Source organism: Lacticaseibacillus nasuensis JCM 17158 (assembly GCF_001434705.1).
Taxonomy (GTDB): Bacteria; Bacillota; Bacilli; order Lactobacillales; family Lactobacillaceae; genus Lacticaseibacillus; species Lacticaseibacillus nasuensis.
The window spans coordinates 1-57,671 of record NZ_AZDJ01000016.1; the positions used below are offsets into that span (position 1 = coordinate 1).

Here is a 57,671-nt window from a genome sequence, read left to right on the forward strand (position 1 = left end):
GTTTTCCCACTCAATTTTTGAGTGTTACCAACCTGCGCACCGTCTGCGTCATCATCAACGTACTTCAAGATGGCAGTTTGGTTTTCGGCATCTAATTCGTATTGGGCAAAGTCGCCATCAAAATCATCCGTGACGGTTTGACCAACCGTAGCCACACCATCATCACTACTGTCAACAAAGTGTAAGGAGTTAGCGTGGAGGACGTAACCGGCAGGAATCAACGCGATATCTGCGTCGGATGGGGTGGCGGGGAAATCAGTAGCCGTTAAGGTATCTTGATTATCGGTATAGGTCTTGTCCAAATCGGTGAAGGCCACGTACTGATCGTTGCCATCAACGTCCACGTAATGGGCGCGGGCGTGGATAGTGGATTGACCGGTGATGGCGATGCTGGCCGCTTTGTCCACGACGGCTGGCGCGCCGTCACCCATATAAAATGAGGTCGCCAGGTAGCCGATTTTGCCTGCATCCATATTCATGTCAGTGGTCGTGCCAGTTAGGGCGATGCGTCCGGTGGTGACGCCGGCGGGTAAGGTGTCGAAGGTGAAGGCGACAGACTTAATCGTGGACCAGTCCGTCACTTGATCGGCTGTCACATAAGTGGATAGATCAGGTGTGGCTGCGGAAAGATTGGCGCGGGTGGTGGAATACAGGGCCTGCGCGCCGGTGAGTTGGACAGTCGTGCCGGCTTGGTTCGTGACTTGTGTCGGCAAGGTCACGGGCCCGGTCAAGTTGAAGGTGTAGGTGGAGCCTTGGTCATCGCCGGTTTGCGGCAGGTTAAGGATTGACGTGACGTTAGAGACGTCGGTGCCGCTGACATTCATAATCGTGTCATAGAACTTCAGGGGGTTCGTACTATTTTTATCGATGGTTGCGTTCGTCGTCGCAGAAAGATCGTCGCCTTGGGCCATCGCGTTCGCATACGTCCCCGCAATCGTTTCAATCTTCCATTGCGGTTTGCCAACTAGGAGTGCGTTGGCATCGCCCATTGTCTCTGATAGGTCTGTGATCTTATCTTTTTGGGCGGGAATAATACTGGTCGTCGGTGAGGTCATATAAGCCTTAAGCGTATACGTACCCACCATCGCGTCATCCGCGTTATGCAGCTGTAATTGTAACCGCTGTTCATAGCCAAACGGATGAACGTCGACAGACTCCCCTGTGCCAGTAAAGTCTACCTTCACGACGGTGTCACCGTTATCGCTGACCCCTCGGGTGATCACGGCATCTTGAGCATTGGCAACGCCATCGATGACAAAGGCACTCGGGACGACATAATAGACAATCGGTTCATAAACGGAATACGTGTTTTGCCCCATGTCAGACTGCGCACCCCAGATTACCAGCTTACTGCCCTGACCTTTGCCAGGAGCCATTTCACTGTGTGAGCCAGTGTCATCGATGTCGACCCAGGCCACCGGCCCAGCAACCGTTTGGGTGACGGATGTGGTTGCGCCATAATTAGTGCCGTCTGCGGCTAGCGCGATGGTACCGGTTAGCTGGTCGCCATTCTTGACGTTAGTCCCGTCGCTATATTGTTCGACCAACTTACCCTTGAATTCAAAATTCCCTGAGGTTGCCCCTGGTGCTAGGTAATCGGGTGTGAAGACGGCAGTCCGAATATAGGCAGTACTGGTGACTGTGCCACTAGGGTCGACTGTGCCGGTTGTTGTGCTGCCATCCGCAAGTGTCAGGACGTAACTATACTTCGTGGTGCCTGGCATATAGTTGTCATACGAAGCACCAGCCTTCGGTACTGTAATGGTATTGACCGACATGCCATCTGGCACCGTCATCCGAATGGCAACATTCTTAGAAGCTGCCGCGGCGTGATACTGGAAGGAATAACTCAACAGGGAGGCAGGATCGTCTGAAGGGTCTTTATTCAACAGGAGCTGCTTCGGGTTGGTTCCGTCGTTCCCGTTGGCAGAAGCGATTAGATTGGCCCCTTGCTGGGTACTGGTACCCAGGATGACGCTCTTCCAAGTGCCGCCGGTAGACGTTCTGGTCGTACCCGCATCATCGATTTTTTGTACCATCGTGACAGGGCCAGCGGCGGTTAACGTGGTATCCGTTGCCGCTTGCGTTGTTTCAAAGTGGCCAGCGAGTCGATAGGCTGGTTCTTTGTCGTAATACTGCGAACCCGAACCTTTAGGGACTGTAATGATGATGTCGCCGCCAGCACCGCCGACTTGTTTAATCGTGGTAGTGTCAATGGTGCCAATGTTGTATGAACTCCCTGGGTCAAAGCTATTCACTTGATTCGTTAGGTCTTGATTCAACACGAAGCCAGCCGGCGTTGGGATGGTGATTGTCGTGCCGTAGTTAACAGCTGAGTTAACGCGTGCCGACTGATACCACTGGTCGAGTACGCCGTCGCCTTCATTGACTGGCACCTCCCAGACGTAATCGGTGTTCGGTAACAAGCCGGCTACTGTCGTATTCGGGTGTGTCTGAGTCGGGGTACCTAAGAAGACCTGTGGATCAACTGTCATGGTGAAGGTGGTCGACCCCGTCTGTTTCCCATTGACGGCGACATTCACGGTGTAAGGCGTGTCGCCAACGGTTAATAAGTCCTGACCGGCATAGTTGTCATATAAGCTGAGCGTTACAGTTTGGGAATAATTCGTACCACTTTTGATGGTGTCGGTCACTGTGATTGACCCATCTGGGTTGGTGACTTTCTCTACGGTACCTTGATCAGGTGAGCCAAAATCTTGAATTGACTTGAGCGAAAAGACGCCGTTGACGAATTGTTTGGTCGGCGGAGTTGGCAGCGTGAAGGTGACAACATCGCCTGCCTTAACTGTCATGTTGATGGTCAGCGTAAACGAACCAGTCACACCTGACCCGTACCCAATTTTATCCGTGGAGCTGGTGATGCTGGCTGTCGAGGTGCTCGGCGCGGTATCCTGTGGTTCGCCGCTCATGGCGGTAATCACTTGCGCCTGACCGGTCTTCTTCATGGCCGACTCGGCGGCAGTCTTAGCCTTGTCGATATCGGTCTGCGTTGCCGCGCCGCCTAATGCCGTCACGGCCGGGGCAGAGGTGGTCGACTGAGTGGCATCGCTTTGCTGATCAGAATCGGTAGCAGTTATGCTTTGATCACTGGTTGAGCTATCGACCGTAGCGGCAGAGCCGCTAGCGGTCGTGGAAGTTTGCGCCGCGGCGGGCTTGGCACTCGCCTGTGAATCGGCTGGCTGTTGATCAGTCGTGGTCGTCGTGCTCTTGGCCGCGGTCTTCTGCGCAGTTGTGCCATGCACCGTCAGCGTGCCGGCTTGCACGTTTTGCGCCGTGATTTTGGCGTTCGGGTTGGCTGCCTGCAGGGCGGCGATGCCTTGCGCGCTCAAAGTCGCGGTGTACGTGTTGGCTTTGTCCGCTACGGCGGTAATGTCGAAGTCGGCCGCTTGCCAGGTTGGCGCGGTCCAGCCGCTGGCCAAGGTGACCTGCGGAAGCTGGGCGGTCGGGCTGGCGACGGTTTGACTGGCAATCGTCGCAATTTGGCTGGTTGCCGTGGTCGTCTCAGCCGTGGCCGCGAACGCGGTGGTGCTTGGCTGGGTGAGGGCGAAGCCGGCCCCAAACAACAGGGAAATGCCTACTGTGGCCCAAAGCTTACCTGTCTTAAACATCTTAAAATGGCGTTTTTCTTGATACAGGGCGCGTTGAAGCCGTGAATCCACTTGCTTTTTTTGCATGTAGCCCACTCCAATCTGTTGCGTGTACAAGGGTCTTGAGATAACTATCCTTATAGCATTAACTGTAAGACATTTTAATATAAATTCAATACGAATTGTGGAGAATATTCATATATGGCGAAACTAATTTTTGCTGATAAACGCCGACCCAGAGGGGAAACGAAAGTTGTGAATAGCGCAACCAAAATATCGGCATGGATAAGCCGGAGGTTCTGGATTTCATTTTCTATAAAGAATCTCCGCCACCGCTGCGGCGAAAAAAAAGCAACCGCCGCTGCGGTTGCTTGAGTTTATTCTTCTTCCAGGCTGTTCAGCTTGGCCATGTCCTTGTCGCTGATGGTGAAGTCCAGCTGCGCGTTAATTTCCGCGTGGTCGCGGTGCGTGGCTTTCGGCAGCGGCAGCGTGCCATTTTGCAGGCAGAACTTGATGGCCAACTGGGCAATTGACACGTTGTAGGACTCGGCGATGGCCGTCAGGTCGGGATCCTGCAGCAGCCGCCCGGTGGCTAGTGGCGAGTAGGCTTCCACCAGCAAGCCGTTGTCCTTGGCGAACTTGGTGATGACGTTCTCGGTGTAGCCGACGTGGTACTGAATCTGGTTGACCATCGGCTTGACGGTGGCGCCGGCGAAAATGTTCTTCATCTCCGGCACACCGAAGTTGGAGATCCCGATGGCCTTGGCCCGGCCGCTTTGGTAGATTTCCTCCATGGCGCGCCAGACGTCCTTGTTCTCCTGATCGTAGTTGCCGCGCTTGGCCCATGGCCACGGCGCGTGGATCAGGTAGAGGTCGACGTAATCGAGGCCCAAGTTCTTCAGCGAGGTCTCGAAGTCTTGCTTCGCGCCTGCGTAGGTCTTCGTTTCGGCCGGGAGCTTGGTGGTGACAAAAATCTGTTCCCGCGGAATGCCAGCGTCCTTGATGCCGGCGCCGACGCCTTGCTCATTCTGGTAGGCGAGGGCCGTGTCGATGTGGCGATAGCCCAGGGTCAAGGCGTTATAGACGGCTTCTTCTGCCTGACTTTGGGGAATCTGCCAGGTACCAAAGCCGACCTTCGGGATGGTGACGCCATTCGCTAGTGTGTATGTGTCAGTTAATATTGATGATGTCATGATGATGCCTCCTGTCGTGATTAGTGTAGTTCATTCAGATAGCGACAGGGCGATTATTCTGAGGCGCGCATGCGGTTTTTCCAGAATACCGGCGCAGCTCGCTCGCAGGGATCAGCCAGCTGGAGCACGACCGGTGAGCAACCAAAAGATCGTCTGAATCGACCCCGTTGGCGGTAACGATCCAGACGACCTTGGTTGCGATTGATCCGGTTATTCGCTGAAGTACCGCTTGGTTGCCTGCTTAAATGCGGCTTGCCAGGCAGCGGTGGCTTTTTGGGCAATTCCGGTTTTCGGGGCCACGATATCGACCCCATGGAACCAGCCCTCGTAGACGTCGCAGTGCGCCGGCACCCCGGCCGCCTGCAGCTGCTGAATATAGGTCAGCGTCTCCTGATAAAACGGCTCGATCGTGCCGACGAATGTGTAGGTTGGCGGTAGCTGGCGATAGTCCGTCGCTCTGGCCGGGGCCGCGTACGGCGAAACGTCATCGGTGCGATAGGCGTCACCCAGATATAGGCGCCAAGCGTTGGCGTTGCTGGTCGAATTCCAGATTGGCGCGTCGTTATTCGCGTTCGACGCGGTGGGGCGATCATCTAGCATCGGGTACAGCGGCATCTGGAAGGCGATGGAAATCTTCCCCTGGTCGCGGGCATACAGCGTGAGGGCGGCGGTCAAGCCACCGCCAGCACTTTCGCCGGCAACAAAGAGCTGGTGAGCATTGACGCCAAGCTCGTCGTGGTGTGCGGACAACCACTTTAATGCCAGATAGGCATCGTCGAGCGCGGCCGGGTAAGGGGTTTCCACCGAGCGGCGATAGTCGGGCATGACGACGACGGCATTGCTGACGGCTTGGATATGCCGCGCGTAGGTGAGGTCGATTTCCGGGATCTCCATGGCGTAACCACCGCCGTGCAGCCACAACACGCCGGTGGCTTGCGGCTTTGGGTGCAGCGGACTGGCAACGACGAGGCGCAGACGGGTATCATCCGAACGGTTAACCCAGTGCTCGGTGACGTGCATGTCCTTGGGAAAATGGCCCTTGGCGAAGTGATTCATGAACCAGTTGCCGCGCCGGAAGAATTTTTCGTTCATCGCCGGAACCAGCCTGCGGGCGATGCGCCCAAGCCGGCGGACATCCGGATGAATCTGATTGTTCTCAATACTGGCCAAAACGCTCACCTCTTTGCCTTAAACTGGTTTAGCCCCGGTAGTCGGCCATCAGCTCATCAACGACAGCCTGGACGGACTGAATGCTGTGCACCATCGAGATCCCGGTGCCCACGGACACGTAGCCGTGCTCGAGGTCGCCATCCAGCATGCCAATGCGCATGCCGCTGGTGCCACCCATGAGCTTGGCGTTAGCCTTTTTTGCTTCGACTGCCGGCAGTGTGCGATCGTTTTCGGCCAGCTGGTCAACCAACTTGGTCGGCAAAGACCGATAGTAATCTGGCAGGGTCCGGAACAGAGTCAGGTCCTCGGCAGTCGAATCCACAATCAGCTGCTTGACGTTTTCCGCGGCGGGATTTTCCGTCGTTGGGATCAGGCGCGAGCCGACGTAGACGCCTTCTGCGCCGAGCGCGAAGGCCGCGTTCACCGTGCGGGCGTCGGCGATGCCCCCGGCCAAGGCAACGGGGATGGCGATGGCGTCGGCAATCATCGGCATGATGGCAAAGGAGCCGATTTCGCCGCCGGGCATGGTGCCGCCTTCGTCAAAGCCGGTGGCCACGTAGATGTCGGCGCCTTGAGCTTCGACGGCCTGGGCGTCTTCAATCGACGGCTGCAGGGAGCGCACGATGGTTTTAATGCCATGGGCCTTGAGGGTCTTCATAGTCGCCGGGTCCACGCCGTAAGTGGCGCTGGACACGCCGCCAAGCGAGTTCAACAAGACGGCGGGCACGTGTTCTTCGATGACCACGTCTAGAATCTTCTTCGTGAAAATCGACGTCTCGCCGCCGGCCACAATCAACGTGACGGCAAACGGCTTGTCAGTCAGTGCCTGGGTCTGCTTGATTTGATCGCGCATGCGCTCGGCAGTTTCGTCGGCGCTAGTGGTGACGGTGTGTGCGCCGGCGTTAGGGCCGAGAATGCCGAGGCTCCCGGCGTTGCTGACGGCAGCGACGAACTTGGCGTCGGTCAGCCAGGACATGGCGCCTTGAATGAACGGGTACTTGATGCCGAGAATAGAAGCGATACGATTCATGCGATTTTCCTCACTTTTCATTAGTTAACTTCACGATACCGTGTGGCCCAATCACCTTCAACTGGCAAAAACGAGTCAATTGTCCGTTAAGTGGCAATTGCCTGCTATACTGTCCGGTAAGAGGGAAAAATCGCATGAATAAAAATGATTTGCGTTACGTCAAAACCGAGGCTAATTTGAAGCAGGCGTTCCTGGCCTTACTGGCAACAGAAGACTGTGGCAGCATCACCGTCAGCCAGCTGTGCCAGCAGGCGCAGTGCGCGCGGAACACCTTTTATCAGCATTACGACAGCCTCGAGGCCTTGCGCACCGGCGTCATCGCCCAGATTCTTGCGGGGATCGGTGCGGCGTTTCGCCCGACCGGAGAAACGCTGGCCGAGATCAAGGGCGACCAGGTGCGGCTGTACGTGCAACACATCATCACTGCGGTGGACACGCAGCGCGCAGCCTTAACCATTTTGCTGGCCAAAGACGATGGCGCCTTCCAAAAGCAACTCGTCGACGTCATCGTCCAGCAGGTGCTAGCAGGCGACCGCGGCTTGTCCCAGGTCGCCGACACGGCGGTCAACCGCCTGAACGTGGCGTACATGGCCTGGGCGGTAGCGGGGTTCGTGGCGCGGTGGCTGAATGAGCCCAGCATCACACCGGAGCAAGCCTGTGACTTGTTCTTCCAGCTACACCAGCCGACAATCAGCACGAATGTGGCGTACCTGGCCACGGCACCGCGGTAGGCCGCGTGCCCAAGCCAGACCAACCGGCACTTGCTCGTCGACTTGCTTGCATTATTCCGTAAGGTGCCTGCGGTAGGCCAGCGGGGTAAGGTGGGTTTGGCGTTTGAACGTCGCAATGAAGTAGCTGGTGGTCCCGAAGCCAAGCTGACTGGCGACATCCGCGACACTGTCGGTGCTGTATTGCAGGAGGTACTGGGCGGCGTGGAGGCGCTCGGCCGTGATGAACTGAGTGAGGGTCTGGCCGGTCGCTTGATGAAAAATCTCTGACAGGTAGCTGGGATTGAGGTGAGCCTGCGTTGCGAGCTTGGCCAGCGTCAGTTTCTCGTTGAGGTGGTGATAGATATACGCCTTGACCACCTTGATGTAGTGGTTCTGTAGCGGAGCCTGTTGGGCTTGTCGAATAAGCCGGCAATAGGCTTCAATCGCGGCACTGATTACTTGGGCGTAGTTGGTCTGCGTCGCGGTTTCGGAAATCTGTTGGAGGTAAAGGTCGCTTAAGTCATAGGCGACGCTATCTGCCACCCCGGCTTGAATCGCTGCGCGTGAAATGATGACGACCCCGATGACGGCACTGTACTCAGATTGTTTTAGGGGGCTCTTGGCGAATGTGCCCACGTGGCTCGTTTGGGTAGGGGCTAACTTTGCAAACAGTTTGCTCACGAGTTGCGGGTCACCGCTTTGGATGGTGCGGTAAAACTGGTCCTCCAAGGCGTAGGGCAGGTGCACTTGTTGGTCCGCTAGGTTTAGCAGTTGATAATCGGTCACTTGCCATGGCGTCGAGTCGCTTGATCGCATGATGACTTCCTCCAGTCGGCCAAAGTTTACCAAAAATAACGACATTTTTCCAATGATTACACGATTAATCCACCTGAGTGACTGTACCATCAGTCTGTAAGTAAGCGTTTTATTGGCTCGAGATGAAGCGCTGAGAAAGGGTGGGACTCAACGATGAAAGCACAAAGTTGGAACAATGATTGGCAGTTTCGCGATGATGCCAGTGGGGAAAGCCAGCAGGTGACCTTACCCCATGATGCGAAGTTAATGCTTGCGCGCACGACCGTCAGTGGGCACAGCGCAGCCCAACAGGCCTATTACCCTGGTGGTCAGTTTACCTATCAGCACGAATTTATGGCCCCGGCGAGTTGGCAGGACCAACACGTGGTGGTGAAGTTTGAAGGCGTCTATAAAAACGCCAGCGTCTACCTCAATGACCAATTGATTGGCTCTCACCGATACGGCTACACGCAGTTTGTCGTGAGCCTCGATCGCGCGCTGAACTATGGCGAGACCAATACGCTGCGGGTGGCTGTTGATGATAGCGAGCAACCTGATAGTCGCTGGTACACTGGTGCTGGCATTTACCGGCCAGTATGGTTGATGGTGGGGCCAGCCAGTGGCTATATCCGGCCGGATGGCGTGCGGGTCCAAACGGTGGCCGCGGCCACCAAAGAGATTCGCTTCACCACTAGCATTCATGGCGAAGCTGATGAGGTGCGGGTGACGGTGCTCGATGGGGAGACAGTGCTCGCGACGGCGACCGGTACCGATGCGACCTTGACGCTACCAACTGCACAACTCTGGGCGCCGGCGCACCCCCAATGCTATCGTTGCGTGGTTCAAACGTATCAGGCAGGCGCGGTGGTCGATACGGCGACGACCACCTTTGGCATCCGCCAAATTAGCTGGGGGGCCGAAGGATTTAAGCTTAACGGCGAGTCGGTATTGTTACGTGGCGGGTGCTTGCACCACTCGCAGGGCTTGCTTGGGGCAGCCACCTTCGCCGAAAGCGAGTATCGCCGGATCAAGTTGCTAAAGGAAGCGGGCTTCAACGCCGTGCGCTCGGCGCACAACCCGCTGTCCCGGGCGGCGCTGGAGGCGTGTGACCGCTTGGGGATGCTGGTGCTCGACGAGTTGTGGGACATGTGGTTTATCCCAAAGAATCCTCACGATTACGCCAAGGATTGGCGGGACCACTACCAAGACGATATTCGGCAAATGGTTAACAAGGATTATAACCACCCGGCGGTCATCATGTATTCAATCGGTAACGAGGTCGGGGAACCGGCCACGCCAGAGGGCTTCCCGCTAGTCAAGCAGTTAGTCGCCGCAGTCCATCGGCAAGACGCGACTCGGCCGGTAACCGCAGGGCTCAACCTGATGATCTTGCAAATGCAGCACAAGGGCAAGAGCGTGTTTAACCAGAGCACTGACCAACAAAGTGATTCCGCGATGGGCAGTGCGGCGTTCAACGCCATGGCCAACGTGATTGGGCCGGTCATGAATCAGAGTGCCAACAGTAAAAAAGCCGACCGGTTGATTACGCCGATTGCCGATGAGCTGGACATTGCCGGTTACAATTACGGGCGGGGTCGTTATTCGCGCGATGCCAAGTTACATCCACAGCGCGTCATCTTTGGTAGTGAAACTTTTCCATCTGACCTCTGGAAGAACTGGCAGCTCGTCGAACAGTACCCACAACTCATTGGGGACTTCATGTGGACCGCCTGGGATTATCTCGGCGAGGTCGGCCTCGGGGCGTGGGGCTATAGCGACCAGCCGCACTTCAGCGTATCGGCTTATCCCGGCTTGACGTCCGGCAGTGGGGTCTTCGATATCACCGGCCATGCTGGCGCCGAGCTGGGCTTTGCCCGGGCGGTGTGGCACCTGGCCACCAAGCCGTACATCGGCGTGCGGCCGCTTAACCACTCTGGGGAGAAGCTGTACAAGACGGCTTGGCGTGGCACCAATGCTGAGCCAAGCTGGTCCTGGGCCGGCTGTGCGGGGGCCAAGGCGACCGTTGAGGTATACAGTGAGGCGGCTAAAATCGAGTTGCGCCTGAACGGTCAACTGGTGGGCACCAAGCGGCCGCACCACGACTTAGCTCGCTTTACCGTGGCCTACCAACCCGGCACGTTGACCGCTACTGCTTATGCCGCCACTGGTCAAGCCACTGGCGAGACCACGCTGACCTCTGCGGCGCCGCAGCTAGGCGTCACGCTATTGCCTGAACATACCCAGTTGCGCGTCGGCGACATTGCTTACGTCCCGATTACCGTGGCTGATGATGCCGGCACCGTGGAAATGAATCACGATGTTGAAGTGACAGGCAAGGTAACCAACGGTGAGTTGTTAGCATTAGGCAGCGCCAAGCCGGATGTTGAGCAGCCGTTTATCACCGGTTCCTGCACCACGTATTATGGCCGGGCCTTGGCCATCGTACGGGCCAGCGCACCGGGCTCGCTGACGCTGACGGTGGCGTCTGCACTCGGAGAAACCAGCACCACGATTACTGTTCAGTAATCACAAAACGCCAAGCCCGTGGGCTTGGCGTTTTATGGTACCCGCGTTACTCGAGGTACGCGGTCCAAAAGAAGTATGCCGCTAGCCCAAAGGCGGCGATGCCGACGCCGATGCGCAGCGCGCGCTGCGGGACGTGGCGGACGACCAGCGGACCGAGGTAGCCGCCGATAAACATGCCGACGCCCAGCGGCAAGACCATGAGCCAGTAGACCTTGGTGGTGAAGGCGTAAATCACCAGGGCCACGATGTTGGTCAGCAAGGTGGCGAAGTTTTTCAACGCGTTGGCCACGGCAAAGCTCACGGGCAGCGTCAGCGACAGAATCGCCAGCATCACGATGCCCGCCGCCGCACCGAAGTAGCCGATGTATAGGCCCACCAACAGCACCACGGCGTTGCGCCCGACCAGCCGCCAGCCGGTGACGACGTGGCCCTTGGCGCCTCGAACGGGACTGGTGCGCGCCGACCACAACATGAGCCCACCGGCGATGGCAATCAAAAACGGCACCACGCGCTCAAAGGTGCTGCCCGGCGCCACGGCTAGGAGAATCGCGCCGAGAATGCCGCCGGCCACCGCATAACCGGTGACGGCCACCATCAAGCGGCGGTTGGCCCTGAGCTCCCGGGTCGAGGCCAAGCCGGAGCCGACGCCGGTGAAAATCATCGCGGCGGTGTTGGTGACGTTGGCCGATACCGGCGACACGCCGAGCGCCAACAAGACGGGATAGACGATGAGCGACGCCATGCCCGCCATCGACGACAACAAGCCGCCACCAATTCCCGTTAACACCAAGATCCCGATTTCACCGATTGTCATGGCCGCACCTCCATGACCAGTATACCCCCAAGCCACCGGCGGCTTCAGGGGTGGCGGCGCGTGGTATGATAGGCATAATGAAATCGCTGACAGGAGGCCCCTGATGTCACTTATCGACTATTTGGATCAGCTTAAGGGAATCGGCCACCACCAAACTTTCGCCGCGGGTACGGACCTGTTGTGCGAAGGGGACGTGGCGACGCACCTGTTCGTGCTCGAACAAGGTGCGGTGCGGCTGTGGCACAACGACGATGGCCGCGACATCACCGTGCAGTTCTTCTTTGAAGGCCAGGTGGTGTCATCGTTTGAAAGCTTCTACCTGGTGCGGCCGAGCCAGTTCTCGCTGACCGCGATCGAACCCACCACGGTCATCGCGGTGGCGGAACCGGCGTTGCGGCAGATGTTGGCCGAGCAACCGGCGTTGATGGCGGTGTTCACGGACTATATCTGCCACCGGTTCATCGACTACACCCAGTATTTTCTCAATCGCATCGAGGAATCCCCGGAACGCCGCTATTGTACGCTGCTGGCGACGCAGCCGGCGTTGGTGGCGCGGGTGCCGAACTACGAGTTGGCGTCGTACCTGGGCATCACGCCGGTGTCCTTGTCGCGGATTCGCGCCCGGTTAAAAAAATCCCCACCGCTTAACAAAGGTTAATGCGGCGGGGGCAGGCGGGCCATATACTAACTTCATCAAACCTAGGAGGTTAGGATATGGCACATACAGTTATCGTGACGAGTCACCCTTATGAAGGCAGTTTTTGCCACGCGCTCATGGTCGCAGCGAAGACCGGCGCGGAACAGGCAGGCAACACCGTTGATGTAATCGATTTGGAAGCAGACGGGTTCGATCCCGTGATGCACAGCGCCGACTTGATCGGCTTCTTGAAGCACAAGGCGCAAGACCCACAGGCGCTGGATTATATCGGCCGCGTGAAGGCCGCCGACCACTTGATTCTCGTGTTCCCGATTTGGTGGGAGCTGATGCCGGCGATGATGAAGGGCTTCATCGACAAGGTCGTTTTTCCTGGCGAAACTTTCAACTACACCAAGGGCGGCACGGGTATGGCGTCGAACCTGCCGAAGTTGCAGTCCACCACCATCATGACCACGATGAACACGCCGAAGCCGCTGTACCGCTGGGTCTTCGGCAACGCGGTTCAGCGCGCCCTGGTGCGCGGCACCTTCGTCAAGATGGGCCTCAAGCACGTGAAGTGGCTGAGCTGCACCATGGTGAAAAAGAGCTCTGACGCCAAGCGCCAAGGCTGGTTGACCCAGGCCAGCAAGATCGGGGCATTACAGTAAACGGATTGGGCGGTCGGCGTAAGCCGGCCGCTTTTTTAGTTGCTAGGCTACCGGTCGGGTCCAAACCGCCTGTTTTCGCAGCCTGTTAGTGCGCGAGCTTGCGACTTTCAGCCACGGCGGCCATCAAGTCGGTCAGCTTAAGCCCGTTATCCAGCCGGTAGGACAGCCAGTGCTGCTTGTTCATGTGGTAGGCGGGCAAGGCGGTGCCGGCGGCGAGTTGCGCCTGAATCGTGGCCGGCTCGGCGCGCAGCACCAGCAAGTCGACGAGGTCGCTGCCGGCAAGGCCGACCTTATCGGCGCTGACCTTGACCAGCAGCGCGTACCACTTGCGGTTGTCCTGGCGGCGCAAGATGGCGTTGTTGGGGAACTTGGCCCACAGGTACTCGGGTTGGTCGCCATACTGGTCGGCCACCGCCGCCAGCACCTGCTGCATCTGGCCGCCGGCAAACATGGTAGGCGTGAAGCATTTGGCGGCGATGCCCTTAAGCGCGGCGACATACGCGCCGCGGACCTGGCCGACGAACATGCCGGAGTTGGCCAAGTCGAGGTGGAGGACATACGGCAGCCCCGACTCGCGGTCGATTACCGGCGTGGTGATGGTGTCGCCCTTAATGGTGACCTGCAGCTCAAAGCCCGGCACCAATTCCTGGGTGTAGTGCCACGCGCCGGCTTGCTTGGTGAAGCCATACGCCTTGAGCTGGTCGGCGTCTGGTTGGCGGTTGTGAAAAATACTGGCTTGAAGACTTGTCATGATTAACCTGCTTTCTTTGTCATTAGTGTACCACCCCGGCTGCTCACCAGATTTCTTGCCTCAAGGGCAAACGGCGTGTATATCTTAAGTAAGTTGATTATCTCCCGAATTTTTCCAAAGGAGGCAACTCATGAAATTAACGCTGACCGTGACTGCCCTGCCACCGCATCGCCGCACCGCCTTGTCGTCGCTGGATCTGTTGGCCGCTTGGCCCAAGCTGCCGCGGCGCTCGTTACCTAGCGTGTTCGCCTCGGGTGGGCAAGGCCTGCTGGCGGTGGTGCCCGTGCCAGAGGAGAAAAGCACCATCATCGTGGATTACCACATCGGGCCGTATCGCGTCGAGGTGAAGGAGCCGACCCTGTGGCAAGCGCTGCACGACGCTGAGTTTCACTTGAAAGGCAACGCCGCGTTAACAGCCGCTGCCACCGCGCAGTACCAGGCCCAAACCGGCAGCAACAAGCCCCCGGAGACCATCGCGCTGGGCGGCGCCTTGCTGATCGGCTGTGCCGGCGACAACCACCGCCCCAACATCCTGGTGAACGCCCGGTTCTTCCAGCAGGTGACGTTCAGTGACGACCACCCACAAACCATGGCGGTGACCCTAAAGTTCACCGGCGGCACGTGCATCTTAGCCTGCGACTACACCGGCCAGGTGCGCTTGTCCCAGCCCCTGGTGCGCGCCCGGTTCAACTACGCGCGCGCCTTGAGCGCCACGACTTGGCCGGCTCAACGAGAAATCTTGAAGCCCGGCGCCGGCCAAGCCGTGACCGCCACCGTGCCCGTGAGCAAAATGGGCGCGCAAAGCCTGGCCGGGCAGTCGACCCCAGCGGAAATCGCGCGCAAGGTCGACGCGTTTCGTGACGATATGCGCCTGTTCGAAGTGCCAGTGCCGTATCGCCAGAAGCTGGCCCAGTCGGTGCGGCGGCTTTTGCAAGAGTAGTTAGTCTTCCGGGCGGTAGCTGGTGGAAAAGGCGTGGCCGTGGCTGGCGTCGAAGGTGATGTCGGTGCCGGGGTGGACGAGGTGGTGGGTGTCGCGGTATTCGATGCTGAGGTTGGTGTGCGCCTTGAGGTCGGCGAGCACGCGGCGGTACAGCACCGGGTCGTGCGGAATCTCCAACAAGTCGTCGGAGTAGTGCAGCTTTTGCCCGTGCTTATAGTAGTCGATGAAGAAGCTGTAGCAGTGATAAAAATGGTTATCGACGATCAGAATCTTGTACCGCCAGCCGTATTGGCGTTTGAATAAGCGGTCAAAATTCTCGATTAAGGTGCGTGATTCCTGAATCATGTAAAAACCTCCTCACTACGCTTGGTGGCCGCCAATCATGCCGGCCCGGTCGATGGCCGTGCCGCCGGCGGTTTTGCTGCTGCCGCGCACGATGGCCTTGTACCCGTAGCGGCTGCGAATCTGGTCAATGGCGTGCTCCAGGCGCCCATTGGCCTGTTCGCGCTGGCTCGGCTCGAACAAGGACAGCTGGAAGCTGCTGGGGTGGCTGATCTTGTTGACCCGCACGCCGACGTTGCGCAGGGCATCGCCTTGCCATTTTGACTCGAAAAGGTACTTCACCGCGCGGATCAAGTCGTCGGTGCGGTTGGTCGGGTCGATGTGCACCTGCGCGCCCCAGTGCGTCTGGCCGCTGGCGTCGGGCTCGGCAAAGCCGACGGAGATGCCGACGACCTCGCCTTGCACCTCATGCTTGCGCAACCGCGTGGCCACCTGGTCGGCGATTTCGCTGAGCACCGTCTCGCAGTCCTCAAGCGTCGTGTAGTCGCGCATCAGCACCTGACTGTTGCCATAGCCCTTGTTGTCCTCGCGCGGCACATAGCGGCGCTCCAGCAGCGAGTAGTCGATGCCCCAGGCGTGATAGTACATGGCCTCGCCCAGCACGCCGAACTTTTTCTTCAGGCGCGCCAGCGGGGTGTGGGCGACGTCGTACAACGTGTAAATCCCCATGTTGTGGAGCTTAATGGCGGTGCGGCTGCCAATCGACCAAAAATCGGTCAGTTCATTAATTTTCCAAATCGTCTCCGGCACCCGGTCGTACGTCCAGGTCGCCTGCCACGGTGCCTGCTTCTTCGCCTCGTTGTCCAGCGCCAGCTTGGCCAGCAGCGGGTTCTGGCCGATGCCGACGGTGGTGATGATGCCGGTGGCCTGGAACACCTTGTCTTGGATGCGCGAGGCGATCTCCGCGTTGGAGCCAAACAGGCTGTGCGAGTGGGTGACGTCGATGAAGCTCTCGTCGATGGAGTACACGTACCAGTGCAAGTCGTCAGTGAACTGGCGGTAGATCTCATTGATCTGGTAATTAATCTTGATGTAGTCGGCCATGTGCGGCGGCACCACCTGCACATCCATGTCCGGGCGCAGCTCGAACTTGCGCGTACCCAGCCGCACGCCATAGTTAGCCTTGGCCAGCGGCGATCCCGCCAGCACCAGCCCACCGGCAGACTCCGCGCGGCTCAGCACCGCATTCTTCGCGGCCAGCGGATACTCGCTGCGCCGAATCGCCTCGACGCTGGCGTAAAACGATTTGCAGTCGATGCACATGATGTCGTGGCTCGGCAGGCGGCGCGGATCATCCAGCGGCGTGCTCATTGGTCCCACCACTTCGTCGTGTCTAGCGGCTCGACGTGGCGGATGTCCGCCACCGCCAGCATCCGCGGCCGGCCGGACTTGGGCTGCAGGTACACCTGTCCGTCCACCAGCCCCACCACGGCGCCTTCAATCAGCGGCAGGTACTGGTCGTTGTACAGCGCTGATAGCTGCACGGCCACGGACTGCGACTGCTCCCAAGCCGTCTGCAGCGTCTCGTTGATATCGGCGAAGGTCATTTCGCTTAGCGGCTGTTGCGGCTTCTCCGACTTGGCGGCCTCTTCAAGGTAGGCGGAGTGGTCGGACAGCAGCCACCCCATCCATTTCATCATGCCGCGGTCCGGATACAGCCACAGCTCCCGCGGCACATTGTTTTCGACTAACGAATCAGCCATCTTGGATTCCCCCTTGGTCATAACTTGTACGTCTATTATACGAACGTGTGTTTGGTAAAATCAAGGGGGAGGGGATGCAAAAACGGGTCCGCACTTTCTGGGTTAAAGGAAATTAACCCGGAGAGTATGGACCCGCTTTAGCTAAGAGCTACCGCATTAAGCAGCGTGATACCGCTATTCTTGCTCGTAGTAATCGCTAAGGACATAGGTAGTGACTGGTTGCACATGTAACTCGTATTTGGCGACGAGGTCAGCAATGCCCTCGCCGTCGATTAGTGTGATGGGACGGCCGGCGGTACCATGCGCACGCTTCTTGGCATCACTGGTGAACGACGAGGTCGTGATGAAGATGCCGTAATCTGCTCCTTTGTCGGAGATGACGCCGCGGAAGTTGCTAATCTCCGGCCCGGGCACGCTACCTTGCCACCGCTTGGCCTGGATAACTACTTTTTGCGTGCGGAAGTCCTCAGTACGGATGTAGCCTAAACCATCGATTCCACCGTCTCTAGCTTTTTTATCTGCATCGGAAGGCTCAAATTCGACGCCCATCTGTGTAATCAGTTCTTGGCAGAAGCGTTCAAACGCATAGGCATTCATGTGCTTGAGTGAGCTGAGCAAATCGTCTCGCCACTGGCTCGTGAAAGCTTCTACGATTGTTTGGCGAGAACTTTCAGGGTCGGTCACGTCATTACCCGGTTCGGTTTTTTGAGCGCGCAAGGCTGCCATTTGTTGTTCTGATCGTTTCGATGCGCGCTGGGCCGCTTGTTGGGCTCTGTATTTAATATATGCAGGGGAGTGATTGATTGCAGTAACGGGGACCTGTCCGTTATGCTCTTCCCATAATTGTTTGCCTGCTGGAGTGAGTTGCCAGCCCGATTTACCTTTCTGAGTATATCCCGCAACGCGCAGCTTACTGATTGCACCACTGCAAACTGTCTTGAATATTTGGTTACCTGAATGCCCATCGTCGTCAGTGTATCGCTGCGTAAGCAGATCTTGCGGTGCGTGATTTATCTGATCGGCGACTGCTTGGGCCAGAACTATGCCACCGCCAATGGGAGAATTTTGATGATTGTAGAGGGTGGTCAGAACTAAATTCAGCAACGTTTGTGAGTCGGGCATACCGGTTTTCTCGGTTTTAGGCATCGTGCGGAAATCAAATGAACCCAGTGACATTATTGGCCTCCAGAAGAATGTAATCTAGTTGGAGTGTAGCATATTTTGAGTGCTGAAGGGTATGTGACAAAGATTGGGTACAACGCAAACTTGGAGCTATCACAACAAAAATTGGGAGTGGTAAGACTCCACGCGGCGGCAGTAGTGTATATCACAACTCAGGCATCATTTTCATTCGCTCACAAAATATTGCCAACGACCACATTCTCCTAAACGACGTTGCCTATATTTCGCCAGAAATGAACAAAGAAATGGAATCTACGGAAGTTAGACTAGGCGATGTATTGCTTAACATTACAGGAGCATCAATCGGGAGAAGTGCTGTCTATAATATTGACGCTATAGCCAATGTCAACCAGCACGTGTGCATTATTCGTCTGAGGAATAACAAGAATGCTCAATTCCTGCAAATGCAGTTAAGTTCATTGCGGGGTCAAAGGCAGATTCAACTGAACCAAGCTGGCGGTGGACGAGAAGGATTGAATTTTCAGCAGATTTCCAAGATGAAATTTAATTTTCCATCTTTCGATGAAATACAGCAAATTGACAGATTATTAGCGAATATTGCTGACACTATTGTTCTTCAACAAGAAAAGCTTGATCTGTTAAAGCAGTTGAAGCGGGGATACCTGCAAAAACTCTTCCCGGTGGGGAACGCCAAGCAGCCTGAATTAAGGTTTGCTGGTTTTGACGGAGATTGGGAACAGCGTAAGCTTGAGGATGTAACTAAATTATCATCTGGCAAGAACTTACCCAGTGTACAGAATGGACGTTTTTTTAATGTAACTATGGGCTCTGTTTTACCTAACGGCGTCTTGAAGGTTACCGATAAGACTAATAGTGAGGTTGACTCACTCAGTTTAGGCGATTTAATAATGCCTACACGTGATATTGGCCATGGTGATGTCATCGGTATAACTGCGGTTATTCCAGATTCAGGAGCCTATGTTGCTGGAAATTGTACATTCGTATTGCACAGTCCTACAGTTGATTCAAAATTTTTATCAGCTCAAATTAATACGGGCAGCACGCGATCTGAGATCATTAAAAGGGTTTCGGGATCCGCACAGAAGATGATTAAACAGAGTGATATTCTCACTTTGACAATCATGGTACCTAGTGTCGAAGAACAGCATAAGGTTAGTGACTTTTTATCGAGTTTATCTGCCACTGTCGCTCTTCAACAAGGCAAACTAGAGTCACTACAATCTCTAAAGCAAGCCTTTCTACAGAAGCTCTTCGTATAATCATAAATCGGCACCGTCCTAGAACTTGGGACGGTGCCGATTTTCATCATACAAGCAGGGACATTTCGCGCATAATCTTCTCGCCGTCCTTCGCTTCTAGCTCCCGAATGATATGCAGGTAGGTATCCTGCGTTGTTGCCATATTAGCGTGCCCGAGTCTACGGGCAACACTTGCAATCGACACGCCACCATATAGCAGAAGCGACGCGTGAGTATGCCGCAACCCGTGTACCGTGATGATTGGGATCCCGGCGGCCTCGCACCGGCGCTTCAACAGCTTATTAGCCGTTGAGTTATATACACGGCCGTGGACGAAAATGGGCTCGTCAACTGGCAGATCCTTAATCAACTGAGAAAACTGCATCCCGATTTGCCAGTCAATCTGTACTTTACGCACAGAGGACGGATTCTTGGTTGGCTGGAATCCACCGGTTGGGCTGCGGTAATTCCATGTTTTATTCACCGTGAGTTGCTGATGAAGAAAATCAAAATCCTGTGGGGTCAAACCGAGTGCTTCACCAAACCGTAATCCCGTTTTGACAACTAGAAGCAGCATCCAGTCCCAGTTGATTCCCGGCTCTAGTCTGAGTTGCTTAATGAGTTGCTGAACGTCGGATTGATTGAGAAACTTCGGGTGCTTCTCACGGGGATGCCGCCCCTTGATGACAATCTTCCGCGTGGGATTCTGTTTAATTAGTCCCTCGTCCAGTGCGTCTAGCACCGCTCCCTTGATTTGATGATGGAAATCCATCACAGTCTGGCGTTCGTGTTCAACGGCATACGCATTAATCAACTGTTGGTAGGAGCGCCGCGTAATGTCACAGAGGCGCAAGTCTGGCGCGAGCTTGGTTACCCACCTGAGCGAGAGTGCATATTTCTCGAGTGTGACGGGGCGCACCGCATTTACCTTGTAGTCCTGAATCCATGTGTCGAAGTAGTGGTAGAAAAGTTGCGTTGATCTGGTCCTTGGCATAGTTAAAATCCTCCTCAATTGTATTGGCTAACGCCGTGTACATTATTGAGGAGGATCTGGGGTTATACGAATAGTTTTTGTAAGTATGCTTGTTTTAGCTGGGTTAGCGCGTCTAGCTTGTGTTGTTGAAGTGCAATAGTATCGTCAAGGTTAGTTAGGAACCTAGAAATGCAGTTTTGTTCGTCCACTGACGGTAGGGCTATAACCTTTCCTTCCATAGTCGCTTTCGTAATGTGAACCATGGTTGAACCATTCAAACTATTAGTCATTTGGGACTGATCGGCCTGCAGAATCTGTACCGCAAAATCTTTCGTGATTAGGTTAGAAAGTTCCACCTTCCAGATATGATAGTGATAGATCACTCTTGGCCCTTGCCAAATATGAGGCCCGAAAGCGGTGGCCCAAGTATAGAGAAGATCACCTTTATCAGCATAATTCTTAACAGGAAGTTCCAAATCGGAATAATACCATTGATCATTGGTATTAAAGTTCCCAACTCTTAGGACCGGATACTTTCCTGAATCTAATAACTCATCCTGTTTATACGCTCTACCGTTAATAAAATCTGCAACATCTCCAAGTTTGTGCTGCACCCAATCCCCGTCAAAATCAGCAAACCTTAATTCAGGTTGCTTGGCGCTCCCCACCGGGAAGAGTTTTTGCAGGTATCCCCGCTTTAACTGCTTTAACAGATCAAGCTTTTCTTGTTGAAGAGTGAGAATACTATCACAACATGACACTAGGCCAGAAATCTTACGTTGTTCAGTTAAAGAGGGATAAGTTAACGTAATTTGCTTCAAGTCCCCGTTATGAAGGTGGACTATTGATCCGCCTTGAGCTCTTTTCACCATTTCCGCTTTTTGTCGTCCATTGGAGACTGTCAACGCTAAAAATTCCGGGTCCACATTCTTATCTGGGTATATAACGTTAAGATCTCCCCCTAAAAGGATGCCAGATCTTGTGACTACAGAAGCTCTAGAAATATCGAGTGCAGTCTCTCCTGATGCGGGGACAATAACTTCTCCACCTGTACTTTCTAGTCCCTCAGATTCAGGATCAACATATGTAGTAGCTCGATCTATAACCGTTCGATAATTAGTGTACATGCTTCCGTACAGAATTATGGGGCTACCAGCTTCAGTCAAATCTGATTTTGAAAATCCCGTACCCTTTCCAAATTTTGCAAGGTTAGACAGCTTCCGTTGTACCCAATCATCATGAAACCCTTTAAATCGCAGTTCAGGGACCATTATCTTCTGTTTATTATTCGCCATCGCGTTTTGTCTCCACTAGCTGCGACTCCATTTCGGCAAACTGTTTCTCAAGTTCTGCTAGCTGTTTGTCGACGTCTGCAATCTGTCGCTTAACGTCTGCAATGTCAATCGGCGCCTCTTCCTCAAAGGTATCAACATAGCGGGGGATGTTGAGGTTATACTCGTTCTCCTTGATCTCATCAAGCGTCGCCACGTGCGCATACTTATCGACGTCTTGCCGCGCTTGATAAGTAGTGATGATCTTGTCGATGTCGGCTCGGCGGAGTTTGTTTTGCTTCTTACCCTTTTCGAAGTCGCTAGAGGCATCGATGAAGAAGATGTCCTTAGTCGTGCGGTTCTTCTTGAAGACGAGGACGACGGTTGGAATCGAGGTGGAGTAGAACAGGCCTGCCGGCATGCCGATGACGGCATCGAGGTAGTTATTCTCGATGATTGCTTGGCGAATCGTGCCTTCCGCCGCGCCGCGGAATAAGACGCCATGAGGGAGGACGATGGCCATAGTGCCGCCAGCATTCAGGTGATAGAGGCCATGTAGTACGAAGGCGTAGTCGGCCTTTGTTTTGGGCGCCAGCTTACCGTAGCCCTTAAAGCGGGGATCTTTGAGCTTGCTGTCGCTGTTATCCCAGTTAGCGGAGTAGGGCGGATTAGCGACAACCGCGTCGAAGCTGCGGGGGTGATCGACGCCATTGATTTCACCATCTGGCCAGTCGCCTTCCAGCGTATCGCCGTTACGTAACGTCATGTTCTGATAGCTGACGCCGTGCATCATGAGGTTCATGCGGGCAAGGTTATAGGTGGTGGTATTCAACTCCTGCCCGTGGAACTGCACACGGCCGGGTTCGTGGCCGTTCACGAGTTGGTCTTGAACCGTCAACAACAGCGAGCCGGAACCCATAGCGGGATCGTAAACGGTAAACTGACCATGCTCAGGGGCATCGAGCGTTGCCAGCTTGGACAAGACAACCGACACTTCATGCGGCGTGTAGAATTCGCCAGCCTTCTTACCCGAGTTGCCGGCAAATTCGGCGATGAGGTATTCATACACGTCGCCGATGATGTCGTGGCCGGATTCGTCGTTATAGTCGAACTGGTCGATTAACTTCACCACACCGTTGAGCGCCTTGGCGCGGGTGGTGGTGGAGTTGCCGAGCCGCGTGTTGCCGAGGTTCACGTCGGCGAACACTTCGCGGAAGTCGCTGGACGCATACGGATTGATGGCCGCGTTGCGATTGAAAGCATCGAACATATCCTGATAGTCTGACGGGCGAATCTCGTCGTTATTGACCTTGTCGCGAATCGTCGCCCAGGTGTAATCGGGGTCGATCGCATAGCCTAGCGCGCCGGCCATTTCGCTTTCGTAGTCGGCTAAGTCGTCTGCCGTGGCGTCATGGCGGTAGGCATCATTGATGGATTGGCCCGGAGCGGGTTCAACGATGTGATTCTTCACCAGGTATTGTTCCTGATGTTCGGAGAGGTATCGGTAAAACATGAAGCCCAAGATGTAGTTCCGGAACTCGGAGGCATCCATATTGCCTCGCAGTTCGTTGGCCATGGCCCAAAGCTGGCTCGTGATGTCTTTTGCGTTGATTTCTTCAGTCATTCATTGTTCTCCTAATAGTTGTCGATCAGACTGTCTGCAAAGCGCTTGATGGCTTCGCGGACTTCGGCCCGGTATTTAATCTTAGTCAGCGCCTGAACCTGCTCATCAGCGGCGTCGTCGCGGTAATGCGCCTGGCCCTTGTTGATTAGGTTGGTGAGGGTGTTGTCAATGTCGAGGTCGTCGGCGTTCTTGGCGTGGCGGCTTAACATGGCATCCATGGCTTCAACGTTGATGTCTAGTAACCCCCACTTGGTGCGAAACTGTGAGATGGCGCGACGCCGCGTGCGCTGGGCATTGCCGGCGACCAACGCGCGAGACTGGTTGGCCTGCATCGGATAACTTCCCGCGGTGGTTTCACCGCTACGGATGTCGCTAGCCGTTTGTTTAACCTGCTTGGCATACTTGCGGTCTTCCAGTTGATCGGCCGCCTTATTGACCTCGGCGACCGTGGCGTCGGCGGCGTCGTGATCCCCGGTGTGCACCTGGTTGGCCAACTGCGCAATCAGCTCATCGAGGTAGTCGTAGTTCACCTGGACTTCTTCGACGTGCTGCATTTCCAGCGTTAGGTCCGAGAAATCGACGCCGCGCCGCTGGGCAATGCGTTCCTTCAAGTCGTTGGCCAGGCTACCGGTCAGAACTTGTTCCTGGTCGCTGGTTAGCCCGATTTGGTTCAATAGCGTTTCGGGATGGTCGTAATCGTAATGCTGGTCCTGCTTGAGCTGATTGATTAGTCCGTTGTAGCGCTTGAGCAGGTTGTACATATCTTCTTGCTTGCTTTCACTAGCAGGTAAGTCCGTGAAGTTCCGGGTGGTATTGCGCAAGTCGTTAACGACGCCTCGGGCGTTTTTAATGAGGTCCTCGAAGTCCGGTGCCAAGACGCCTGGTTCGTCCCCGTCTCCGACTAAGTCGAGCTGGAGGTTGGCAGAACCGCGGTTGGCGTAAACCTGCAAGGCGTCGTTCATGAGTTGTTTGCTATGGACTGGCCAACGGTAATTCACAATTCGGCCGTAGGGTTTATGCGTCATGTTCTCGATACGGTTGGTGCGCGAGTAGGCCTGAATCAGGTTCGCGCCTTGCAGTGTGCGATCGACGTACAAGGTGTTAAGTTGTGGTGCATCGAAGCCGGTAAGTAGCTGGTCGATGACGATAACTAAGTCAAGGTAGTTGCCATCATCGATGGTGCGGTTGAGCCGGGAGACGACGTTTTCCGTGTATTCTTTGACGGTGGTGTCGTCGAAGTGTTCGTTGAAGAGTTGGTTGTAGTCTTCGATGGCTTCCCGCAACGAGCGGTTAGCTGCCAGTTGCTCGTCTTGGTTGTTGGTGCTTTGCGAGAAGGTGATGGCCACCTTGAGCGGATGCTTTTGGGATACGTTTTGCTTCTTGAATTCGCGGTAGTACATCATGGCCATTGGGGTCGAGGCCTTGCCACCACCCACGTGCGTGGTCAACAACGCCGCATACCGGTAGTCATCCGACCGGTTGCGCCACTTCTCGAAGATGTTTTTCACCACGAGTTCGACGTGCTGGGCGTTCATGTCATAGACGCTGGGCAATACCGCATCGTCCATGTCTTCGGCCGTCATGCCGTTAATCTTGTTGCGGATATCGGCGGCGGTCCAGTCGGGATGGCTGGCTCGGTAGAACTCTGGCAAATATTGGTCTTTTAGGGCCTTGTCACTCAAGGTGGTGTCAAAGTCCACTTTGAAACCGAGGACGTTGCGATCGGCGATGGCCTCACGAATCGTATAGATGTGCAGCGGCTTGCCGAAAAGCTGCTCGGTGGTAATGCCATCGAAGCTTGGTGTGCCGGTATAGCCAAACCAAGCCGACTTCGGGAAGGCCTTCTTGATCCGTTGCAGCATTTCCCCGGCTGTGGACCGGTGAGCCTCGTCCACGATGAAGACGATGTGCTTGTCCGGTGCCTTGAAACTGGCACGTTGCGTGAGGCGGTCGAGCTTTTGAATCGAGGTGACGATGATGCCGCCTGGTTCACGCAGTTTCTTGCGCAACACGCTGATGTTGGCGGTGTCCGAGACGACACCATCCTTGTTCATGTCATTAGTGCCCGGGTCATAGGCGGCATAGTTGGCCGCCGTCTGGTTCGTCAAGGCCACGCGATCGACCATGAAGACGACCTTGTCGACGTTAGGGAGGCGAGAGGCCAACCAAGCGGCCTTGAACGAACTGATTGTTTTGCCTGACCCGGTGGTGTGCCAAATATAGCCAGCCTCTTGTGGATCCAGGCCAAACTGAAAGCCGCGTAGCTTCCGGATGATGTTGCGCGTTGCGTAAACCTGGTAAGGCCGCATGACCTTGATGGCCTGCTTGTTGCGCGTACCATCCAAGATAATGTAGTTCGTGGCCATTTGGTGCGCCATGGGGATGCTTAGCATGAGGTTGGCAAACTCCCGCCAGTCACGCACGTTGGTACTATCGGCCTCGCGTTGCCACTGGAAGGCGAAGGCGGTATTGAATTTATCCGCGGGCGTATTCGCCATGTAGCGGATATTATTCGGCGTCATCCCAATGAGAATCTGCAGCGTGGCAAAGATGCCGGTGTATTGTTGCTCGTCAATGTACTGCTGCATCTGATTGAGCGCCTCGCGAGCGTCGTGCGCGGCTTTCTTCTCTTCAATCTGAATAATGGGCAAGCCGTTGATCAGAAGTGTCGTATCGAATCGGCGATCGTGCCGGCCAGCCAACACTGCGGGGCGTTCGATTTGGTTGACGATTTGGTAGCGCGTGTTGCCTGCGCCGACCTCGTCTTGGTCGAAGACGGTGAGGTAAACGTGCTCGCCATTGTCGAGGTTGACCTCGACTTGGGTAACACCATTGAGGCCATAGATGAAGCGCCCGGCCTCATAAGGGGTCTTGAGCTTTGTGATTTCGGCTTTGACTTGTGCAAACTCGAGTGCCGACAGGGGTTGGCTGAGGTGAGGGTTGTTCTGCTCAAGGATGTGTTTAAAGTTCGCCCAGAGCTGATCAGTATTCTTAATACCTGGTTCGTATTGCCATTGCTTCGTGCCACCGATATGACAAAGGTGCTCAATTAATTCTGATTCAAAAGCAAGTTCGCTGGTCATCGTTATCCCCCATCTCCGTTTGGTTGGTTTCTGCTTCATTCAAGCACAAAACTCCAGCCTCGATTATCTCACAATGATTGATGTGGTGGGGGAGTGAATTCGAATCATGATTGAGGAGACATGCCAGAAATTGCTAGCAAATACAGTCCAAAATAAATTCCAAAAAAATATTTATTCGGCGCCGCATCAACTGCTCAAAGTCTCAGCAGGTTATTTAATTTATTTCTCATAATTCCCCAAGCTCAACAGCGACACGGTTTTCAGCCGATTTCGCCCACTCAGAAGTAGTTAACAACGTTTATCAACTGAAATCCGGAACCGTGGTATAAATGTCTCACGCGTCGCAAAAAGCCGAATGGAGGTCGTGAAATGGATAAGCAGGTTCAGGTGCTAGCGCTCATCGAACAAACCGTCAAACCGGCTGCGTTGTTGGCAGCCACGACGCAGAAGGGCGAAGCTCAAGCAGCGCCCCGGCGAAAGTTGATTATCGATACGGTGGCCCAAGCACAGCCCGACACTCCGGTGATGACCGTTGCCTTCGATTGTGTCGTTGCGCTGTATCGGGCTAGCGGGGTGCCGCTGAATTTTCCGGAGATTCACGCCGAGCTTGAAGAAGCGAAGCGACATGGGCGCTCGTTTGCCGATCATGCGGCATTTATTCTGCCGGATAAGACCGCAATTGATGCGTTCACTCAGCGCGGCTGGGGGGCCTACACCTTAACGTTGGATACCGCTGCGTTGGTGGCGTTGCTAACTGGGACCACGCTGGGGGATTTCACGGACGAGGAATACACGCACCTGGTGACGCTGAGTCCCGAAGCGAAGCAGTGGGTGAAAGCACACGTCCAACTGTAATCGGCAAAGATAGGGGGAGTTTAAATGCTTTATTATCTGATTGATGTGACGTTAATGACTGGCCAGCAGTTTTATCAAGAGGACCCGGATGAGGCCGAGAGCAATCCGTTTCCGAAAAGCGACGACACCATGAGCCATGCCGCCAAGATTGAGCGCAAACTGGCGGAGCAAGCCGGGCAAAGCTGGGAGCTTGCCATGACACAGCTGGCCCCAGCGCAGTGTCGGATTGCGTTGGTCAGCCGCGATGTCGTGCCGGTACGCAAAATCATCACGCAATTCATGACCGCATTAGGCGTGAATGCCGAACGGATCGATAGCCGCGAAGTGACCTTAATGGCCATGGATACCGAGCTAGGCCAAGTGAAGCTGTCATACACGTGGCAATTGACCGAAAGCGGACGCTGGACGCGGTTTGGCGTTGGTTCGGTCGCCAGGCACATCACCTATGGCTGGCGTAATCCGCAGTATCGTGAGCATGTGTTCCAACCGGCCACCCAACCTGAAGTGATGCAGGAAGCAGCCAAAATGGCGACCGGTCAGCTGCGCGCTGAACTCGCTCGCGTGTATGCCAGCAAGCCAGTGGGGCAGGAACAAGCCGTCGATTATTTCACGGTGGCAGCAGACGCGACCGCGCTCACCAAGCTGCTCGAGCCACTACTGCAAGCGAAATTTGCCCAAGGCTGGCTCCAGTCACAACGCTACGTGATTGTGAGCGATTTTGAATTTAACGATTACACCCAGCCAGACTGGGCGACCCTGTTTCGCGCCGCGGTGGGAGGGACCATCGTGATTCAGCTTGATCACCCAATTATCGCGGTCAGCAGCGGGTTGCAAAAATTTGCCGCCATCATGCGGGAATACGCGGACCGGGTACTGGTCATCTTTAATCTGCCTTCTGCGAGCCGGGCCACCCAGCAATTAATTGCCAACTTGTTACCGGAGCAACTGTTCATTGCGATTGCTCAGCCGCCGATGACACCGACGGAAGTACTGCAATATGCGGCGGCTGAGGCAAAGCTGCAAGGCTTGACCGTGGATGCGGAACTGACGGATACGCTGAAGAAGCTGAAGTATCCCGTTACCATAGAAACGGTGAAGCAGCACGTGTTACGCTGGCAGGGCCAACAAATCCGCCGGGAACGTCATCCCGAGTACGCGGCGGTCGAAGCGGTGACGCCGACGCTGCCGCATCAAGGCGGGGTCGCGTATGCCGAGCTGAACAGCTTGATTGGGCTGAACTCCGTCAAGCGCCTCGTGCGCTCGGTCATCCAGAATTATCAGGTCCAGCGGCTACGTGAACAGCGTCAGCTGAGTGAAGAAAAGCCCAGCCTGCACATGGTTTTCACCGGCAACCCCGGCACGGCCAAAACAACGGTAGCCCGACTCATCGCCCAAATCTTGAAAGATAACCAAATCCTGCGGGTGGGGGACTTAATCGAGCTGGGGCGATCCGACCTGGTCAGCCCGTTCGTCGGCGGCACGGCGCCGTTGGTTAAGCGCCGGTTCCAACAAGCGGCAGGGTCCGTGCTGTTTATCGATGAGGCCTATTCGTTGCTGGATGGAGGCGCTGGTTCTTTTGGGGCCGAGGCCATTACGACCATTGTGCAGGAAATGGAGAATCATCGCGATGATGTGGTTGTGATCTTCGCTGGGTACCCGCAACCGATGCAGGCGTTTCTCGACCAGAATCCGGGCTTGCGCAGCCGGATCCCGTTCCAGATTCAGTTCCCGGATTACACCAATGATGAGTTGATGCAAATCGCGACGCTCATGCTCAAACAGCGACGGCTCCGCCTCGGCACAGGAGCCAAGGCCAAGTTGGCCGCGTTGGTGGCGGCGACCCGGCGCAATGATCCGGCCAACTTTGGCAACGGCCGCACGGTACGCAGCTTGATTGAAACAGCCTTGTTGCGCCAAGGCGAACGGCTGATGAACCTGGGCCATGAGCCGAGTGACCGAGAGTTACAGACGCTGCGTGCGGCGGATTTTGTCGCACCGACAGCGGCGACGACTCGTGAAAAACAGATTGGGTTTCTTTTGCCCAGTTAACCAAAATACGCGTGCAGTCGTTTGGCTGCACGCGTATTTTCGTTAATCTTCGTAGGCATCGATTAGCATCCCAGTCTCACTATCGAACACGGCGATATTACCCAGCTTGGTGTGCGGCTGGCCGCTGCCCACCCCGCCGTCGATGAAATATCTCGGCATTTCGTTGGGATACTGAACAGCATAGATGGCATTGCGCTCAGATTCAGTCTTGGCGGGATGCACGTTACCGGCATACCGCCCCGTGATACGGGCGGTTGGCGTGTGTCCTGTGACGACACTGAAAGCTAGCGGGTTGTGAGCGAAGAGCCCCCAGTGCGCTGGCACGTACCAGTATTTGGCATCGAGCCATAGTTGATCGTGGCGGCTTGTGTCTTGAAGCGGATGGGGCAACGTTAGGTCTAACCCGGCATGCACAAAGCTGAGCTTGCCGAGTGTGTAAGAAAGGGGTAACTGGCGTAGCCAAGCAATCAATTCGGGCTGGTGGTTTAGAAGTAGCTGGCGAGCAAATTGTGGACCTTTGTCTGTTGTCCAGTCACGCGTCGCCGCACGTAACGTCTCTTTTCCGCCGTAGTCAAGCCAAGCCGATTGCGTCGGTGATGCCAGGTAGTCGAGTAGGCCTTGTTCATGATTGCCCAGCAGTACAATGGTGTGCGCCGGATCATGTGCCTGCATCGCGCGGATCTGAGTCAGCAGGGTCAGTCCGTGGTTAGGGCCATAGCAATCGATGTAGTCGCCAAGAAATACCGTGACTGCTTCGGGGTACATGAGCTGTACCTCGCGCAGTCGGGGCAAGGTAGCAAGCTGACTATGCGGGTCACTTAATGCGATAACGATGGACATGGGGGCACCTCTGACAGTTGCTTAATTAATTATAGTGCATCTTCTGGCAGATCCTTGATGTAATTGGTAATGCTGGTGGTGAGTTCCTGAACGGGTTTCTTCATCATGGCTGGAAAGTCTTCATAACCAGTAGTAAAAGCACGGTAATGAGGATATTTTTGGTAGATGAGCGCATTGGGGAAGCTCTTCTTTAACGAGGGAATGAAAGAAACAAGATTGGCATGCATCAGAACCAAAATGAAAGTATCAGGGACGCCCAGCCCTTTCTTAAGTTCAGTTTCGAGTCCCGCAATGTTCGCAGCAATCATGCCCGGATGTTTTTCAATATAATTGTCTAAATCTGTAGCAACGGGCGTTGGTGCACCTGTCATTTCGTATTGATCTGAGTGAGAATCTTTTGGTAAGAATTTCAGAAAATCGGTACAGTATGCTCCGCATACAGGCGAATCAGGGGAAAAGTACGGGAAGATTGATTTCCCGGTCTGTGATGGGTTGTGCTGGTTCGTGAAAGGGGCGACTTTATGATCTTGTGCCATTTGTTCAATCGATTTTGATTTAGCTTCAGCTGTTTTGATGCCAAAATTATAGCCTAGGAATACCACCCCTTTTGTTAGGTGGCCAGCCAAATATTGGTCAAAAAATTGGGGATCTCCGATGGCACGCTGGTAGTATTGTTCTGCATCATAGTCATTAGAAGGTAGTCTTCCATTTTTGCTTTCTAACGCTGATGGCCAGTAAGCGAAACTACCGACGTGGGAATAATCTTTTGCAATGTCGGAAAAATCCTCATAGGTGACACGGGTACGCTTAATATACTCTGAAATTTCCATTATGTTCATCTCCATTAAATATAGTATTGATATTCTTTAAAAGACAAGATAAGTATTGCATAGCAAATGTTGTACAACTCAGATATATTCAGTTTTGCGCAAAGTTCAGCAAATATATTATAAAAGCCCCACTCCCATCCAGGAAGTGAGGCCATCACCTGCGCGTAAACCGCTCGCTATTCCCCCAGCACCTGCTTGGCTAGGGCAAAATCGCCAACGGTGGCACTGGCGTTATTCGCGAACTCGGTCAGCACAACCAGGTCATCCGGCATGGTGACGTAGCCGTTGTTGAGTTCCTTCATATACTTGCGCACCTTGGGTAACTCGGTGGCGGAAATCACTGAGCCGCCGAGGATGATTTTTTCGGGCATCAGGTTCAAGTACGCGTCCAGGCACAGCTGGGCGACGTAGTAACTGACGAAGTCGAAGACGCGATCTGTGCGCGGCAGGTCTTCACCGCGCTTGCCCGTGCGCTTTTCGATGGCGGGGCCGGAAGCGAGGCCTTCGAAGCACTTGTTGCCGTGGAACGGGCAGACGCCGGCGAAGTCGTCGTCGGGGTGCTGCATCACCGTGGCGTGGCCCATTTCGGAGTGCGAACGGCCGCCGATGAAGTGGCCGTCTTGAATCGCGCCGCCGCCGATGCCGGTGCCGATGGTGAAGTACACGGCTGAGTCGACGTCCTTGGCCGCGCCTTGGATGTATTCGCCATAGACGCTGGCGTTGACATCGGTGGTGAAGAAAATCGGAATGTGCAGCGCGGCCTTGAGCTCGCCGACGATGTCCGTATTCGCCCAGCCGGGTTTCGGCGTGGCAAGGATGCGGCCATAAGTGGGGCTCTTCAGGTTCTGGTCGATGGGGCCGAACGACCCGAGGCCCAGCGCGGCCACCGGGTGAGCGGTGAAGAAGTCGATGCAACCCTGGATGGTTTCGGCCGGGGTCGTAGTGGGGATGCGATCGCGGTCTTGAATGTTGAAATCGGCATCGGCCGTGGCCAGCACGAACTTCGTGCCGCCAGCTTCGATGCTGCCAAGTAATTCAGTCAAGTGAAACACCTTCTTGCGTTTATTTTGTCCCTTTCATTATAGCTGAAACCGGTTGCTTGTGGCGCCGTAGCGAAGCAAAAAGCCAAGCGTTTCGCCTGACGGCCGAAATACTTGGCTTACTGGGATAACTCAACTCGGCTTGAAGGCCATCGTCGCTTGTACGGCGGCGCGCCAGCCAGCGTATAGCCGCTCGCGGTCGTTGGCGGCCATGCTTGGCGTGAACCGCTTGCCGACCTTGGCCAGGGTCTCCAGCTCGGCGGTGTCGTGCCAGAACCCGACGGCGAGCCCGGCGAGGTACGCCGCTCCGAGCGCCGTGGTTTCGAGGTTGGCGGCGCGCTCTACCGGGGTGCCGAGAATGTCGGCTTGGAACTGCATGAGGTAGTCGTTATTCGCCGCTCCGCCATCGACCCGCAGAGTCGGAATGGCGATGCCGGTGTCTTTTTTCATTGTGTCGACGACATCGCGGCTTTGGTAGGCGAGGGACTGCAAGGTGGCCTTGATGAAATCGTTGCGGGTGGTGCCGCGGGTCAAGCCGAAGACGGCGCCGCGGGCATCGGTGTCCCAGTAAGGCGCGCCGAGGCCGGTGAAGGCGGGCACGACATACACTTCGTCGCGGCTTTGCGAGGCGCGGGCGGCGGCTTCGGAATCCGGCGCGTGGTCGACCAACTCCATCCCGTCGCGCAACCACTGAATTGCGCTGCCTGCGACGAAGACGGACCCTTCGAGCGCGTAGTTGACCTTGCCGTCGACGCCATAGCCGATGGTGGTCAGCAGGTTGTTGGCGGACATGGTCGGCTGTTCACCGGTGTTCATCACAATGAAGGACCCGGTGCCGTAAGTATTTTTCACCATGCCGGGTTGCAGGGCGAGCTGGCCGAACAAGGCACTTTGCTGGTCGCCGGCCATGCCCGCGATCGGCACGGCACTGCCATAGAAGTGGTAGGAGGCGGTGTTGGCGTAGACCTCAGAGTTGCTACGAACGGTCGGCAACATTGCCCGGGGAATATTCAGGAGCTTGAGGATCTCCGGGTCCCACTGCAAGGTGTGGATGTTGAACAGCATGGTGCGGCTGGCGTTGGTGTAGTCGGTGACGTGCACCGCACCGCCGGACAGCTTCCAGGTCAGCCAGGTGTCGATGGTGCCGAACAGCAGCTCACCGTTTTCCGCGCGCTCCTGGGCGCCCGGCACGTGATCGAGAATCCAGCGAATCTTCGTCGCGGAAAAATAGGGATCGATCAGCAGGCCGGTGTGATCGTGAATCAAGTCGGCATGCCCGGCGGCCTTCAGCTGATTGGCGATGTCGGTAGTTTGGCGCGACTGCCAGACGATGGCGTTGTAAATCGGCAGGCCGGTTGCCTTATCCCACACCACGGTGGTTTCGCGCTGATTGGTAATGCCGACGCCGGCAATCTGCTTCGGCTGGATGCCGCTGTTGATGAACGCCGTGGCGATGGTGGACAACACCGCGTTCCAGATTTCGTTAGGGTTGTGTTCCACCCAGCCGGGCTGCGGGAAGTATTGCGGGAATTCGCGCTGGGCCTCGGCGACGGGCTGGCCGTCGTGGTCGATGATCACGGCGCGGGTGCTGGTGGTTCCTTCGTCGATGGCCAAGATGTATTGGGTTGTTGCCATAAGTTCCTCCTCTACCACATTGTGATGTAACCGCTTCAACTATCTTACCGCAATTCTAGCGGGGCGGGACAACAAAATAGCCGGCAACAGCCGGCTATTTTACGCGACGATTTCAAGAATCACCCAGCCCAAAGCTCCGAGGATGATTAACCCCACGAAGTTGAAGGCCGTGAAGCCCCAGAAGAACTTGGCCGGCTGGTGGTTGCCATAGTCGGTGTATTCCTTGAATACCAGCAGGTTGCACATCGACCCGACGACGGAACCAAGCCCGCCGATGTTGGAGCCGAGGAACAGCGCCGCGACCATGTTGGTAAATTTCCCAATTAACACGGTGGACGGGACGTTGCTGATGAACTGGCTGGAGATGATGCTGGTGAGGTAGACGCTATGCTCGCTGGCCATCAGGTGTGCGATGACCCGAGAGATCCACGGCACCTGGCGCAACACGCTGGTGATGACGAAGAAGCCGCCGAAGGTCAGCACAATGGCGTAATCGACTTCGGTGAGGATCTTCGGATTGAACCCAAGCGCCAACACGATGGCGGCGACGGCTCCGATCCAAGACGGCAACCAGCCCATGACCCCGGTGAAAATCACCAAGGCGACGCCACAGGTGATGATGGTCGGCCGCGCCATGATGCGAATGTCTTGCACCGGCACGGTCGGCACGGGGGCCTTGCGCACGAAGGCGACGAAGCCAATCAAGAGAATCACGCTGGCAATCAACAGCGGCACCGACAGCTTAAAGAAGTCCAGCAGCGGAATGTGGAAGTGATTCATCAAAAAGATGTTGTGCGTGTTCCCGAAAGGCGTGAAGGCCGACCCGAAGTTAGCCGCCATGCCGATCAGCGTCACCGGCAGGATCTCCGGCAGCTGGTATTTTTTCGCGATGTTCAGATACAACGGCACCAAGGTGATGACGGTGACGTCATTAGTCAGAAACATACCGGCGAACAGCGCCAGCGTCACGAACAGCGAGGTGAGCTGGCGTGTATTGCTGGCATGACTGGTCAACCGGTAAGCGAGGTAATCCAGGATATGAAGGTACTCGAAAACTTGAATAATGGTCATCATCGCGAGGATGGACCAAAGCGTATCGAAGTTGATGTCTGCAAGTCGTGGCCTAGCAATAAACAAGCTCAGCACTGCAATGACCGCGGTAATCTGTAATACCCGGTCCTTGGCAATGTTCTTTATAACGGTCATTCGCAACCCTCTCCAAATTGGCTCAACAGGTCTATTTTGCGCTTATCAACCCACGCTGACAACGGATGGAATGTAAAAGTCGTGTAAACATTCGGCTTTTCGCCGGGTGTGTCACCGACTTTAGGCAACTGATGCAGTCATTTTTGGAAACCGGTACAATGGAGTTAATGATTTCCCGGGAAAAGGAGCACGTGCTGTGAATATCAAGATTATTGGCGTCGGTAAGCTGAAGGAGAAGTACTTCAAGGATGGCATCGCCGAGTACCGCAAGCGCCTGACCAAGTTCGCCAAGGTGAACATCGTCGAAGTGCCCGACGAAAAGGCCCCGGAGTCGCTGTCCGAGGCCGAAATGACCCAAGTGAAAGCCGTAGAAGGCGAGCGCATTCTGGCCAAGATTGCCGACCGGGAGTGGGTGATTGCGCTGGCCATCGAAGGCAAACAGCGCCCGAGTGAGCAGTTTGCCAAAGAAATCGCTGACTTGGCGACGTATGGCCGCTCCGATATCACCTTCGTCATCGGCGGTTCGCTTGGCTTGAGTCCGGCGGTGATGAAGCGCGCCAATGACACGCTGAGTTTTGGCCGGCTGACCATGCCGCACCAGCTGATGCGGCTGGTGCTGATCGAGCAGATCTACCGCGCGTTCATGATTAATATTGGCAGTCCGTATCATAAGTGAGGCGGGTCGGCCCGGCGCCACGTCATCGCCGCATCGTCAGACTTGTATTCCCATCAGCAACCGCTTACGATTAACCACAGGCAGGCATGTCGCATGCCGAGTGTCTTTGTTAATAATGGAGGGATTATTTTGAGTGATCTAAAAGATGTTGAACGGATTATCAACAGCGCCAAGCAAATCGCTGTGGCGACCTTGACGGAAGATGGCAGCGCCCCTGACGTGCGCATTGTGTTGGGCGTGTTCGATGCCGCCAGCAATCAGGTGTTGTTCATGACCAGCCCTCAGGCGGAAAAAGCCGCGGAGATTGCGGCGCACAGTCAGGCCGCCTTCGCAACGCCGCAGTTTGGCGACAACGATGTGCTGCGCGTGCGCAAGGCTACGGTCAAGCCGATTAACGTGACGCCGGCACAGCTCGACTTATACAACCAGCAGTACCCGCAAACTGCCAAGTATGCGGCCCACTCCGCGTTCTTTGCGTTGAGCTTCAAGCAAGCCGAACTCACGATTAAGGATGAGGCCAGCACCGTCGATATTCCGGCGTAAGCCTCGTGACGCCAAAGAACCGCCAGCGCCCATGTCGGCGCTGGCGGTTCTTTGAGTTATTGGCGAAACCGGGGATCCTCGGCGACGCGCTCGCGAGCCAGGCTTAAGTGCAGCCAGCCTTCGCGATCGAGCGCTGGAGTAGCGGTGAATTCCCATTGCTGGTACAACCCGATGGCGCCGGTGGCCGTGTCGGGCAGCTGCGCGGTGACCTGGGTCAGCCCGAGTTCGAAAAACGCGAAGCCCACCATGCGCGGCAACACCTCGACCATCACCTCGCGGTCGGTGGTCGGCAGCGTTTCGAACTGCACGGTGGCGGTGGTGCGATCGGCGGCAAAGTGCGCGATGGCAAAGCTGCCCAGCAAGGCGCCGGTTTGCCGCGAGCCGATGCCGTACAACAAGGCGTTGTTGTTCATGACGTCGAGCATGGCCCGATTAAGCGTTCGCGCGGCTTCCTCGAAGCTCGTGGCCACCGGGCGGTCGGATTGCGCGGCCGCCTGCGCGTCGTGGCGCAAGGCGAAGACGTCTTTTAACTTGAAGGTGGTGAGCCAGTCGAGTCGGTAGTGGGCACTCAAGATGGGGTGGTACTGTTCAAATTGGGCCATTAGTCTTCAGTGATCCCCGTGTCGTGTTCGTCGGTGAGCGGGTCGTTGAAGTTGCGGTGGTAGTAGTCGGCAGAAATCACCTTGAACTTCTCGTTGGCAAAGCGGCCGAACAAGTCGCCGACCTAGCCGACCAGCAGTGGGGCGCCAGGCAACTGCAGCGTTAAGGTGCCGCTGGCCGCTTGGGTGACGTATTGCGCGTTTTCGCCGAAGAATTGGCTGAGCGTGGCGGCGGGCACGCCTGGTTGAACCAGCAAGAAGTGGGACATTTTGGCCGTGGAAAAGGCGGTAAACTCGCCGGTGGGGAACTCGGCAGACTGTGACATGGGGGAATCTCCTTTCGCGTGAAAAATCATATCGACTAGTATACCACGCCGCGCGCGTCTTGGCTGAGCATGGTATAGTTAAGGGAAAGCGCTGTTAAAAAGGGGTGATTGCGACGCCATCATTATTCGATCAACAAGCTCAGTTTCAGCCGCTGGCCAGTCGCATGCGGCCCATCAGCCTCGACGAAATTGTCGGCCAACCGCAGCTGCTAGGGCCGGGCAAGGTTCTGCGCGCGGCGGTCGAACACGACGCCTTAGGGTCCATGATTTTCTGGGGCCCGCCCGGTGTCGGCAAAACGACGCTGGCGCAGGTGATTGCCCGGGCGACCAAGGCCCAGTTCGTGACTTTTTCTGCGGTCACTAGCGGCATCAAGGAGATCAAAGCCGTCATGGATGAGGCGGCGAAGAATCAAGAGCTCGGCGGGCGCACCATCGTCTTCGTCGACGAAATCCACCGCTTCAACAAGGCGCAACAAGACGCCTTTTTGCCTTACGTGGAAAAAGGTAGCATCATCTTGATCGGCGCGACGACGGAGAACCCGTCGTTTGAGGTCAATGCCGCGTTGTTGTCTCGCCTGCGGGTGTTTGTCTTGCAGCCGTTGAGCACCGCGGACTTGGTCGTGCTGCTTAAGCGCGCCTTGAGCGATCCGCGCGGTTACGGCCTCAGCCACGTTGGCGTGGCCGACGAACTGTTGGGCCAAATCGCGGATTTTGCTAACGGCGATGCGCGCGTGGCGCTGAACACGCTGGAGCTGGCGGTCACGGATGCGCAAGGCGCGGCCCAAGGCGACGAGCCGATCACGGTCAGCGCCAATGCCGTCAGCCAGTTGCTGTCGAAAAAAGCGTTGCTGTACGACAAGCACGGTGAGGAACACTACAACCTGATCTCGGCGCTGCACAAGTCGATGCGCAACTCCGATGTCGACGCCGCCATTTACTGGCTGGCGCGCATGCTGGAAGCCGGCGAGGACCCGTTGTACATCGCCCGGCGGCTGGTGCGGTTTGCCAGTGAGGACATCGGCATGGCCGATTCTCGCGCGCTTGAGATTACCGTGGCCGCGTTTCAGGCCTGCCAGTTTCTCGGCATGCCGGAGTGTAACGTGCACCTGACCCACGCCGTGACCTACTTGAGCCTCGCGCCGAAGAGCAACGCCGTTTACCTGGCGTACAACGCCGCCAAGAAAGACGCCACCGAAACGCTGGCCGAGCCGGTGCCGCTGGTGATTCGCAACGCCGTCACCGACTTGATGGATGATGTCGGCTACGGCAAGGGGTACCAATACGCGCATGACGCACCGGATAAGCTGACCACCATGCAAACCATGCCCGACAACCTGATCGGGCACCATTATTATCAGCCCACCGAGATGGGCAGCGAGGCTAAGGTCAAGGCCCGCCTCGCCCAGATCAAACGCTGGCACGAGGAACACGACCAGCCCAACCAGAATAAGGAGTGAAGCCTGTTATGCCCAAGATTTTAGCCGTGAATGCCGGTAGTTCGACGTTGAAATGGAAGTTATTCGAGATGCCCAGCGAAACCCAGCTGGCCGATGGTTTGATCGATCGCCTCGGGCAAGAAGACTCGACGGTCAAGATCAAGTATGGCGATGGTCAAGTCTATAAGGACGGCCACCCGATTCGCAACTTCCAAGAAGCCGTCGCCGACGTCATGAGTCAGCTCAAAAGCCTGCACCTCGTCGAGCACCTGCACGAGATCAAGGGCATCGGTCACCGCGTCGTCGCCGGTGGTGAGGACTTCAAGGAATCGGCGGTGGTGGATGATGCCGCCTTGTTGAAGATTCAAAACCTGCGCGACTATGCGCCGCTGCACAATCCCACTGAGGCCAAGTACATCGCGGTGTTTCGCAAGATGATGCCGTGGACGGTGAACGTTGCCGTTTTCGACACCGCGTTTCACCAAACGATGCCGGCGGAAAATTACCTCTACGCCATTCCGTATGAGTATTACGAACGCTACGGGGCGCGCAAGTACGGCGCGCACGGGACCTCGGTGCGCTATGTCAGTGCCCGCGCCGCCGAGCTCTTGCAACGGCCGCTGGCGGAGCTAAAGCTAATCGTGATGCACCTGGGCAGCGGCTCCAGCATCACCGCGGTGCAAGGCGGCCACAGCGTCGACACCAGCATGGGCTTCACACCGCTGGCCGGCGTGGCGATGGGCACACGCAGCGGCGACGTCGACGCCTCGGTGGTGGCTTACATCATGAACAAGCTGAACATCACCGACGTCAACGAGATGATCCACATCCTCAACAACGACTCCGGGTTGCTGGGCATCTCCGGCTTGTCGGCCGACCAGCGTGACTTGGAGGCGGTCGAAGACACCGATCCGCGCGCCAAGCTGGCGTTGGATATTTTTGCCAACCGGGTCGCCAAGTACGTCGGCAGCTACGCGGCGGTGATGAACGGCGTCGATGCACTGGTCTTCACCGGCGGCGTCGGCGAAAACGGCATCGACATGCGCCTACGCATCATGCGTCACCTGTCCTATCTTGGCGCGACGGTAGACGAAACCAAGAATCACGTGCGCGGCAAAGAAACGGACCTGTCCGCGGCAGACGCCACGGTAAAGACGCTGCTGGTGCCTACCAACGAAGAATTGATGATTGTGCGCGACGTGTTCGCGCGGCTCTAACCCCTGATGGCAGAAGACGCCTGCAGCAGCTGCTGCAGGCGTCTTCTTTGGTTTATGCTGGTTGAGGCCCGAAGAACCGGGCAATTTCGACTTTTGCGTGCTCGACGCTATCGCTGCCGTGGACCAGGTTGTAGTTCAACGAGGTACCAAAATCGCTTCGAATCGTCCCGCGCTCGGCCTTCAAGGGGTCGGTGTTGCCTTCGATGGCCCGCACCCGGGCCACCGCGTTTTCGCCGCTGATGATGGCAAAAAAGCACGGGCCGCTTTGCATGTACGTCTTGAGCTCCGGGAAGAACGGCTTGTCGACGACTTGGCTGTAATGCGCGCGCAGGACATCATCAGTCATGGTGTCAATGTAGCACTGGTCGATGTTCAAGTTGGCGTCTTCGAAGTATTGCAGAATCTTGCCGACCAAATGGCGCTGCAGGCCATCGGGTTTGATGATGATCAAGGTGTGTTCATTCATGCTGAGCCTCATTTCACATATTCTTGTGTCGATGCTATCACCGCCTCTAGTCAGTGTAAAGGGACCCGGCCCTTTGCCCACGCAAAAAGGCGGCAAGCGCCGCCTTTTCGGCTCACGGCCACAGCCAAGATCGACGCCGACCAAAGCGCCGAATGTGGGGTGAGCGCACACTGCATCATTGCGTAACAGGAGGTCTTCGACATCCCGTCGTGTAGGGCCCCGAAGCATCTCGCGATGGTCGGTTGCTACATTGTTTATTATTTCACAGATGGCTAAAAATGCAACCGCTTTCCTAGAAAAATTCTGCCCAAATCTTAGTCGCGGGCAGGCACGCCCGGTTGCCCCGGCTTGGCGTACGGCCGCCGGGCTGGCCACAGCGCCCAAATCAGTTCCTTGAGGCCGGACAACACGAAGGTCGGAATAGCCGGCAGGAAGGCGACGGCGAGGTACAACTGGCCGGATAGCGGCGCCGTGCCCATCACCGTGTTGAAAAACGGCAACAGCGTCACGAGGACCGAGGCGATGGCCGCAAAGGCGACGGCAAAGACGAGTTTGCCATTGCTGAACGGATTGCGGGCGAATAGGGTGCGCGTGCTGCGGGCGTCAAAGACGTGCCATAGCTGGCCGAACACCAAGGTGAGAAAGCCTAGTGTCTGCGCTTCCGCCGCGCTCATGCCGGCGTGCGCACCCCAGAGGAAGGCGACGTACACGAGCCCGCCCATCACCGTGCCGCGCACGAGGATGCGACCGAGCATGCCGTGCAAAATGCTGGCGCGCGGATCGCGCGGAGGCTGTTGCATCAAGTTGGCCTCGGGCACGTCATAGCCTAACGCAAAACTCGGGAGGGCGTCGGACACCATGTTCACCCACAGCACCATGAGTGCCGTCAGCGTCGGGGTGGTGGCGCTGACCTGACCCACACCTTGCGTCATCAAGACGACGCCGAACAGCAACGCCAGCACCTCGGCGACATTGGTCGTCAGTTCGTGCCGCATGAAGTTTTTGATGTTGCCAAAAATCGTGCGGCCCGCCGCCACGGAGCGCTCAATGGTGGTGAACTGGTCATCTAATAGGATGAGATCCGCCGCATCTTTAGTCACCTCGGTACCGTTGATGCCCATGGCGATGCCGATGTCGGCGGCGCGCAAGGCCGGCGCATCGTTGATGCCGTCGCCGGTCATCGCCACGACTTCCCCGTGGCGTTGCAAGGCGTGGACGATGCGCTGCTTGTGCGCCGGCGTCACCCGGGCGTAGACGCGAATGGCCGGTACAATGTCATACAAGGCCTGGTCGTCCATACCTTCAAGCATGGCGCCTTCGATGACCCGCGCCGCGGAGTCGGTGACAATGCCCAGGCGCAACGCGATGGCGCGGGCGGTGGCGGCGTGGTCACCGGTGATCATCACGACTTGCACGCCGGCTTGGTGCAGCGTGCGGACGCTGTCGCGGACCTCCGGGCGCGGTGGATCGATAATGCCAGCCACCCCCAATAGCGTGAGGTGGTGTTCCAACTCGGCGGCCGTGCCTTGCTTGGCCAAAGCTTCCGGAATGTTGCGCAGCCCGACAGCGATGGTGCGCAAGGCGTCATCGGCGAAGGCGAGCACCTGTTGCTCGACTTGGGCGCGGGCCGACTCGATCGGGGTTAAGCCGCGTTCCAGCGCCACGGTATCGGTATGATTCAGCAACACATCCGGGGCGCCTTTGGTCAGTACTTGATACTGACCGGCGTCTTTGATGACGACGCTCATCATTTTGCGCGTGCTGTCGAAAGGCAGGACACGCACAATCTCGATGTCGAGGTCGTTATCCTTGGCCAGCAACTGGTCGCGGTCGATGCCGGCCTTGTGCCCCATCACCACCAAGGCGACATCGGTGGGGTTACCGTAAGGCTTGGCCGTGCCGTCATCATCTTTGGTGATGGCGGCTTCGTTGTTCAATACGGCTGCCAACATGAAGCGGCGATACGCTGTTGCATCGGTGGGCTCACCGGCAGCGTCGAGGATTTCCCCAGCTGGTTCATAGCCGTTACCTTCCACTTGATAGGTGCGCCCGCCGGCGAAAAAGCGGGTGACGGTCATTTCGTTTTTCGTCAAGGTGCCGGTTTTGTCCGAGGCGATGAAGCTCGTGGCGCCGAGGGTTTCAACCGCGTTCAACGACTTGATGAGCCCCCTGGCGGCTGCCAGCTTGGTGGCGCCGATGGTCAACACGATGGATAACACGGCGGGTAAGGCGTCGGGGATGGCAGCGACGGCCAAGGCGATGGCCGTCGACAAGGCTTCGGCCGCCGCGGTGATCGACAGCGTGCCGGTGGCGGCATACGCCTTGAACAGCTCCAGGCCTAAGGTGAGAAAGACGATGGCGATGGCCACCACCATCAGCTTCTTCGACAAGGCGTGAATGGTTTGCTCGATGGGTGTCTTTTTTTGCTTGACCTGGTTCAATAAGTCGGCGATTTGGCCCAGCTCGGTGTGCATGCCGGTAGCCACCACCACGGCCAAGCCGTTGCCGGCGACCACGGTGGAACCAGAGTAGCCCATGTTGGTGCGGTCACCGAGTTGCACTTCGGCGGTGATGGCGTGCGTTTGCTTTTGAATCGGCTCGGCTTCCCCGGTGAGGTGCGCCTCGGTAGTTTGCAGCTCGGCCACGTGCAAGAAGCGCACATCGGCCTCGATGAAGTCGCCGGTTTTCAGGCTAATAATGTCGCCAGGCACCAGGGCGGTGGCGGGGACGGTGAGCCACTCACCGTCGCGGCGCACCGTGGCGTGGTGATCGGCCATGGTTTTCAGCGCCGCCAAGGATTTTTGCGCGCGTTGGGCCTGCCAAAACCCGAGGGCGGAATTCACCCCGATCAGAAGCAGGATGGCGATGCTTTCGTAAATGGCCGCCATGCCGTGCGCCTGGTTGCCGGTGACGAGGAAATCGTAACCGGCGCTGGCCCAGGCGAGGACCACGGCGACAAATAAAATAATCACTAGCGGCTCCTTGAGCGTGGCGAGAAACTGGCGCCACGCTGGCACTGGCGGCGTGGCCGCCAAGGCGTTTTCGCCATACTGGTTTAGGCGCGCGGCAGCATCGGTACTGGTGAGGCCATTGGCGCGGTCGGTGTGCAAAGCTTGCAGGACGGCCTGCTTGTGGTTCCGGTAGGCTGGTGTGGTCATCTTGGTCCCCCTATGTGAGTGAGCGATGAGTCGGCGGCGCGGTGAAAAAGCGCCAAAAAAAACGGCATGAAGAGCTGCCTTCCTCCCCAGGAAAGCGTCTCTTCAAGCCGTAGCCGAACCGTTTTTTGAATTACTTGCTTATCCATAGTTTAACGAGAAACTAATTCGCCTGTCAAGCTTTTTGCGAAGGACATGGTTCAGCGCCGCAGGTTATCCTTGCGGCGCTGAAGGGATGCTTATTCCACGCGGTTGGGCTCGTGGTCATCCGAGCTGACCTTGTCCTTGGCGGTGTTCACCAGGTGGCTGGCGCGATCCTGCAGGCTCACGCTGGCGTCCGCGTATTCCGCCTTGGTTTTGATATCGGTGACGGTCACGTTGACCTCGATCACGTCGAGGTCGGTCATCTCTTTGACCTGCTTGACGATGACGTCCTTCATGCGTTGGTACAACTGGTTGATGTCGATGCCGTACTCGGCGACGATTTGCAGGTCGACGGCGACTTGGGTTTCCCCGACTTCGACATCGATGCCGCTGGTGACGTCGTTGGTGTTGACGACCTTATCCGCCAGGTTGGCGAAAAAGCCGCCGTCCACCGTCAACAGGCCCTTGATATCGGCCAAGGCGATGCCGATGATTTTCTGCACGACCTTGTCGTCGTACTTCAAGGTGCCAGTTGGCGACTGCCCAGGCTTAGCGGCGGTTGGTGCGGACGTTGGGGTCTTCATGGTCATGACAGTTTCCTCCTGATCGTGGTGGCGAGGCCGGAACGGTCGGCGTACCAGCCAATTGCTCCGCCTAGTAGCGTCAAAATGAGTATCAGTAGCGTCTTAAAAAAGCCGATGGTCACCATCAACCCGGCCAGCAACAGGCAAAACCCGCCGCCGGCCACCGTGAGGGGATAGGCCTGCATCAAATGGCGCATGGGAACCTCCTTACTGCAGTGGGCGGCGTTGCGGCTCGCGGCTGCTGGCCAGCGTGATGGCGATGGTCGTGTCAGGCGAAACGCCGAGCGCTTGGGCGAGTCGGTCGCGGATTCCTGTCAGCACGGCGGCCGGTTCACCGGCCTTGGCGCCTGGTGCCAAGGCCCCGCGGACCTGAACCGCTAACGATTTGCGCTTCATGCGGGCCGTGACTTGGGGGTCTTTCACCAGTGGCTCGCGGCGCAGTTCATGGGCAACAAACTGTTCGATGGCGGCCTTGGTGACACGCAGGCTGCCAAAATCCTGCTGCATGATGTAAGTCGTCCGCCGCTTGCTAAACAAGAACACGCCCAGGGCAACGACACCGGCGATAATCAACGCCAGGCTGACGTAGCGCAGGTACATGGCCAAGCCCGCCGCCTGCGTCCAGTCGAACATTCCGGCGATTACGCCGCTAGCCGTGAGTTCAGCATACATGGCGAAAATGGGCACCGGCAAGATGAGGAGGACCGCGCAGGCGCCGAGTAGGCGAGTCATAAGCTTCATTGCATCACCTCCAATCCAGCGTGACTCGTGGCGCTTATCTTCATCATAAGGGGTTGAATGAATGAGTATCAAATAATTGATAAGGGCCAAGCACGCGCGGACTACTGGGTAGCTCAATGCCTCGTTCGCGTTTATCCATAAATTGACCTGAATCATTCACAAATCATTCGGTTTAGCGTATGATAAATAGGTTGTTGCAAGGCCAATGTTTAGCCTTGCTGAAGGAGGCACGACACATGAAAGAGAAGTTTTCCGCCTATTTTGACTTGGACGGGTTGAATACCACGGTGTCCCGGGAGATTCTGGCCGGGTTCACCACGTTCATTTCAATGGCGTATATTTTATTTGTTAATCCATCCGTACTGGGAGCTTCGGGGATGGACAAAGGCGCGGTGTTCACCGCGACTGCACTGGCGAGCGCGTTGGGTTGTTTGTTGATGGGCATCTTGGCCAAGTATCCCATCGCCACGGCGCCGGCCCTTGGCATCAACGCATTTTTCGCCTATTCGGTGGTCATCGGCATGAAAATTCCGTGGCAAACCGCGTTGGCAGGTGTGTTCGTTGCCAGTTTGATTTTTATCCTGATCACGATTTTCAAGCTACGCGAAATGATTATCGACGCCATTCCGGCCGACTTGAAGTACGCCATTTCCGGCGGCATCGGGTTATTCATCGCCTTTCTTGGCTTGAGTGACGGTGGCTTGATCGTGGCGAATAAGTCGACATTGGTGGGCCTCGGCCCGCTGAATGTCGGCACCACCTGGCTGACGATTTTTGGGTTGGTGGTGACCGCAATTCTGATGGTCCGGCGCGTACCGGGGGGCATCTTCATCGGGATGGTGGCCAGCACGATTCTCGGCTTGGCCACGGGGCTGATCAAGGCCCCAAGCAGCATCGTGTCAGCGGCCCCAAGCCTGCGCCCGACGTTTCTCGTGGCGCTACGGCACGTTGGCGACATCAATACCTTGCAACTGTGGGTCGTCGTGTTGACCTTCCTGCTGGTGACGTTTTTCGATACCGCCGGCACCTTGGTGGGGTTGGCGAATCAGGCCGGCTTCATGAAGGACAACAAGATGCCGCGGGTCGGCAAGGCGTTAGCCTCCGACTCCACCGCGATGTTGGCGGGCTCGCTGCTGGGGACCAGCCCGGTTGGCGCGTATGTCGAATCTAGCGCGGGGATTGCCGTTGGCGGCCGCTCCGGCTTGACCGCCGTGACGACCGGCGTGCTGTTTCTGTTCGGCCTGTTCTTCTCGCCGCTGTTGGCGGTTGTCACGACTCAGGTTACCGCGCCGGCGTTGATCATCGTTGGGGTGCTAATGGCCCAGTCGTTACGGCAAATCAAGTGGGACCAGCTCGAAATCGCGATTCCCAGCTTCCTCATCCTGATTGGCATGCCGCTGACCTACAGCATCTCCGATGGCATTGCCTTGGGCTTCATCATGTATCCCGTTACCATGATTGCCAAAGGTCGAGGCAAACAAGTCTCGCCGATCATGTATGGGTTATTCTTCGTCTTCATCGGCTTTATGTGGATTCTCAATGCAGGGTAATGTGAACTGCTCGGGTGACCGAGCAGTTTTATTTTGACCAAAATTTTAATGTTGAGCGTTCACCATATCGCCTTAGAAATATGGTGAACCCGACCGGTGCTGCCACGGCCTGGGCCGACACAGTTATATCAACTCAACTGGTTGATTCAGGTGACAGAATTACTCGTTGATGAAAGTTTAGTGATAACGCTTGCACGGATAGTGAGGCACCCCATAGGCTAAGGAGGAACGCTGCAGTTGTTCAATCTGATAATGAAGGGTTGGACTTATTTTGAAGAAATTTGCATCTCATTACCGCTTGGTCGTAATTGGGTTGACGGCGCTATTTGGCTTGGGCTGGTGGCAAGGAGCTCATGTACACGCGGCCGACGACAAGAAACCGTTCATGGTGTATTACCGGGCGTGGCGGGATTCCGCCATGCACATGGTGAATACCGATATTCTCGATCGTAACCCGCAATCAATGCTCGATTTGCCTGCCGGCATCGATATCATCAACGTGTTCAGTCATGTGCCCAAGGGGCAAGAAGTTCAGGCACAACCATTTTTCGACCAGCTGAAGGCAAAATACGTGCCAGCCATGCACGCGCGTGGGGCAAAATTAGTACGCGCTTTGGACTACACCTCCATGGTGAACAATCTGAAGGACGTTCATGAGGATACACCGACTGACGAGGACGTAGATAAGTACGCGGCAAAATTAGTTGATGAGTTATCTGACGATTGGGACCTAGACGGCATTGATATCGACATGGAAACATATCCAACCGATGAGGAAGCGGCGCTTTCCGATCGCATCATTCGGGCGATGTCTAAACGTATTGGTCCCAAGGCGAAGAATGGCACATTATTTATCTATGACACCAATGGCCAGAACTTAAAGCCATTTCAAAATGTAATGGACTGTTTCAGCTTCTTGGGATATCAACAGTACGGTAGCGGTCCAGAACGCACCGAGAAAATGAAGGAGCATTACACCGCAGCGGGTTATCCTGCCAGTCAGTTATTGACAGGCCTGACGTTCCCGGAAGAAGGCGATCCGGTAAACCGCTGGTACGACACGAATCCGGAGAACTTTCTGAAGAGTAACATGCATACCGTTGCCAATTATGTGCAGGCGAATCTGGGTGGGATGTTTGTATACGCCGTCGATCGCGATGGGCGCACTTATGAGGAACCGGACTTTAGCCACATCCTCCCAACGACGTATCGTTGGACGAAAACGGCCATTCTCGAATCTAAAGGCTACTCGTTACCTGAAATCAAGGCGGCGGCGTATCGCTATCTCGACGATCTAAAGCTAACGCGGGCAAAGGTCAGCAAGCAGGAGTTAGCTGGCCAAATCAAGGCGGCGACGAACGCCTTTGAGGTGAACTCGGTCTTTCTGGCTGATGACCATTCGCAAGCCTTGGCGCCGACATTCGACGCAGTGGCGGAAATCGAACAGCCCGTCGTCAATAAAGCCAAATTGACAGCACTGATACAGCAGGCGAATACGGTGCTGGCCGAGTTGCGAGATTCAGCTGCTCGTAAGGGACTAAAGCAGGCGATCACAGCGGCAACACAGATGGTGGAGAGCGATACGGTTGGGCAAACCAGCGTCGATGCCGCAGTTAAGCGACTTGGTCAAGCAATGTTGACCGCGCAAAAACGTCAGGACCAAGTGGATTATCAAGCGGGCTATGCAACTGGCAAGGCAACCGGACAAGCCGGGAAACCAGCCGCTGCGAATCCGGCGGGCTCGGCCAAGTACCAACAAGGCTACGCCGCGGGCTACCGCGCCGGACACGCCTTGTGGATCGCCGGTCAGCATGAGGACCAGCAGGTGCAACCAGAGCAGACTACACCAGCTAAGCCGGTGGAAAAAGCGGAGGAGCAAGCGGAGGACCATGCCGCATTGCCAGGAACCGGCGAGCGCGTTATGAGCCTGATGCTGGCAGGATTGGCAGTGATTGGCTGTAGCGGCTACGGTATTTGGCGGCGATTGAAGGTGACTGCTCGGCGTTAATCCACCGTCTCGCCAAACCAGTTTTCCCGGGAAATGGTCAACATAATTGCACGGATAATTGAAGCATGCTAAGCTTTTCTTACCGGCAAACGCTGCCGGAAATGGGGGAGTGTTGGTTGATGACAAACCGCGGCACGGTTAGTGTGCCGTGGCTTTGGGGGAAGACTGGAGGTCATCATGACAACACTGCAAGTTCGCGGCATCAACCAGCCGCGCCTCGACGTTCCGGCAAATTTTCGGCTGATTGTGACCGAACGGCATCACCGCAATGGTGAATTGGTGACCGTTCAGCGCTATCAGCCCACAGCGCCCGCCATTCCTTACTGCGAGCACGTGTCGCTCGTCTGGGGGAGTGATGGTCGATTGTTGAGCTTCAACCGCTTCGTGCGGCCCACCGGCATTGGCCTGCCCAGTCCCAGCGAGGCGCAAGTGATTGCCGAGGCCACCATGTTAGGCTTAGATGCGCTATACGCACATGGCTTACATTTCATGCGCGTCTTGCCCCAGGCGCGCGGGGTCATTATTGATGGGCACCAAATTGAGATTCCCATGCGCTGGGTCAAATTTGGCCATGATAATGGCAGCTATAACTTAGTCGGTGTGGGTGCCGGGGGCCGCGTCGTCGAGTGCGAGCGCGAGGCTTTCTGGGATTATGCTCGCGGCCGACGCGCGACGGAAGAATGGAACTTTGACCAGTGGGTGCTGGCTCGCGAAGGCCGCGGGGCCCAGCCACCGGCACCTGAAGCCTTGGCCTAGCCTGCGCCACGCAAGAACAGCCTGTCCGTGAGGGCAGGCTGTTTGCGTGTTAATGATTTTCGGCGAGGTTGTAACTGATTGGCCCGGCCATGTGTTTTTCTACGAGGCGGAACAGGCGACTGATGGCGAAGGTCATGATGAGGTACATGCCTGACACGACGAGGTAGGTGTGGAAGAACTGGAAGTTTTGGCCGGCGACGGTTTCGGCGCTGAAGAACAGTTCCGACACGCTGATCACGGACAGCACGGAAGTATCCTTGATGTTGACGATGAATTCGTTGGTCACCGCTGGTAGCGAGTTGCGAATTGCTTGCGGTAGGACCACCTTCAGCATCGTTTGGAGGTGGGTGAAGCCCAAGGCGTGGGCGGCCTCGAACTGACCGGCGTCGACGGCGGTGATACCACCGCGGATGATTTCGGAAATATACGCGCCGGTGTTAATCGAAACGATGATCAATGCGGCTAACGTGCGGTTCATGTTTAACCCGAAGGCCTGTGCGGCACCGTAATAGACGACGGCGGCTTGCACGATCATTGGCGTGCCGCGGAACACTTCGATGTAAATGGCGATCAGCCAGTTGGCCAAGGCGCGCAGGCCGCGCTTGCCGGCGGTGCTGGGCCGTGGAATGGTGCGGATGATGCCGGCCAGCAAGCCGATTAGGAAGCCGACCACCGTCCCGACAAGCGAAATCAGTAGGGTCATGCCGGCGCCTTGGAGCAACATGCCGCCGTATTGTTTCAGCAGGGTGGTGAACCAGTTGCCGTCTTCGCTGCTGGTGGCGGGCAGGTGTGCCACCGCCCATTTCATCAAACGGTTGCGCTTGGCCTGAGAAATCTTTGCGAGTTCCTGATTGATGCCGCCGGTAAGCGTCGAGCCTTTACGCACCCCGATGGCCAGGTCGCTTTCGTCGGCGCTGACCTTGAAGCCGTTTTGCTGCGAGAAGTTGATGTAGCTGAGTGCCTTGTTATCGGTGGCGGCGGTGATGCCTTCCGGGATCTCGCCGATGTAGCCATCGATGACGCCCGAGGTGAGGGCCACGCGCATGGCGGAAAAGTCATCCATGGCGCTTTGCTTCTCGACGCCTTGAATCTGATCGATGGCGTCGTACTCGTAGGTGTTGAGCTGCGCGGTGATCTTGGCGCCTTTGAAGTCCTTCAGGCTGGTGGCCTTGGCGTATTGACTGTTCTTCCGCACGATGATGGTGAGCTTGGTTTTGTAATAGGTGCTGGTAAAATCGATGGCCTTGCGCCGCTCCGGGGTCGGGGACATGCCGGCGATGATCGCGTCGATTTTGCCGGAGGTCAAGGCCGGCTGCAGGCCGTTCCAGCTCATTTTCACGACGACTAACCGCTTGCCGATTTGCTTGGCGATTTGCTTGGCCATTTGGACATCATACCCGTTGGCATAGCCAGAGGCGCCGTCGATTTTCACCGCACCGTTCGCCTTGCTGGTTTGCGTCCAGTTAAACGGCGCGTTGTTCGCTTCCATGCCAACCTTCAGCGTCGTGCTGTTGTCGGCGGCGTGGGTGGTTGCACCAGGAGCAACGGCTAGGCCCAGTGTCATCAGTAAAGCAATCATGAATAACCAATATTTATGTGTCACAAGCGGACCTCCATGGGGGTGAGCAAGGAAAAAGCCGGCTGCTAGCAGCCGGCTTAACTGTCACGCGCACAGGTTGGCGATGGTGCGTGCCGCCCATTCTTGCGGTGCCAGTCCCTGTTGCTCGTTTCTGATTCCTTCTAATCTTGTAATAAGTATACCTAGACTTTACGCACCGCGGGAATCGCTGTCAACGGGCAATGTCGACCAAGCAAAAACGCCGCAGTGATAGTTGCGGCGTTCCCGATTAAGCGCGGTTCAGGTACCGCTTCAAGAAAGCCTGAGTGACTTCTTCGTGCGGTGCGTTGAAGATCTGTTCCGGTGTTCCTTCCTCGGCGATGACCCCATCGTTCATGAAGACGACGCGATCGGAAATGTCGCGCGCGAAGGCCATTTCATGCGTCACAATGATCATGGTTAACCCGGTATGGGCCAGGTTACTCATCGCGGCCAAGACGTCATCGACCATTTCTGGGTCCAGCGCGCTGGTCGGCTCGTCAAACAGCAAGACTTCTGGATCCATTGCTTCGGCGCGGGCGATGGCGACGCGCTGCTTTTGGCCCCCAGACAGCTGGTCGGGCTTGGCGTTGATGAACGGATCCATGTTGACGGTGTTCAGCAGTTCCAAGGCGTGCTGCTTGGCTTCGGCGGGGTCGCGCTTCAACACCGTGACCTGCGGCGTCACCACGTTTTCCAACACGGTGAGGTTGTTGAATAAGTTGAAACTTTGGAAGACCATGCCGGCCTTGGCGCGGTAATGTGTGATGTCAAAATCCGGCGCCAACACGCTGTTACCGTGGAAGAGGATGTCGCCGCTAGTGGGTTGCTCCAACAGGTTAATGTTGCGCAACAGCGTCGACTTCCCGCTCCCGGAGCGGCCGATAATTGAGACGATTTCCCCGGCATTGACGGTGAGGTTGATGTCGGTCAGGACTTCGTGATCGCCGAAGACCTTCTTTAAGTTCTGCACTTCGATAATAGGTTCTGTCATGAGTGTCCTCCTAGCCGATCTTTGGCGTGACGACTTGCATCTGGTTGTTCATCACATTATAGTTCTTCGGCCCAGCCATGTGGCGTTCAACTAAGCGGAAGAGGCGACTGATCGTGAAGGTCATGATCAGGTAGATGGCCGAAACCACCAGGTAAGTGTGGAAGAACTGGAAGTTTTGTCCGGCAATCGTCTCGGCGCTGAAGAACAGTTCGGACACGCTGATGACGGACAGCACGGATGTATCCTTGATGTTGACGATGAATTCGTTGGTGACCGCCGGCAGGGAGTTGCGAATCGCTTGCGGCAAGATGACCTTCAGCATGGTTTGCAGGTGGGTGAAGCCCAAGGCGTGGGCGGCTTCAAACTGGCCGGCATCGACAGACGTGATGCCCCCACGGATGATTTCGGAAATATAGGCCCCAGTATTGATGGAAACGATGACCAAGGCGGCAACGGTGCGGTCCATGTTGATGCCAAAGGCTTGGGCGGCGCCGTAGTACAAGACGGCGGCCTGCACGATCATTGGCGTGCCCCGGAAGACTTCGATGTAAACGGCTAGGAGCCAGTTGATGACGGCGCGGAGGCCGCGCTTGCCAGCGGTTTGTGGCCGCGGAATGGTGCGGATGATGCCGACCAAGAGGCCAATCAGGAAGCCGACGATGGTCCCAATCAGGGAAATCAGCAGCGTCATGCCCGTGCCTTGCAGCAGCATGCCACCGTATTGCTTCAGTAAGTTGACGAGCCAGTTACCGGTGCTCGTGGTGCTTGGCTGGTTAGCTACGGCGTTGTTCATGAGCGTATCGCGTTGCTTTTGGGAAATCTTGCTTAACGCTTCGTTCATTGGCGCCTTGAGGCTGGAGTTCTTGCGGACCCCGATGGCTAAGTCGGTGTCTTCTGGGTTGGTCTTAAAGCCATTGGCGTTGGAGAACTTCAGGTAGGTGAGGTTCGGATTGGCGTCTTTGGCGGTGATACCTTCGGGAACTTCGGAAACGTACCCGTCGATGACGCCGGATTCCAACGCGACCCGCATGGCCGGGAAGTCGTCCATCGCGCTTTCCTTGATGGCGCCTTTGAGCTGGCTAATGGCTTCGTAGTGGAACGTGTTCAGTTGCGCGGTGATCTTCGCGTTCTTGAACTGATTAATGTTGGTCTTCTTGGCCCACTTGCTATCCTTGCGCACGACGATGGTGAGCTTGGACTTGTAGTAGGTATCGGTGAAGTCGATGGCCTTGCGCCGTTCGGCAGTTGGTGACATGCCGGCGATGATCGCATCGATTTTGCCGGAGGTGAGGGCGGGCTGCAACCCGTTCCAGCTCATCTTGACGATGACGACCTTTTTGCCTAACGCCTTGGCCATCTTCTTGGCCATTTGGACGTCATACCCGTTAGCGTAACCTGAGGCGCCTTCGATTTTGACGGCGCCGTTGCTGGCGTCATTTTGCGTCCAGTTGAACGGGGCGTAGTTGGCTTCCATGCCGACCTTCAACGTTTTGCTATTGTCGGCGGCTTGGGTGGTAGCACTTGGAACAGCGGCGGTGGCGAGGCCGATTGCGGCGGCGACACCGAGTAGAGACAACCATAACTTCTTCATCAGACATTCTCCCTTCGATTTTTACCGTTGGGAAATAGAGAAAATAAAAAGTCGGCCTTTGTGTGATACAAAAACAAAGGCCGACACCGATTTTAGTCGTTAAACCAGAATCATAGCGCTCCGCAGCAGGGCTGCGACAGTCCAAGAGTTATTCACCCTTGGCCCAACGCCAATCGCGCCTAATCGCGGTTGGTATTTCGGCGGGGATGCTTAAGCCTTGCTTCATCGGAGTTAGGTCCTCCACAAGGGTTGTCATCGCCCGCGCCTCTATTTCTTGGTGGTGTATTTAAATGTCTGACACAGAGTCTACCGGAAGCCAGCGGGGGCTGTCAAGGGGAAATTTCATCAAATTTTCATGATTCATTCATTCGGGTGGCCACGAAGCGCGGATAAATGGCGAAAAATGGCCACTTCCGCCAATTTGGCCAAAAAAACACACCAAAGACGCCTCTGGGTCACCCCTCAGCGTCCTTGGCGTGATTGCCTGCAGGTTGCCCCGCAGCGGGTGGCCGAGCCCAAGGCCGGTGCCACCTGTCGCCATTGCTGGCGATGCGTTCAGTTACGGTGCCCAAGTTGCCTCGGGACTTCAACGTTGCGCTGGACCTGGCGTTGTCGCCTGCCTCTCGGCTGTGCCTGTACCCCCTGGTGTGCCCCAGTTTTAGGGCCGTAAGCTTCGGCTGTGGAGGGCCACTAGCCCAGCGCGGGCGTTACCCGCGCCAGTAGGCAACTAGTCGTCTTACCCCGGGAATGCAGTGGCCCTACGTATGACCCCACCCAACGATAACGGACTTGTCTGACATCATGATAGCATGGTGACGTTTTCACGGTCAACAATTTAGGTGCGCGCGATCAAGGCGATTTTTGCCTGGCGAAACAGGATAGCTGACGCCAGAGAACAGGATAGGGGCTGACTAGTCCAATATGTTATATTAAGGCAGTAAAGAACGGAGGTCATCAGGATGAATGAAAAGTTTCTTGAAGTGTTAAAACACGAAGGCCCTGTCACCATTATCACGGTGAACGCGCACCCGGCCCATGTTGTGAATACCTGGATGTCGTACATCGATGTTGTCGGGAATACGTTGACGATTCCAGCCGCGGGGATGCACAGCATCGAGGCCGATTTTCCCACGGATAACCATGTCACACTGACCTTTGGCTCCAAAGCAGTCGAAGGGACGGTGGGGCCTGGCGCAGGCTTTCACGTGCACGGCACCGGTCGGTTTGTCGACAGCGGGGTCGAGTTTGAGGCCAAGAAGGCGCGTTTTCCTTGGGTGACTCGGCTATTAATTGTCAACATCGACGATATTCAGCAGAAGATCTAAGGAGGCCACTATGGCAGCAATCACGTTAACCCCAGCATTTGTCGACTTGATTCAGCAAAAAGGCTTGCAAGCTAAAACTCTGATTCTCATCGCCGACGACGGTGGGGGCAAGTACTCGCTACAAGGTGGCGCCTGCACGATTGGGTCCAAATTCACCTTGATTATTCGCAACGCACCGGATCCGGATTATCCGGTAGAATTGACGAATGACGCCGGGCTTCACCTGTATTCCTCGGATTATGATTTGTTATTTACTGAGTCTGGTTTGACCCTGGATTTCGTCAATTACCAGATTCGAATGAAGGATGATGCCCATGCTTTTGGCGACAATATCATGCTGGCAGATGGCCAGGAGGTGCTGGACGCCTTCAAGCTTGGTCTGACTGTGGCCGGTGTGAGCTGCTAGTCACAAATTAATCCCCCAACCGCGCCGACGCGTGGTTGGGGGATTTTTGCGTGCGACTTACGGTCCGACCACAATGGACCAGGTGATGGTGGCGGTGGTCGTCGCCGTGACGTCTGGCCGCGTTAGGCGCCAGGTGAATGGGCCCAAGGCGGCATTGGCGTTGACGTCAATCGTGCCGGCGCGACCGTCATGCGAGTAAAGGTGCTGTGGCGTCGCCGATAAGCCGTGGGCGCCGATGGCCAAACCGGTGGCGTTAGTCGCCGCCATGAGCTGCCATTGGCTGCCTTGCGGGTCGCTCACCAAGACTTGCGGATCATTCGGTTGACCGGTGAATGTCTTTGGGAGTTTAGCATAGGAATGATCACCAAAATCGATTTGCGTTGGAACCTTGGTGAGTTGAGGCGCCCCCGCGGCGATGTTAATCGTGGCGGGGTTAGCCGTCACCATTAGCGGGCCATCAGGCGGGGTCACCGTACTAGGATAAGTGACGGTGCTGGTGAGTGCGGCGCCGGGAACCGACAGTTCGCCACTGGCTTCCGGTGCGATGGTGTAGCGATAGGTGATCGTGACGTGGTCGCCAGCCGCGGAGAGGATATGACCAAGCGGCCGGTCCACCCCGGCGGCAGTGACGGCGGTTGCATCTGGTTCGCCGTTGATGGTCAACGAATTGGGCACAAAGGTCACGTTGGCTGGTAGTGATAACCTCACCTGCGTGTTGCTGAGGCTGGTTTGGGCAGCCAGCGTCGTGAGCCTGAACGTGGTCGTGCTTTCAATCACGTTGCCGGCGGTTGCCGTAATCGCGGTGCCGGGATCGGCGCTGGTTGAGACGTTTTGAATGGCGTGTTGACCGGTGATCGTCGGTGGGTCGACGGTGCTGCGCGTGATGGTGAGGGGCACCGGCGACAACGGTTGACCGCCTACCGTGCCGTAGTACAAGACGGTTTTACGACCACCGGCTGGAATGTCGGCGGCTTTGACGGCGGCTTCGCTGAGGCTGGGGTCGGCGGCGTCGGTGTAGTGGACGCCGCTCGTATCGGCACTGGTGCGCTTGGCGTAGTCGACGACGCGGATGAATCGCGCCGGGTCGAAGGGCTCGCTTGCGCTCAGCGCCACGGTTCTCGCCCCGGTGACTCCGGGCAAATTCGCTGCGTTGCCGTCGATGGTTTCGCCTTCGTCGACGATTGTGTTGGCGACGCCGGTGGTGTCCCACGGCGACAGGTACTGCGACCACGTCGGCGTGGTGCTGGCGACCGCGGCAGGCGGAGCCTCTTCGTCGAGGCCGTACAGCGCCGCACGAAAATCGAGCTTGCCACTGGCGGCAGGCGGCAGCTTGCCCGTCGTGGGGGCGCGATTGCTCGTGGAATCGTCTGGCGCGCCATTCGCGGTGGCCTGCGCAATGTCTACCTGGGTGGTGAGGCGCATGGGCACCTGGGAGACGTCGACGTCGTGTTGCAGCATTACGGAGAAGAACACGAGCATCGCGGAGAGGTAATTGGTTGAATTATCGTTGGTGACGGTTACTTGGATGACGCGATCATTGACCGCCGTCATCGCGGAATCAGGGAGCTCACCGGAGTAGGTGCCGCCGTACGAGCCAGAGCTGCTTTCACCGCCGGGAAAATCGAAGGCCAGTTGCGTGCTCCCCGGTACCCGGGCGGCTAAAAACGCGTCGGCGGTGAGGTTCGCCGGCAGTTCCAGATACACGGCAAAGGTGAGGCCGTGCAGGAGCAGCTGATTAGGATAATTTTTGTGGTCGAAGCGCCAGTCGGTGGTGTTGGTGTAGGTCAGATTCAACGTACCTCCGGCCCAAGGGTCAGCTGAATGATCGCCGGCGGGGCTGGTGGCGTAGCTGGTCGTTAAACTTGGCGTGGCGTCGGCCGCTTGATAGAGGGTCAAGCCTTCGCCAGTGACTGGCGGGAAGGTGGCGTCGGCATGTTTGACGGTTGGGGTGGCAGCGACTAGCGCGGCGAAAACGACCACGAGTAGCCACGTCCACCAGCGAGTTTTATGGTTCTTCATGCGCCGCCTCCCTTCTGGTCACCGACCAAGCGTAAGTCCAGGCTAACAGGACTGCGCCACCGAGGCCGCTCAGGAACCAATTGGTCGGAGCGGTGGTTTGCGGCAGTCGGGCCGGGCCGTTTTGTTGAATGGTGGGCTGGCCTTGGCCGCGGCCGGCATCCGGCGTGCTCGACGTCGGCGCGCGCGGGTGAAACGTGATGCGACCGGTGGATTCGGCGCCTTGCACCGGCGTCAGCGGTGTCAAAAGCGCCGCGCCCACCAGCAGGAGAAACAACCAGGATTTGCGCATAGCGACCTCCTTTCATTGGGCCTGGCGGCGGCGATAAAGCCACCACCCACCGCCGCCTAGCAGGATCACTGCGACCAACCCGATGGCAATGTTGCGCCACAGGTGATCCGGCTCAGTGGCGTGGATGGTGTTGCGATTGACCGCGGCGGCTTGTTGGCGCGAAATCGTGAAGGTGCGGGTAAATTTACGCTTAAAGAACTTGCCGCTAGTGGCCACCACCTTAGCTTGGTACGTGCCGGGGACGATGGCGTGATTGGCCAGGCCGAGGTTGAGGTGAAACGTGGTGTTTGGCGCCACTTGGTAAGGGTTGGCGTGGTTGTCGATGTAGGTTTTGCCTTGCCGAGTGATAGTGGTGTGGAACTTGAGATTGGGGATGATGGTGGCGGCCGGGTTGCGAAACTTAAGCTGCAACGTCGGGCGTTTGTTCACCGCCTGGGCGCCAGCCTTCAAGAGCTTGAGCTCAGGGGCCACCGGGGCGGTGTGTTGTTGCAGCACGATGGCAACCGTGTAGCCGACTCTGCTGGTCAATTGCCCCTTGGTGCGCGGGGTGAGTT

50 protein-coding genes, 1 pseudogene and 1 riboswitch (1 of these 52 running past the window's edge) are annotated in these 57,671 nt (G+C 56.5%); of the genes and pseudogenes, 18 read left to right on the forward strand and 33 right to left on the reverse strand.

Annotation, left to right across the window (positions count from 1 at the left end):
* From FD02_RS04400 to FD02_RS04415, 4 genes are all read right to left on the reverse strand, one after another.
* A partial coding sequence (locus tag FD02_RS04400) for an MBG domain-containing protein (protein WP_235806671.1) occupies positions 1 to 3,629 on the reverse strand: 3,629 nt, incomplete at its 3' end.
* Between the two features lie 356 nt (positions 3,630 to 3,985).
* Positions 3,986 to 4,801: an aldo/keto reductase gene (locus FD02_RS04405; protein WP_056950810.1), complete on the reverse strand. Its 816-nt coding sequence runs from the start codon at positions 4,799 to 4,801 to the stop codon at positions 3,986 to 3,988.
* A 210-nt stretch (positions 4,802 to 5,011) separates the two neighbouring features.
* A complete protein-coding gene (locus FD02_RS04410) occupies positions 5,012 to 5,971 on the reverse strand; it encodes an alpha/beta hydrolase (protein WP_202812896.1) in 960 nt (319 codons plus the stop codon).
* Positions 5,972 to 5,999: 28 nt separating this feature from the next.
* Positions 6,000 to 7,001 (reverse strand): NAD(P)H-dependent flavin oxidoreductase, encoded by a 1,002-nt coding sequence (locus FD02_RS04415; RefSeq protein ID WP_191980321.1) that lies wholly within the window; start codon positions 6,999 to 7,001, stop codon positions 6,000 to 6,002.
* A gap of 134 nt (positions 7,002 to 7,135) precedes the next feature.
* Here FD02_RS04415 and FD02_RS04420 point away from each other — a divergent pair, with 134 nt between their 5' ends.
* Entirely contained in the window at positions 7,136 to 7,732 is a 597-nt protein-coding gene (locus tag FD02_RS04420; RefSeq protein WP_054721970.1) for a TetR/AcrR family transcriptional regulator, read from the forward strand.
* A 51-nt stretch (positions 7,733 to 7,783) separates the two neighbouring features.
* Here the strand turns inward: FD02_RS04420 and FD02_RS04425 are convergent, their stop codons facing one another.
* A complete protein-coding gene (locus FD02_RS04425) occupies positions 7,784 to 8,527 on the reverse strand; it encodes an AraC family transcriptional regulator (RefSeq protein ID WP_056950816.1) in 744 nt (247 codons plus the stop codon).
* Positions 8,528 to 8,680: 153 nt separating this feature from the next.
* On the opposite strand from FD02_RS04425, the gene FD02_RS04430 reads away from it, so the two are divergent.
* Positions 8,681 to 11,032, forward strand: coding sequence for a glycoside hydrolase family 2 protein (locus tag FD02_RS04430; RefSeq protein WP_056950818.1), 2,352 nt, complete (start codon positions 8,681 to 8,683; stop codon positions 11,030 to 11,032).
* A gap of 46 nt (positions 11,033 to 11,078) precedes the next feature.
* Here FD02_RS04430 and FD02_RS04435 read toward each other — a convergent pair whose 3' ends face one another.
* Entirely contained in the window at positions 11,079 to 11,846 is a 768-nt protein-coding gene (locus tag FD02_RS04435) for a sulfite exporter TauE/SafE family protein (protein ID WP_056950821.1), read from the reverse strand.
* A 103-nt stretch (positions 11,847 to 11,949) separates the two neighbouring features.
* On the opposite strand from FD02_RS04435, the gene FD02_RS04440 reads away from it, so the two are divergent.
* Together FD02_RS04440 and FD02_RS04445 are read left to right on the forward strand one after the other, a co-directional pair.
* Entirely contained in the window at positions 11,950 to 12,504 is a 555-nt protein-coding gene (locus tag FD02_RS04440) for a Crp/Fnr family transcriptional regulator (protein ID WP_056950824.1), read from the forward strand.
* A gap of 56 nt (positions 12,505 to 12,560) precedes the next feature.
* A complete protein-coding gene (locus FD02_RS04445; protein WP_054721995.1) occupies positions 12,561 to 13,151 on the forward strand; it encodes an NAD(P)H-dependent oxidoreductase in 591 nt (196 codons plus the stop codon).
* Between the two features lie 85 nt (positions 13,152 to 13,236).
* On the opposite strand, the gene FD02_RS04450 is transcribed toward FD02_RS04445, so the two are convergent.
* Positions 13,237 to 13,902, reverse strand: a complete 666-nt coding sequence (locus tag FD02_RS04450; protein ID WP_054721997.1) for an MmcQ/YjbR family DNA-binding protein — start codon at positions 13,900 to 13,902, stop codon at positions 13,237 to 13,239.
* 130 nt (positions 13,903 to 14,032) lie between these two features.
* Between FD02_RS04450 and FD02_RS04455 the strand changes: the two genes are divergently transcribed.
* Complete coding sequence (locus FD02_RS04455) at positions 14,033 to 14,842, forward strand: hypothetical protein (protein ID WP_054721998.1); 810 nt, start codon at positions 14,033 to 14,035, stop codon at positions 14,840 to 14,842.
* Here FD02_RS04455 and FD02_RS04460 read toward each other — a convergent pair whose 3' ends face one another.
* The 4 genes from FD02_RS04460 to FD02_RS04475 form a co-directional block, all read right to left on the reverse strand.
* Positions 14,843 to 15,187, reverse strand: a complete 345-nt coding sequence (locus tag FD02_RS04460) for a hypothetical protein (RefSeq protein ID WP_054722000.1) — start codon at positions 15,185 to 15,187, stop codon at positions 14,843 to 14,845.
* A 15-nt stretch (positions 15,188 to 15,202) separates the two neighbouring features.
* Complete coding sequence (locus tag FD02_RS04465) at positions 15,203 to 16,495, reverse strand: Y-family DNA polymerase (RefSeq protein ID WP_056950826.1); 1,293 nt, start codon at positions 16,493 to 16,495, stop codon at positions 15,203 to 15,205.
* Entirely contained in the window at positions 16,492 to 16,887 is a 396-nt protein-coding gene (locus FD02_RS04470; protein WP_054722001.1) for a hypothetical protein, read from the reverse strand. Before FD02_RS04470 ends, FD02_RS04465 begins: the two co-directional genes overlap by 4 nt.
* Before the next feature lie 174 nt (positions 16,888 to 17,061).
* Positions 17,062 to 18,063 carry a restriction endonuclease gene (locus FD02_RS04475; RefSeq protein WP_056950828.1) on the reverse strand — a complete coding sequence of 334 codons (1,002 nt, stop codon included), beginning with the start codon at positions 18,061 to 18,063 and terminating at the stop codon, positions 17,062 to 17,064.
* Between the two features lie 80 nt (positions 18,064 to 18,143).
* Here FD02_RS04475 and FD02_RS11605 point away from each other — a divergent pair.
* Together FD02_RS11605 and FD02_RS11610 are read left to right on the forward strand one after the other, a co-directional pair.
* Positions 18,144 to 18,662: pseudogene (locus FD02_RS11605) on the forward strand (restriction endonuclease subunit S); the annotation flags it as partial.
* Positions 18,663 to 18,710: 48 nt separating this feature from the next.
* Entirely contained in the window at positions 18,711 to 19,310 is a 600-nt protein-coding gene (locus FD02_RS11610) for a restriction endonuclease subunit S (protein ID WP_268871594.1), read from the forward strand.
* A gap of 46 nt (positions 19,311 to 19,356) precedes the next feature.
* On the opposite strand, the gene FD02_RS04485 is transcribed toward FD02_RS11610, so the two are convergent.
* From FD02_RS04485 to FD02_RS04500, 4 genes are all read right to left on the reverse strand, one after another.
* The gene (locus tag FD02_RS04485) at positions 19,357 to 20,283 is read right to left on the reverse strand and encodes a site-specific integrase (RefSeq protein WP_054722009.1); all 927 of its coding nucleotides are present in this window, start codon (positions 20,281 to 20,283) and stop codon (positions 19,357 to 19,359) included.
* Positions 20,284 to 20,345: 62 nt separating this feature from the next.
* On the reverse strand, positions 20,346 to 21,557 hold the full coding sequence (locus FD02_RS04490) for a restriction endonuclease subunit S (RefSeq protein ID WP_054722011.1): 1,212 nt from the start codon (positions 21,555 to 21,557) through the stop codon (positions 20,346 to 20,348).
* Complete coding sequence (locus FD02_RS04495; RefSeq protein WP_056950833.1) at positions 21,547 to 23,157, reverse strand: type I restriction-modification system subunit M; 1,611 nt, start codon at positions 23,155 to 23,157, stop codon at positions 21,547 to 21,549. Before FD02_RS04495 ends, FD02_RS04490 begins: the two co-directional genes overlap by 11 nt.
* Positions 23,158 to 23,168: 11 nt before the next feature.
* Positions 23,169 to 26,240, reverse strand: coding sequence for a type I restriction endonuclease subunit R (locus tag FD02_RS04500; protein WP_056950834.1), 3,072 nt, complete (start codon positions 26,238 to 26,240; stop codon positions 23,169 to 23,171).
* A 369-nt stretch (positions 26,241 to 26,609) separates the two neighbouring features.
* On the opposite strand from FD02_RS04500, the gene FD02_RS04505 reads away from it, so the two are divergent.
* Together FD02_RS04505 and FD02_RS04510 are read left to right on the forward strand one after the other, a co-directional pair.
* Complete coding sequence (locus tag FD02_RS04505) at positions 26,610 to 27,095, forward strand: hypothetical protein (RefSeq protein WP_056950837.1); 486 nt, start codon at positions 26,610 to 26,612, stop codon at positions 27,093 to 27,095.
* Positions 27,096 to 27,119: 24 nt separating this feature from the next.
* On the forward strand, positions 27,120 to 29,144 hold the full coding sequence (locus FD02_RS04510; RefSeq protein WP_054722015.1) for an AAA family ATPase: 2,025 nt from the start codon (positions 27,120 to 27,122) through the stop codon (positions 29,142 to 29,144).
* A 42-nt stretch (positions 29,145 to 29,186) separates the two neighbouring features.
* On the opposite strand, the gene FD02_RS04515 is transcribed toward FD02_RS04510, so the two are convergent.
* From FD02_RS04515 to FD02_RS04535, 5 genes are all read right to left on the reverse strand, one after another.
* Complete coding sequence (locus FD02_RS04515) at positions 29,187 to 29,984, reverse strand: metallophosphoesterase (RefSeq protein WP_056950839.1); 798 nt, start codon at positions 29,982 to 29,984, stop codon at positions 29,187 to 29,189.
* Positions 29,985 to 30,013: 29 nt separating this feature from the next.
* A complete protein-coding gene (locus tag FD02_RS04520) occupies positions 30,014 to 30,814 on the reverse strand; it encodes a hypothetical protein (RefSeq protein ID WP_056950842.1) in 801 nt (266 codons plus the stop codon).
* Between the two features lie 176 nt (positions 30,815 to 30,990).
* Entirely contained in the window at positions 30,991 to 31,857 is an 867-nt protein-coding gene (locus FD02_RS04525) for an ROK family protein (RefSeq protein WP_056950844.1), read from the reverse strand.
* A gap of 129 nt (positions 31,858 to 31,986) precedes the next feature.
* Complete coding sequence (gene glpK, locus FD02_RS04530; protein ID WP_056950846.1) at positions 31,987 to 33,489, reverse strand: glycerol kinase GlpK; 1,503 nt, start codon at positions 33,487 to 33,489, stop codon at positions 31,987 to 31,989.
* A gap of 99 nt (positions 33,490 to 33,588) precedes the next feature.
* Entirely contained in the window at positions 33,589 to 34,695 is a 1,107-nt protein-coding gene (locus FD02_RS04535) for an SLC13 family permease (protein ID WP_056950848.1), read from the reverse strand.
* Positions 34,696 to 34,891: 196 nt separating this feature from the next.
* On the opposite strand from FD02_RS04535, the gene rlmH reads away from it, so the two are divergent.
* Both rlmH and FD02_RS04545 read left to right on the forward strand, forming a co-directional pair.
* Positions 34,892 to 35,371 carry a 23S rRNA (pseudouridine(1915)-N(3))-methyltransferase RlmH gene (gene rlmH / locus FD02_RS04540; protein WP_054722023.1) on the forward strand — a complete coding sequence of 160 codons (480 nt, stop codon included), beginning with the start codon at positions 34,892 to 34,894 and terminating at the stop codon, positions 35,369 to 35,371.
* A 129-nt stretch (positions 35,372 to 35,500) separates the two neighbouring features.
* On the forward strand, positions 35,501 to 35,914 hold the full coding sequence (locus FD02_RS04545; protein WP_054722025.1) for a pyridoxamine 5'-phosphate oxidase family protein: 414 nt from the start codon (positions 35,501 to 35,503) through the stop codon (positions 35,912 to 35,914).
* 56 nt (positions 35,915 to 35,970) lie between these two features.
* Here FD02_RS04545 and FD02_RS04550 read toward each other — a convergent pair whose 3' ends face one another.
* Positions 35,971 to 36,516, reverse strand: coding sequence for a GNAT family N-acetyltransferase (locus FD02_RS04550; RefSeq protein ID WP_054722027.1), 546 nt, complete (start codon positions 36,514 to 36,516; stop codon positions 35,971 to 35,973).
* A gap of 122 nt (positions 36,517 to 36,638) precedes the next feature.
* Complete coding sequence (locus FD02_RS04555) at positions 36,639 to 36,839, reverse strand: hypothetical protein (protein ID WP_054722029.1); 201 nt, start codon at positions 36,837 to 36,839, stop codon at positions 36,639 to 36,641.
* Positions 36,840 to 37,003: 164 nt separating this feature from the next.
* On the opposite strand from FD02_RS04555, the gene FD02_RS04560 reads away from it, so the two are divergent.
* Both FD02_RS04560 and FD02_RS04565 read left to right on the forward strand, forming a co-directional pair.
* Complete coding sequence (locus FD02_RS04560; protein WP_056950919.1) at positions 37,004 to 38,296, forward strand: replication-associated recombination protein A; 1,293 nt, start codon at positions 37,004 to 37,006, stop codon at positions 38,294 to 38,296.
* 8 nt (positions 38,297 to 38,304) lie between these two features.
* On the forward strand, positions 38,305 to 39,492 hold the full coding sequence (locus FD02_RS04565; protein WP_056950849.1) for an acetate/propionate family kinase: 1,188 nt from the start codon (positions 38,305 to 38,307) through the stop codon (positions 39,490 to 39,492).
* A 52-nt stretch (positions 39,493 to 39,544) separates the two neighbouring features.
* On the opposite strand, the gene ndk is transcribed toward FD02_RS04565, so the two are convergent.
* The 5 genes from ndk to amaP all read right to left on the reverse strand — a co-directional run bounded on the left by ndk (position 39,545) and on the right by amaP (position 44,582).
* Positions 39,545 to 39,958 carry a nucleoside-diphosphate kinase gene (ndk, locus tag FD02_RS04570; protein WP_056950851.1) on the reverse strand — a complete coding sequence of 138 codons (414 nt, stop codon included), beginning with the start codon at positions 39,956 to 39,958 and terminating at the stop codon, positions 39,545 to 39,547.
* Between the two features lie 314 nt (positions 39,959 to 40,272).
* On the reverse strand, positions 40,273 to 43,116 hold the full coding sequence (locus tag FD02_RS04575) for a cation-translocating P-type ATPase (RefSeq protein WP_056950853.1): 2,844 nt from the start codon (positions 43,114 to 43,116) through the stop codon (positions 40,273 to 40,275).
* 236 nt (positions 43,117 to 43,352) lie between these two features.
* Complete coding sequence (locus FD02_RS04580; protein ID WP_082603304.1) at positions 43,353 to 43,847, reverse strand: Asp23/Gls24 family envelope stress response protein; 495 nt, start codon at positions 43,845 to 43,847, stop codon at positions 43,353 to 43,355.
* Complete coding sequence (locus FD02_RS04585; protein WP_056950854.1) at positions 43,844 to 44,038, reverse strand: DUF2273 domain-containing protein; 195 nt, start codon at positions 44,036 to 44,038, stop codon at positions 43,844 to 43,846. The genes FD02_RS04580 and FD02_RS04585 overlap by 4 nt, the downstream gene beginning before the upstream one ends.
* Before the next feature lie 10 nt (positions 44,039 to 44,048).
* Positions 44,049 to 44,582: an alkaline shock response membrane anchor protein AmaP gene (amaP, locus tag FD02_RS04590; protein ID WP_056950855.1), complete on the reverse strand. Its 534-nt coding sequence runs from the start codon at positions 44,580 to 44,582 to the stop codon at positions 44,049 to 44,051.
* Positions 44,583 to 44,818: 236 nt separating this feature from the next.
* On the opposite strand from amaP, the gene FD02_RS04595 reads away from it, so the two are divergent.
* The 3 genes from FD02_RS04595 to FD02_RS04605 all read left to right on the forward strand — a co-directional run bounded on the left by FD02_RS04595 (position 44,819) and on the right by FD02_RS04605 (position 48,896).
* Positions 44,819 to 46,132 carry an NCS2 family permease gene (locus tag FD02_RS04595; protein WP_054722031.1) on the forward strand — a complete coding sequence of 438 codons (1,314 nt, stop codon included), beginning with the start codon at positions 44,819 to 44,821 and terminating at the stop codon, positions 46,130 to 46,132.
* A gap of 271 nt (positions 46,133 to 46,403) precedes the next feature.
* A complete protein-coding gene (locus FD02_RS11180) occupies positions 46,404 to 48,140 on the forward strand; it encodes an EndoS/ChiA family endoglycosidase (protein ID WP_056950857.1) in 1,737 nt (578 codons plus the stop codon).
* A 177-nt stretch (positions 48,141 to 48,317) separates the two neighbouring features.
* Positions 48,318 to 48,896: a hypothetical protein gene (locus FD02_RS04605; protein WP_056950859.1), complete on the forward strand. Its 579-nt coding sequence runs from the start codon at positions 48,318 to 48,320 to the stop codon at positions 48,894 to 48,896.
* A 49-nt stretch (positions 48,897 to 48,945) separates the two neighbouring features.
* Here the strand turns inward: FD02_RS04605 and FD02_RS04610 are convergent, their stop codons facing one another.
* The 3 genes from FD02_RS04610 to FD02_RS04620 all read right to left on the reverse strand — a co-directional run bounded on the left by FD02_RS04610 (position 48,946) and on the right by FD02_RS04620 (position 53,078).
* The gene (locus tag FD02_RS04610; RefSeq protein WP_054722040.1) at positions 48,946 to 50,475 is read right to left on the reverse strand and encodes an ABC transporter substrate-binding protein/permease; all 1,530 of its coding nucleotides are present in this window, start codon (positions 50,473 to 50,475) and stop codon (positions 48,946 to 48,948) included.
* 268 nt (positions 50,476 to 50,743) lie between these two features.
* Positions 50,744 to 51,487, reverse strand: a complete 744-nt coding sequence (locus tag FD02_RS04615) for an amino acid ABC transporter ATP-binding protein (RefSeq protein WP_054722038.1) — start codon at positions 51,485 to 51,487, stop codon at positions 50,744 to 50,746.
* Positions 51,488 to 51,497: 10 nt separating this feature from the next.
* Positions 51,498 to 53,078: an ABC transporter permease subunit gene (locus tag FD02_RS04620; protein WP_056950861.1), complete on the reverse strand. Its 1,581-nt coding sequence runs from the start codon at positions 53,076 to 53,078 to the stop codon at positions 51,498 to 51,500.
* Positions 53,079 to 53,183: 105 nt separating this feature from the next.
* Positions 53,184 to 53,356: riboswitch (Lysine riboswitch) on the reverse strand.
* 681 nt (positions 53,357 to 54,037) lie between these two features.
* On the opposite strand from FD02_RS04620, the gene FD02_RS04625 reads away from it, so the two are divergent.
* Positions 54,038 to 54,403 (forward strand): pyridoxamine 5'-phosphate oxidase family protein, encoded by a 366-nt coding sequence (locus FD02_RS04625; protein ID WP_054722982.1) that lies wholly within the window; start codon positions 54,038 to 54,040, stop codon positions 54,401 to 54,403.
* A 10-nt stretch (positions 54,404 to 54,413) separates the two neighbouring features.
* Positions 54,414 to 54,809, forward strand: coding sequence for an iron-sulfur cluster biosynthesis family protein (locus FD02_RS04630; protein WP_054722984.1), 396 nt, complete (start codon positions 54,414 to 54,416; stop codon positions 54,807 to 54,809).
* Between the two features lie 57 nt (positions 54,810 to 54,866).
* On the opposite strand, the gene FD02_RS04635 is transcribed toward FD02_RS04630, so the two are convergent.
* The 3 genes in view from FD02_RS04635 to FD02_RS04645 are tightly spaced (at most 12 nt apart) and all read right to left on the reverse strand, a layout consistent with a single transcriptional unit that may run on beyond the window.
* Positions 54,867 to 56,828 (reverse strand): hypothetical protein, encoded by a 1,962-nt coding sequence (locus FD02_RS04635; protein WP_056950863.1) that lies wholly within the window; start codon positions 56,826 to 56,828, stop codon positions 54,867 to 54,869.
* A complete protein-coding gene (locus FD02_RS04640) occupies positions 56,815 to 57,117 on the reverse strand; it encodes a hypothetical protein (RefSeq protein WP_056950866.1) in 303 nt (100 codons plus the stop codon). Before FD02_RS04640 ends, FD02_RS04635 begins: the two co-directional genes overlap by 14 nt.
* Before the next feature lie 12 nt (positions 57,118 to 57,129).
* Positions 57,130 to 57,671, reverse strand: the 3' portion of a protein-coding gene (locus FD02_RS04645; protein ID WP_056950868.1) for a WxLIP family cell surface protein. 454 nt of this gene lie beyond the right edge of the window; only the last 542 of its 996 coding nucleotides appear in the window; its start codon lies beyond the right edge, outside the window — the gene reads right to left on this strand; the stop codon is at positions 57,130 to 57,132.

Bases quoted from the DNA above. Each gene is read 5' to 3' on its own strand.
- FD02_RS04405 (WP_056950810.1), bottom strand. From the start codon at position 4,801: ATGACATCATCAATATTAACTGACACATACACACTAGCGAATGGCGTC.
- FD02_RS04415 (WP_191980321.1), bottom strand. From the start codon at position 7,001: ATGAATCGTATCGCTTCTATTCTCGGCATCAAGTACCCGTTCATTCAA.
- FD02_RS04420 (WP_054721970.1), top strand. From the start codon at position 7,136: ATGAATAAAAATGATTTGCGTTACGTCAAAACCGAGGCTAATTTGAAG.
- FD02_RS04425 (WP_056950816.1), bottom strand. From the start codon at position 8,527: ATGCGATCAAGCGACTCGACGCCATGGCAAGTGACCGATTATCAACTG.
- FD02_RS04430 (WP_056950818.1), top strand. From the start codon at position 8,681: ATGAAAGCACAAAGTTGGAACAATGATTGGCAGTTTCGCGATGATGCC.
- FD02_RS04435 (WP_056950821.1), bottom strand. From the start codon at position 11,846: ATGACAATCGGTGAAATCGGGATCTTGGTGTTAACGGGAATTGGTGGC.
- FD02_RS04440 (WP_056950824.1), top strand. From the start codon at position 11,950: ATGTCACTTATCGACTATTTGGATCAGCTTAAGGGAATCGGCCACCAC.
- FD02_RS04445 (WP_054721995.1), top strand. From the start codon at position 12,561: ATGGCACATACAGTTATCGTGACGAGTCACCCTTATGAAGGCAGTTTT.
- FD02_RS04450 (WP_054721997.1), bottom strand. From the start codon at position 13,902: ATGACAAGTCTTCAAGCCAGTATTTTTCACAACCGCCAACCAGACGCC.
- FD02_RS04455 (WP_054721998.1), top strand. From the start codon at position 14,033: ATGAAATTAACGCTGACCGTGACTGCCCTGCCACCGCATCGCCGCACC.
- FD02_RS04460 (WP_054722000.1), bottom strand. From the start codon at position 15,187: ATGATTCAGGAATCACGCACCTTAATCGAGAATTTTGACCGCTTATTC.
- FD02_RS04465 (WP_056950826.1), bottom strand. From the start codon at position 16,495: ATGAGCACGCCGCTGGATGATCCGCGCCGCCTGCCGAGCCACGACATC.
- FD02_RS04470 (WP_054722001.1), bottom strand. From the start codon at position 16,887: ATGGCTGATTCGTTAGTCGAAAACAATGTGCCGCGGGAGCTGTGGCTG.
- FD02_RS04475 (WP_056950828.1), bottom strand. From the start codon at position 18,063: ATGTCACTGGGTTCATTTGATTTCCGCACGATGCCTAAAACCGAGAAA.
- FD02_RS04485 (WP_054722009.1), bottom strand. From the start codon at position 20,283: ATGCCAAGGACCAGATCAACGCAACTTTTCTACCACTACTTCGACACA.
- FD02_RS04490 (WP_054722011.1), bottom strand. From the start codon at position 21,557: ATGGCGAATAATAAACAGAAGATAATGGTCCCTGAACTGCGATTTAAA.
- FD02_RS04495 (WP_056950833.1), bottom strand. From the start codon at position 23,157: ATGACTGAAGAAATCAACGCAAAAGACATCACGAGCCAGCTTTGGGCC.
- FD02_RS04500 (WP_056950834.1), bottom strand. From the start codon at position 26,240: ATGACCAGCGAACTTGCTTTTGAATCAGAATTAATTGAGCACCTTTGT.
- FD02_RS04505 (WP_056950837.1), top strand. From the start codon at position 26,610: ATGGATAAGCAGGTTCAGGTGCTAGCGCTCATCGAACAAACCGTCAAA.
- FD02_RS04510 (WP_054722015.1), top strand. From the start codon at position 27,120: ATGCTTTATTATCTGATTGATGTGACGTTAATGACTGGCCAGCAGTTT.
- FD02_RS04515 (WP_056950839.1), bottom strand. From the start codon at position 29,984: ATGTCCATCGTTATCGCATTAAGTGACCCGCATAGTCAGCTTGCTACC.
- FD02_RS04520 (WP_056950842.1), bottom strand. From the start codon at position 30,814: ATGGAAATTTCAGAGTATATTAAGCGTACCCGTGTCACCTATGAGGAT.
- glpK (WP_056950846.1), bottom strand. From the start codon at position 33,489: ATGGCAACAACCCAATACATCTTGGCCATCGACGAAGGAACCACCAGC.
- FD02_RS04535 (WP_056950848.1), bottom strand. From the start codon at position 34,695: ATGACCGTTATAAAGAACATTGCCAAGGACCGGGTATTACAGATTACC.
- FD02_RS04550 (WP_054722027.1), bottom strand. From the start codon at position 36,516: ATGGCCCAATTTGAACAGTACCACCCCATCTTGAGTGCCCACTACCGA.
- FD02_RS04555 (WP_054722029.1), bottom strand. From the start codon at position 36,839: ATGTCACAGTCTGCCGAGTTCCCCACCGGCGAGTTTACCGCCTTTTCC.
- FD02_RS04560 (WP_056950919.1), top strand. From the start codon at position 37,004: ATGCGGCCCATCAGCCTCGACGAAATTGTCGGCCAACCGCAGCTGCTA.
- FD02_RS04565 (WP_056950849.1), top strand. From the start codon at position 38,305: ATGCCCAAGATTTTAGCCGTGAATGCCGGTAGTTCGACGTTGAAATGG.
- ndk (WP_056950851.1), bottom strand. From the start codon at position 39,958: ATGAATGAACACACCTTGATCATCATCAAACCCGATGGCCTGCAGCGC.
- FD02_RS04575 (WP_056950853.1), bottom strand. From the start codon at position 43,116: ATGACCACACCAGCCTACCGGAACCACAAGCAGGCCGTCCTGCAAGCT.
- FD02_RS04580 (WP_082603304.1), bottom strand. From the start codon at position 43,847: ATGACCATGAAGACCCCAACGTCCGCACCAACCGCCGCTAAGCCTGGG.
- FD02_RS04585 (WP_056950854.1), bottom strand. From the start codon at position 44,038: ATGCGCCATTTGATGCAGGCCTATCCCCTCACGGTGGCCGGCGGCGGG.
- amaP (WP_056950855.1), bottom strand. From the start codon at position 44,582: ATGAAGCTTATGACTCGCCTACTCGGCGCCTGCGCGGTCCTCCTCATC.
- FD02_RS04595 (WP_054722031.1), top strand. From the start codon at position 44,819: ATGAAAGAGAAGTTTTCCGCCTATTTTGACTTGGACGGGTTGAATACC.
- FD02_RS04605 (WP_056950859.1), top strand. From the start codon at position 48,318: ATGACAACACTGCAAGTTCGCGGCATCAACCAGCCGCGCCTCGACGTT.
- FD02_RS04610 (WP_054722040.1), bottom strand. From the start codon at position 50,475: ATGATTGCTTTACTGATGACACTGGGCCTAGCCGTTGCTCCTGGTGCA.
- FD02_RS04615 (WP_054722038.1), bottom strand. From the start codon at position 51,487: ATGACAGAACCTATTATCGAAGTGCAGAACTTAAAGAAGGTCTTCGGC.
- FD02_RS04620 (WP_056950861.1), bottom strand. From the start codon at position 53,078: ATGAAGAAGTTATGGTTGTCTCTACTCGGTGTCGCCGCCGCAATCGGC.
- FD02_RS04625 (WP_054722982.1), top strand. From the start codon at position 54,038: ATGAATGAAAAGTTTCTTGAAGTGTTAAAACACGAAGGCCCTGTCACC.
- FD02_RS04630 (WP_054722984.1), top strand. From the start codon at position 54,414: ATGGCAGCAATCACGTTAACCCCAGCATTTGTCGACTTGATTCAGCAA.
- FD02_RS04635 (WP_056950863.1), bottom strand. From the start codon at position 56,828: ATGAAGAACCATAAAACTCGCTGGTGGACGTGGCTACTCGTGGTCGTT.
- FD02_RS04640 (WP_056950866.1), bottom strand. From the start codon at position 57,117: ATGCGCAAATCCTGGTTGTTTCTCCTGCTGGTGGGCGCGGCGCTTTTG.